This window comes from Corynebacterium sp. ACRPO (assembly GCF_022347205.1).
GTDB lineage: Bacteria > Actinomycetota > Actinomycetes > Mycobacteriales > Mycobacteriaceae > Corynebacterium.
Window position 1 is genome coordinate 1 of the sequence record NZ_JAKRNE010000009.1, and the last position, 56,213, is coordinate 56,213.

At 59.8% G+C, this 56,213-nt stretch carries 57 protein-coding genes (1 of these 57 running past the window's edge); 34 read left to right on the plus strand and 23 right to left on the minus strand.

Translation table 11 applies throughout. The features are described from left to right. Positions 1–116: 116 nt before the first annotated feature. Positions 117–1,133: a hypothetical protein gene (locus tag MHY22_RS07190; RefSeq protein WP_239278715.1), complete on the minus strand. Its 1,017-nt coding sequence runs from the start codon at positions 1,131–1,133 to the stop codon at positions 117–119. A gap of 203 nt (positions 1,134–1,336) precedes the next feature. Between MHY22_RS07190 and MHY22_RS07195 the strand changes: the two genes are divergently transcribed. After that, positions 1,337–1,846 carry a gluconokinase gene (locus MHY22_RS07195; protein ID WP_239278716.1) on the plus strand — a complete coding sequence of 170 codons (510 nt, stop codon included), beginning with the start codon at positions 1,337–1,339 and terminating at the stop codon, positions 1,844–1,846. On the opposite strand, the gene MHY22_RS07200 is transcribed toward MHY22_RS07195, so the two are convergent. Together MHY22_RS07200 and MHY22_RS07205 are read right to left on the minus strand one after the other, a co-directional pair. Further along, entirely contained in the window at positions 1,843–3,237 is a 1,395-nt protein-coding gene (locus MHY22_RS07200) for a GntP family permease (protein WP_239278718.1), read from the minus strand. The genes MHY22_RS07195 and MHY22_RS07200 overlap by 4 nt on opposite strands. Before the next feature lie 174 nt (positions 3,238–3,411). Further along, positions 3,412–4,029, minus strand: coding sequence for a M48 family metalloprotease (locus MHY22_RS07205; RefSeq protein ID WP_239278719.1), 618 nt, complete (start codon positions 4,027–4,029; stop codon positions 3,412–3,414). 292 nt (positions 4,030–4,321) lie between these two features. Between MHY22_RS07205 and MHY22_RS07210 the strand changes: the two genes are divergently transcribed. From MHY22_RS07210 to MHY22_RS07220, 3 genes are all read left to right on the plus strand, one after another. Next, complete coding sequence (locus MHY22_RS07210) at positions 4,322–5,539, plus strand: amidohydrolase (protein ID WP_239278720.1); 1,218 nt, start codon at positions 4,322–4,324, stop codon at positions 5,537–5,539. A 513-nt stretch (positions 5,540–6,052) separates the two neighbouring features. Next, positions 6,053–7,363 (plus strand): threonine/serine exporter ThrE family protein, encoded by a 1,311-nt coding sequence (locus MHY22_RS07215; protein WP_239278721.1) that lies wholly within the window; start codon positions 6,053–6,055, stop codon positions 7,361–7,363. 408 nt (positions 7,364–7,771) lie between these two features. Continuing rightward, complete coding sequence (locus tag MHY22_RS07220) at positions 7,772–9,091, plus strand: MFS transporter (protein ID WP_239278722.1); 1,320 nt, start codon at positions 7,772–7,774, stop codon at positions 9,089–9,091. 266 nt (positions 9,092–9,357) lie between these two features. On the opposite strand, the gene MHY22_RS07225 is transcribed toward MHY22_RS07220, so the two are convergent. From MHY22_RS07225 to MHY22_RS07255, 7 genes are all read right to left on the minus strand, one after another. Then, positions 9,358–9,648: a YrhK family protein gene (locus MHY22_RS07225; protein ID WP_239278723.1), complete on the minus strand. Its 291-nt coding sequence runs from the start codon at positions 9,646–9,648 to the stop codon at positions 9,358–9,360. A 58-nt stretch (positions 9,649–9,706) separates the two neighbouring features. After that, positions 9,707–11,026 (minus strand): amino acid permease, encoded by a 1,320-nt coding sequence (locus MHY22_RS07230; protein WP_239278724.1) that lies wholly within the window; start codon positions 11,024–11,026, stop codon positions 9,707–9,709. A 161-nt stretch (positions 11,027–11,187) separates the two neighbouring features. Then, positions 11,188–11,349: a glycine betaine ABC transporter substrate-binding protein gene (locus MHY22_RS07235; protein WP_239278725.1), complete on the minus strand. Its 162-nt coding sequence runs from the start codon at positions 11,347–11,349 to the stop codon at positions 11,188–11,190. A 148-nt stretch (positions 11,350–11,497) separates the two neighbouring features. Beyond that, positions 11,498–12,889, minus strand: coding sequence for a hypothetical protein (locus MHY22_RS07240; protein WP_239278726.1), 1,392 nt, complete (start codon positions 12,887–12,889; stop codon positions 11,498–11,500). A 502-nt stretch (positions 12,890–13,391) separates the two neighbouring features. Beyond that, entirely contained in the window at positions 13,392–14,129 is a 738-nt protein-coding gene (locus tag MHY22_RS07245) for a sulfite exporter TauE/SafE family protein (protein WP_239278727.1), read from the minus strand. 45 nt (positions 14,130–14,174) lie between these two features. Next, positions 14,175–14,837 carry a TIGR03089 family protein gene (locus MHY22_RS07250; RefSeq protein ID WP_239278728.1) on the minus strand — a complete coding sequence of 221 codons (663 nt, stop codon included), beginning with the start codon at positions 14,835–14,837 and terminating at the stop codon, positions 14,175–14,177. A gap of 25 nt (positions 14,838–14,862) precedes the next feature. Then, positions 14,863–16,494, minus strand: a complete 1,632-nt coding sequence (locus MHY22_RS07255) for an LCP family protein (protein WP_239278730.1) — start codon at positions 16,492–16,494, stop codon at positions 14,863–14,865. Positions 16,495–16,618: 124 nt separating this feature from the next. On the opposite strand from MHY22_RS07255, the gene MHY22_RS07260 reads away from it, so the two are divergent. The 3 genes from MHY22_RS07260 (at position 16,619) to MHY22_RS07270 (ending at position 19,529) form a co-directional block, all read left to right on the plus strand. After that, positions 16,619–17,518 (plus strand): glycosyltransferase family 2 protein, encoded by a 900-nt coding sequence (locus tag MHY22_RS07260; RefSeq protein WP_239278731.1) that lies wholly within the window; start codon positions 16,619–16,621, stop codon positions 17,516–17,518. A gap of 101 nt (positions 17,519–17,619) precedes the next feature. Next, positions 17,620–18,714 (plus strand): sugar phosphate nucleotidyltransferase, encoded by a 1,095-nt coding sequence (locus MHY22_RS07265; RefSeq protein ID WP_239278732.1) that lies wholly within the window; start codon positions 17,620–17,622, stop codon positions 18,712–18,714. A gap of 566 nt (positions 18,715–19,280) precedes the next feature. Then, complete coding sequence (locus tag MHY22_RS07270; RefSeq protein ID WP_005528147.1) at positions 19,281–19,529, plus strand: WhiB family transcriptional regulator; 249 nt, start codon at positions 19,281–19,283, stop codon at positions 19,527–19,529. A 102-nt stretch (positions 19,530–19,631) separates the two neighbouring features. Here MHY22_RS07270 and MHY22_RS07275 read toward each other — a convergent pair whose 3' ends face one another. Together MHY22_RS07275 and MHY22_RS07280 are read right to left on the minus strand one after the other, a co-directional pair. Continuing rightward, complete coding sequence (locus MHY22_RS07275; protein WP_239278790.1) at positions 19,632–20,705, minus strand: IS30 family transposase; 1,074 nt, start codon at positions 20,703–20,705, stop codon at positions 19,632–19,634. A 569-nt stretch (positions 20,706–21,274) separates the two neighbouring features. Then, on the minus strand, positions 21,275–21,745 hold the full coding sequence (locus MHY22_RS07280; protein WP_005322429.1) for a metallopeptidase family protein: 471 nt from the start codon (positions 21,743–21,745) through the stop codon (positions 21,275–21,277). A 96-nt stretch (positions 21,746–21,841) separates the two neighbouring features. On the opposite strand from MHY22_RS07280, the gene MHY22_RS07285 reads away from it, so the two are divergent. Together MHY22_RS07285 and MHY22_RS07290 are read left to right on the plus strand one after the other, a co-directional pair. After that, positions 21,842–22,309 (plus strand): DUF3499 domain-containing protein, encoded by a 468-nt coding sequence (locus tag MHY22_RS07285; protein WP_370658843.1) that lies wholly within the window; start codon positions 21,842–21,844, stop codon positions 22,307–22,309. 54 nt (positions 22,310–22,363) lie between these two features. Beyond that, positions 22,364–23,731, plus strand: coding sequence for a phosphomannomutase/phosphoglucomutase (locus MHY22_RS07290; protein ID WP_239278733.1), 1,368 nt, complete (start codon positions 22,364–22,366; stop codon positions 23,729–23,731). On the opposite strand, the gene MHY22_RS07295 is transcribed toward MHY22_RS07290, so the two are convergent. After that, positions 23,728–25,083 carry an FAD-dependent oxidoreductase gene (locus MHY22_RS07295; RefSeq protein WP_239278734.1) on the minus strand — a complete coding sequence of 452 codons (1,356 nt, stop codon included), beginning with the start codon at positions 25,081–25,083 and terminating at the stop codon, positions 23,728–23,730. The two genes, MHY22_RS07290 and MHY22_RS07295, sit on opposite strands and share 4 nt — an antisense overlap. A gap of 252 nt (positions 25,084–25,335) precedes the next feature. On the opposite strand from MHY22_RS07295, the gene MHY22_RS07300 reads away from it, so the two are divergent. The 4 genes from MHY22_RS07300 to MHY22_RS07315 are packed head-to-tail and all read left to right on the plus strand — an operon-like array spanning position 25,336 to position 29,001. After that, a complete protein-coding gene (locus tag MHY22_RS07300; RefSeq protein WP_239278735.1) occupies positions 25,336–27,012 on the plus strand; it encodes a nitrite/sulfite reductase in 1,677 nt (558 codons plus the stop codon). After that, on the plus strand, positions 27,009–27,260 hold the full coding sequence (locus MHY22_RS07305) for a hypothetical protein (protein WP_005322420.1): 252 nt from the start codon (positions 27,009–27,011) through the stop codon (positions 27,258–27,260). The genes MHY22_RS07300 and MHY22_RS07305 overlap by 4 nt, the downstream gene beginning before the upstream one ends. Positions 27,261–27,271: 11 nt before the next feature. Further along, complete coding sequence (locus MHY22_RS07310) at positions 27,272–27,958, plus strand: sirohydrochlorin chelatase (protein ID WP_239278736.1); 687 nt, start codon at positions 27,272–27,274, stop codon at positions 27,956–27,958. Continuing rightward, positions 27,952–29,001 carry a sulfite exporter TauE/SafE family protein gene (locus MHY22_RS07315; RefSeq protein WP_239278737.1) on the plus strand — a complete coding sequence of 350 codons (1,050 nt, stop codon included), beginning with the start codon at positions 27,952–27,954 and terminating at the stop codon, positions 28,999–29,001. The genes MHY22_RS07310 and MHY22_RS07315 overlap by 7 nt, the downstream gene beginning before the upstream one ends. A 105-nt stretch (positions 29,002–29,106) precedes the next feature. Here MHY22_RS07315 and cobA read toward each other — a convergent pair whose 3' ends face one another. Then, positions 29,107–29,844: a uroporphyrinogen-III C-methyltransferase gene (gene cobA, locus MHY22_RS07320; protein ID WP_239278738.1), complete on the minus strand. Its 738-nt coding sequence runs from the start codon at positions 29,842–29,844 to the stop codon at positions 29,107–29,109. A 41-nt stretch (positions 29,845–29,885) separates the two neighbouring features. On the opposite strand from cobA, the gene MHY22_RS07325 reads away from it, so the two are divergent. Together MHY22_RS07325 and manA are read left to right on the plus strand one after the other, a co-directional pair. Next, positions 29,886–30,908: an exopolyphosphatase gene (locus tag MHY22_RS07325; protein ID WP_239278739.1), complete on the plus strand. Its 1,023-nt coding sequence runs from the start codon at positions 29,886–29,888 to the stop codon at positions 30,906–30,908. A 6-nt stretch (positions 30,909–30,914) separates the two neighbouring features. Beyond that, the gene (gene manA, locus MHY22_RS07330; protein ID WP_239278740.1) at positions 30,915–32,144 is read left to right on the plus strand and encodes a mannose-6-phosphate isomerase, class I; all 1,230 of its coding nucleotides are present in this window, start codon (positions 30,915–30,917) and stop codon (positions 32,142–32,144) included. A gap of 242 nt (positions 32,145–32,386) precedes the next feature. Here the strand turns inward: manA and MHY22_RS07335 are convergent, their stop codons facing one another. Further along, positions 32,387–33,175 (minus strand): hypothetical protein, encoded by a 789-nt coding sequence (locus MHY22_RS07335; RefSeq protein WP_239278741.1) that lies wholly within the window; start codon positions 33,173–33,175, stop codon positions 32,387–32,389. Positions 33,176–33,422: 247 nt separating this feature from the next. Here MHY22_RS07335 and MHY22_RS07340 point away from each other — a divergent pair, with 247 nt between their 5' ends. From MHY22_RS07340 to MHY22_RS07380, 9 genes are all read left to right on the plus strand, one after another. Continuing rightward, entirely contained in the window at positions 33,423–33,776 is a 354-nt protein-coding gene (locus MHY22_RS07340) for a DUF4259 domain-containing protein (protein ID WP_179387511.1), read from the plus strand. An 81-nt stretch (positions 33,777–33,857) separates the two neighbouring features. Next, a complete protein-coding gene (locus tag MHY22_RS07345; protein WP_239278743.1) occupies positions 33,858–34,472 on the plus strand; it encodes a dTMP kinase in 615 nt (204 codons plus the stop codon). A 3-nt stretch (positions 34,473–34,475) separates the two neighbouring features. After that, positions 34,476–35,168 (plus strand): MtrAB system response regulator MtrA, encoded by a 693-nt coding sequence (gene mtrA, locus MHY22_RS07350; protein ID WP_005322406.1) that lies wholly within the window; start codon positions 34,476–34,478, stop codon positions 35,166–35,168. Positions 35,169–35,236: 68 nt separating this feature from the next. Beyond that, positions 35,237–37,015, plus strand: a complete 1,779-nt coding sequence (gene mtrB, locus MHY22_RS07355) for an MtrAB system histidine kinase MtrB (protein WP_255718148.1) — start codon at positions 35,237–35,239, stop codon at positions 37,013–37,015. A gap of 2 nt (positions 37,016–37,017) precedes the next feature. Continuing rightward, a complete protein-coding gene (gene lpqB / locus MHY22_RS07360; protein WP_239278744.1) occupies positions 37,018–38,751 on the plus strand; it encodes an MtrAB system accessory lipoprotein LpqB in 1,734 nt (577 codons plus the stop codon). Positions 38,752–38,874: 123 nt separating this feature from the next. Then, on the plus strand, positions 38,875–39,414 hold the full coding sequence (locus MHY22_RS07365; RefSeq protein WP_239278745.1) for a ComF family protein: 540 nt from the start codon (positions 38,875–38,877) through the stop codon (positions 39,412–39,414). A 144-nt stretch (positions 39,415–39,558) separates the two neighbouring features. Continuing rightward, positions 39,559–40,203, plus strand: coding sequence for a ribosome hibernation-promoting factor, HPF/YfiA family (gene hpf / locus MHY22_RS07370; RefSeq protein WP_239278746.1), 645 nt, complete (start codon positions 39,559–39,561; stop codon positions 40,201–40,203). Between the two features lie 225 nt (positions 40,204–40,428). After that, the gene (secA, locus tag MHY22_RS07375) at positions 40,429–43,014 is read left to right on the plus strand and encodes a preprotein translocase subunit SecA (protein WP_239278747.1); all 2,586 of its coding nucleotides are present in this window, start codon (positions 40,429–40,431) and stop codon (positions 43,012–43,014) included. Positions 43,015–43,155: 141 nt separating this feature from the next. Further along, on the plus strand, positions 43,156–43,974 hold the full coding sequence (locus MHY22_RS07380; RefSeq protein ID WP_239278748.1) for a hypothetical protein: 819 nt from the start codon (positions 43,156–43,158) through the stop codon (positions 43,972–43,974). A gap of 22 nt (positions 43,975–43,996) precedes the next feature. On the opposite strand, the gene MHY22_RS07385 is transcribed toward MHY22_RS07380, so the two are convergent. Next, positions 43,997–44,380, minus strand: a complete 384-nt coding sequence (locus MHY22_RS07385) for a hypothetical protein (RefSeq protein ID WP_239278749.1) — start codon at positions 44,378–44,380, stop codon at positions 43,997–43,999. A gap of 176 nt (positions 44,381–44,556) precedes the next feature. Here MHY22_RS07385 and MHY22_RS07390 point away from each other — a divergent pair, with 176 nt between their 5' ends. Genes MHY22_RS07390 through MHY22_RS07400 form a run of 3 tightly spaced genes read left to right on the plus strand, consistent with a single transcriptional unit; the run spans position 44,557 to position 45,748 of the window. Beyond that, positions 44,557–44,967, plus strand: a complete 411-nt coding sequence (locus tag MHY22_RS07390) for an HAD-IA family hydrolase (RefSeq protein ID WP_239278750.1) — start codon at positions 44,557–44,559, stop codon at positions 44,965–44,967. A 38-nt stretch (positions 44,968–45,005) separates the two neighbouring features. Next, positions 45,006–45,482, plus strand: coding sequence for a hypothetical protein (locus tag MHY22_RS07395; protein ID WP_239278794.1), 477 nt, complete (start codon positions 45,006–45,008; stop codon positions 45,480–45,482). 17 nt (positions 45,483–45,499) lie between these two features. Then, positions 45,500–45,748, plus strand: coding sequence for a hypothetical protein (locus MHY22_RS07400; RefSeq protein WP_239278752.1), 249 nt, complete (start codon positions 45,500–45,502; stop codon positions 45,746–45,748). Here MHY22_RS07400 and rsgA read toward each other — a convergent pair. Both rsgA and aroA read right to left on the minus strand, forming a co-directional pair. Further along, positions 45,745–46,770, minus strand: coding sequence for a ribosome small subunit-dependent GTPase A (rsgA, locus tag MHY22_RS07405; protein ID WP_005322389.1), 1,026 nt, complete (start codon positions 46,768–46,770; stop codon positions 45,745–45,747). The two genes, MHY22_RS07400 and rsgA, sit on opposite strands and share 4 nt — an antisense overlap. After that, positions 46,763–48,064, minus strand: a complete 1,302-nt coding sequence (gene aroA, locus MHY22_RS07410; protein WP_239278754.1) for a 3-phosphoshikimate 1-carboxyvinyltransferase — start codon at positions 48,062–48,064, stop codon at positions 46,763–46,765. Before aroA ends, rsgA begins: the two co-directional genes overlap by 8 nt. Here aroA and MHY22_RS07415 point away from each other — a divergent pair. Beyond that, on the plus strand, positions 48,063–48,710 hold the full coding sequence (locus MHY22_RS07415; RefSeq protein ID WP_239278755.1) for an SOS response-associated peptidase: 648 nt from the start codon (positions 48,063–48,065) through the stop codon (positions 48,708–48,710). The genes aroA and MHY22_RS07415 overlap by 2 nt on opposite strands. On the opposite strand, the gene ybaK is transcribed toward MHY22_RS07415, so the two are convergent. After that, the gene (ybaK, locus tag MHY22_RS07420) at positions 48,696–49,199 is read right to left on the minus strand and encodes a Cys-tRNA(Pro) deacylase (RefSeq protein ID WP_239278756.1); all 504 of its coding nucleotides are present in this window, start codon (positions 49,197–49,199) and stop codon (positions 48,696–48,698) included. The two genes, MHY22_RS07415 and ybaK, sit on opposite strands and share 15 nt — an antisense overlap. Positions 49,200–49,236: 37 nt before the next feature. Here ybaK and MHY22_RS07425 point away from each other — a divergent pair, with 37 nt between their 5' ends. Continuing rightward, a complete protein-coding gene (locus tag MHY22_RS07425) occupies positions 49,237–49,839 on the plus strand; it encodes a sigma-70 family RNA polymerase sigma factor (protein WP_200436091.1) in 603 nt (200 codons plus the stop codon). Further along, positions 49,839–50,111: an anti-sigma factor gene (locus tag MHY22_RS07430; RefSeq protein ID WP_239278757.1), complete on the plus strand. Its 273-nt coding sequence runs from the start codon at positions 49,839–49,841 to the stop codon at positions 50,109–50,111. The genes MHY22_RS07425 and MHY22_RS07430 overlap by 1 nt, the downstream gene beginning before the upstream one ends. A 266-nt stretch (positions 50,112–50,377) precedes the next feature. On the opposite strand, the gene MHY22_RS11640 is transcribed toward MHY22_RS07430, so the two are convergent. Next, entirely contained in the window at positions 50,378–50,452 is a 75-nt protein-coding gene (locus MHY22_RS11640) for a 50S ribosomal protein bL37 (RefSeq protein ID WP_100067784.1), read from the minus strand. An 83-nt stretch (positions 50,453–50,535) separates the two neighbouring features. Continuing rightward, a complete protein-coding gene (locus MHY22_RS07435; protein WP_005322377.1) occupies positions 50,536–50,796 on the minus strand; it encodes a WhiB family transcriptional regulator in 261 nt (86 codons plus the stop codon). A 497-nt stretch (positions 50,797–51,293) separates the two neighbouring features. Between MHY22_RS07435 and MHY22_RS07440 the strand changes: the two genes are divergently transcribed. Next, the gene (locus MHY22_RS07440) at positions 51,294–51,782 is read left to right on the plus strand and encodes a hypothetical protein (protein ID WP_239278758.1); all 489 of its coding nucleotides are present in this window, start codon (positions 51,294–51,296) and stop codon (positions 51,780–51,782) included. 74 nt (positions 51,783–51,856) lie between these two features. Here the strand turns inward: MHY22_RS07440 and MHY22_RS07445 are convergent, their stop codons facing one another. Then, the gene (locus tag MHY22_RS07445; RefSeq protein ID WP_239278759.1) at positions 51,857–53,095 is read right to left on the minus strand and encodes a hypothetical protein; all 1,239 of its coding nucleotides are present in this window, start codon (positions 53,093–53,095) and stop codon (positions 51,857–51,859) included. Beyond that, positions 53,092–54,417: a DEAD/DEAH box helicase gene (locus MHY22_RS07450; protein ID WP_239278760.1), complete on the minus strand. Its 1,326-nt coding sequence runs from the start codon at positions 54,415–54,417 to the stop codon at positions 53,092–53,094. Before MHY22_RS07450 ends, MHY22_RS07445 begins: the two co-directional genes overlap by 4 nt. Positions 54,418–54,488: 71 nt before the next feature. On the opposite strand from MHY22_RS07450, the gene MHY22_RS07455 reads away from it, so the two are divergent. The 3 genes from MHY22_RS07455 to MHY22_RS07465 form a co-directional block, all read left to right on the plus strand. Continuing rightward, the gene (locus tag MHY22_RS07455) at positions 54,489–54,713 is read left to right on the plus strand and encodes a DUF3107 domain-containing protein (RefSeq protein ID WP_005322370.1); all 225 of its coding nucleotides are present in this window, start codon (positions 54,489–54,491) and stop codon (positions 54,711–54,713) included. A gap of 61 nt (positions 54,714–54,774) precedes the next feature. After that, entirely contained in the window at positions 54,775–55,713 is a 939-nt protein-coding gene (locus MHY22_RS07460; protein WP_239278761.1) for a DUF3152 domain-containing protein, read from the plus strand. A 9-nt stretch (positions 55,714–55,722) separates the two neighbouring features. Beyond that, positions 55,723–56,213: the 5' portion of a hypothetical protein gene (locus MHY22_RS07465; RefSeq protein WP_239278763.1), read on the plus strand. Its footprint extends 295 nt past the window's final position; only the first 491 of its 786 coding nucleotides appear in the window; it begins with the start codon at positions 55,723–55,725; its stop codon lies off the right edge, out of view.

Below are 56,213 nucleotides of genomic sequence, written 5' to 3' on the forward strand. Positions count from 1 at the left end.
CCAGGCGGACCATTTCGATGATCTGATGGACCGCCTTCTCCTTGAACTCGACGGAATACTTTCTAGGCATAGTTCAATCCTTCCTTAGCTGAGGTAGGAACTAAACCCAGGACGCTTCAGTCTTCGGGATTAGTCCAAGGAGTTGGATCCTCTTCCAACTGTTCCAGTGCTTCTGGAGCCAATTTCTTAACATCACTGCCCTTCGGGGATTGATAAGGAAACAGCTCCACCTGTGCGATTCCATCGGAACGATTACTTCCAGAATCTGATTGAACGTAATTTCTTAGGTGGTTTGCATTGTCAGCTGACTTAGCAAAATAGTCGCAGTGCCAATTTCCTCGCACCCAAGGTAATGCGTTGGCACCGTGGAGATTCAGCGGAGACGGGAGTATGAAATCACCTTCCCAAGGAACGAATGGGTCTTGGCTGTCTTTTGTGTCCGTGATATCGGAGGGCACTTTCAATTCCGTGATAGCGGAGAGTAGCTTTTCTTGTTCGGCAATCCATGAGCGTTTGGCTCGTTCGCACTGGGCATTGATTGCTTCGAGATCGAAATCGTTGTCAGTGGTATACCCCATGCGTGAGAAGAACATCATTAGTTTTTCTTTGGCCGATTTTTCATTTTTGGCTGTTTTTCCATTTTTGACTTCTTTTTCAACAGTGCTCCACAAAGCGTCTACGCTCTCGTAGGGACCGCCCAGAACCCAGTCGACGAATTCGTGAAAGCCTGGATTGAATGTAACTACTACGACCTTGGGATTGCTGAGATCACCCATAAAGGGTTGTGGAACGTTGGGGAAAAGGCGCGACTTTTCTTTCAGGGCTTTAGTATGGCCATTCGCATATCGAGCAGCAATTTTCCTTTGTTTGTCGCTCCAATGGGCCCAGTCCTCACTGTGAATGAGCGCTCGTTTAAGTTTTTCTCTTAAAGACTTTTTCGTTTCTTCTTCTCTTGAAGGATTGCCCGTTTTATCTACTTTTGAAGGATCCTCCGTTTCAGGGTCAAGGCTTTCGATTAGAGCTTGATAGCTTGAGATTCCCCCTGGAAAGACAAGGTTTTCATTCCAATCCTTATAGATGCTTCTTGCTGCATCCTCGGTAGGAGAGCTGTTGCTATTAGAACTGTTGGTCATCGGAGGTACTCAGGATAGAAGGGAATAAGATGGGGCATTCACCATCAATGGTTTGCATGAATGATGGTAAGTGATTTTTCTGTACTTCACAGGGCGCTAAATGAAGAACAGTCAAGGGCCGAGGAGCTCGGCGAACGGAATAGTATTGAACTTGGTAGTTCGTGCTTGAAATCAACTATGAGAACCCAACCCAAGGAGCCACCATGAACCAGCACAGTTTTCGCCACGTCGTTGTCATGGGAGTATCCGGCTCAGGCAAGACGACGGTAGGGGAGGCCCTGTCTCCACTGGTGGGGCTGGAGTATCGCGATGGCGATGATATGCACCCGCAGGCCAATATCGACAAGATGGCGGCGGGAACGCCGCTCAATGATGCGGACCGGGAACCGTGGTTGAAGCAGATTGGTCAGTGGCTGGCAGATAGGCCAGAAGGTGCGATGGTGGGCTGCAGCGCGTTGAAGCGCAAGTACCGGGATTTGATTCGCGAGTACTGCCCAGGCGTGGTGTTTGTCCACGTGCACGGGGACTTTGATGTGCTGCATGAGCGCATGCAGCACCGGCCGGGGCACTTTATGCCGGCGTCGCTTTTGCAGTCGCAATTCGATACCTTGGAGCCGCTGGAAGAAGACGAAACTGGCCGCGTCTTTGATGTGACGCGGCCAGTCGAGGAGATTGCCCAAAAGGCTGCTGCTTGGATTAAGACTGGGGCCTAAAAGAGCGCTGCTACTGCGTAGAGCACCAAGACTAGGGCGAAGCCGATAACGGAGATGAGCACCTGGTTGACCGTCCAGGTCTTGAGCGTGGTCATGGTGTCCATACCCATGAGGCGGCCGACGAGCCAGAAGCCGGAGTCGTTGACGTGAGAGCCGAAGACGGAACCGGCGGCAGTGGCCACCACGATGAGGGCGAGTTGGAGCTCGTTGAAGCCCCCGGCTTCCACGGCGGGAACCATGAGGGCGGCAGCGGTGGTGAGTGCAACGGTCGCCGAACCTTGGGCTAGGCGCAGTGCCACCGCGATGAGGTAGCAGGCCAGGATAACGGGGATGCCGAGACCGGAGAGGGAGTCGGCCAGGGCGTCGCCAATGCCAGAAGTGCGCAGTACTCCGCCGAACATGCCGCCGGCACCGGTGATGAGCACAACGGAACAGATGGGCCCGAGCGAGGAATCGACCAGCTTTTCCAGCGCAGTCTTTTCTACGCCGCGGCGCAGGCCCAGGACCACGAGTGCAATGAGCACGGTGATGAGCAGCGCGATCGGGGTCTGGCCCAGCATGACAAAGAACCGCACCCACGCGGCGTCGGCGTCAATGGTGCCATAGGAGACCAAAGCGTTGAGTCCGGTGTTGAAGAAGATGAGCACCATCGGGATGAGCAAGAGGGAAATCACCGTTGGGGCAGAGGCCGGCTTGAGGGGTTGCTCTTCTTCCGAAAGCACCGGGCCGGCGATGGCATCAGTAACCTTCAGCGGGAATTTCTTGCCGGAAAGCAGACCAAAGCGGTAACCGGAAATATACCAGGTAGGCAGTGCAAGCAGCAGGCCAACGAGGAGGACGAGGCCGAGGTCAGCGCCGTAGAACTCGCTCGCCGCGACGGGGCCCGGGTGCGGCGGCAGGTAGACGTGCATGACGGAAAACGCGCCGGCGGCGGGCAATCCAAAGGCAAGGACGGGTCCGTCTAGGCGGCGCGCTACGGCGAAGATAACCGGCAGCATCACGATCAGTCCGGCATCGAAGAAGATGGGAAAGCCCATAATCAGCGAGGCGAGGCCGAGGGCAAGGGGAGCCTTGGCTTCGCCGAAGCGGCGGACCATGGCGTCGGCAAGCGACTTAGCGCCACCGGAAGCTTCCACCAACCGGCCAATCATGGCACCCAGCCCCACCAACAATGCCACCGAACCAAGGGTGGAGCTAAAGCTTTCAGTCATGGTGGGCACGATTCCCTCGAGGGGAATGCCCGCAGCTAGCGCCGTGAGCGCGGAGACCACCAGCAGGGTGAGAAAAGCGTGGAGCTTGAAATAGATGACCAGCACCAAAATTACGGCGATGGCGGCCACCGCAATGCCTAGCAGCGGGCCGGTCGACAGGGTGGGTTCCCACGTATCCATAAAGCGGGCTCCTTTTCTTATGCAAACCTTTGAATACCGGCAACGTTAGCAGCCGCTCCGCTTGCCGACGTCCCCCTTCCTCCAAATGCGACCCAGCCGACACCCCCAAAGGGGCTGCGCATATAAAAGTCCCCTAGGCGACGGTCCAGGAGCCTAGGGGAGGGTGCAGGCAGTTTAGTCGAACTGGCCCTGGATGACAGCCGCCGCATCCAGCGGGGTCACGTGGTAGGAGATGGGGTTCTGGTTGGCGCCGGCCATGAGCGCGCCGGCGCAGGAGTGGCCTGCGCCCATCATGTGGCCCAGCTCGTGGGCGATGGTGCCCTGCAGTGCCTCTGGGTACATGGCATTAGCCATCTTGATAAAGACCATCTTGTGATCTGGGTAGGCGGAACCCTGTACGTAGCCGTTCGGGTCTGGCTTGTAGATGATGGCGACGGTGTCATCGTCTGCCTCGGAAGGCTTAACTTCCTTCAGGGAAGCCTTGCCGTCGAGGGCCTTGTTCCACTCGGCAACCGCGGCATCCAGCTGCTTGCGGTACGGGAATCCTTCGACCACCTTGTACTCCAGTACGCCGTCCTGGAAGTACGGCTTTACGGAGTCCTCGTCGTGGAGGATGGATGGATCCGGGACCGGCTTGCCATCGTTGGCTAGCTTGGTGATGGTCTTGCAGGTGCCCGGGGAGATGAGGGAGCGTACTGGGTCGCTCTTGGCGCTAGCGGCCGGTGCGGCGACGGTGCCAAGGATGGCGGAAGCGGCCAGGGTGGCGACAGAAAGCTTCTTGAAAGAAGGCATAGGCAGTGAGTTACCTTTCGGTTGATTTTAAGGTTCGCAGAGTGCGATATTCCCAGCAATATCCGTGGTAAACGGCATTGTGCGGGGTCTTATGCGTGCGAGCATATATCAGTTTCTTATTTGCTACAAAGGGAAAACTAAGAATGCAAAGTGTTGTCCACTTGCTTGTCATTACTGGTCGGCTCTGAAGAGTACTGCGTTCGCCCCGCTGTTTAGCGCTTGTCCCTTTTTCATGAGTAACACTGACTACACTGGCCCCCACAATCCACCGCGACCCCACTAGGAGGAAGCAATGTCTGTCCGTACCGTTTGCAGCAACTATGACTCCGTCAAGGCGTGGCAGGAGCCGCTGTATAAGGATCTGCACCAGCACCCGGAGCTATCCATGCAGGAAGAGCGCACGCTGGGCATTATCAAGGACAAACTTGCAGATCTTGGCTTCCACCACATTGAAGTAGGCGGCGGCGTAGTCGGTGTCTTAGAAAACGGTGCCGGGCCTACCGTCATGCTGCGCGCGGATTTCGATGGCCTACCGGTTAAGGAGGACACCGGCTTGGATTATGCCTCCACCGATACCGCCGTTGACCAGGAAGGAAACACGGTCCCCGTCATGCACGCCTGCGGCCACGATTCCCACGTGGCCAGTCTGCTGGGCATGGGCGCACTCATGGCGCAGGCTACCGACCAGTGGTCTGGCACGCTGCAGCTCATTTTTCAACCGGGTGAGGAGATTGCCGCCGGTGCCCAGTCCATGGTGGATGACGGACTTGTGGACAAGGTCGCCACGCCCGACGTAGTACTTGGCCAACATGTCTTTGCCAGCAACTTTCCCGCCGGCACCGTGGCGCTGGCCTCCGGCCCTTTCATGTCCACCGCGGTCAGCATGGACGTCAAGGTTTATGGTCAAGGCTCGCACGGCTCCATGCCGCACCTCAGCGTTGACCCCGTGGTACTGGCCAGCTCCATTGTCATGCGTTTACAGACGGTCATCTCCCGCGAACTCAACCCCTCCGAATTCGGCGTGTTGACCGTGGGCGCCATCAACGCCGGCTCGAAGGCCAATATCATCCCCTTCGAGGCCAACCTGAAGATCAATGTGCGTGCCTATAGCGAGCAGGTGCGCGATAAAATCACCGGCGCCATCGAGCGCATCGTCACTGCCGAGTGCCAGGCCGCCGGCAGCCCGCAGCCTGCCGAGTTCAGATACCACGATTCCTACCCGCTTACCAGCAACGATAAGGAAGCAACGGAGCGCCTTCAGGAAGCCTTCACGTCCTACTTCGGCCCCGACCGTGTACTTGACGCCGAACCCCTCACCGCCTCGGAGGACTTTTCCACCATTGCCCGCGCCTTCGGCGTCCCCTATTGCTTCTGGGTATTTTCCGGCCGCGAAGAAGAAAAGGATGTCCCCAATCACAGCCCGCACTTCGCCCCGCTGTTACAGCCCACCCTGCGCACCGGCACCGAAGCCCTTATCGCCGCTGCGATGAGCTACCTAGGAAACAACTAACCGAAACGCAGTATTCGGCCGTACAGCTCCAATGGTGTGTGCGGCCATGCCTTTTGGGATGCGCGCTGTATGAGGTAGCGGGGGAGTAGTCCGCAGGCTCCATAACCGCGAATCTGGTTCATGCATCGCTTTCCGACGCCCACTTCTTCCTCTACGCCCCAACCTGCAGACCTCTAAAACAGCTCCAACGCCCGGGCCTCGCTTGGGGCCACAGGGCGCTGGAACTGGTTCTCTCTATCTCTCTTGCGTTCTCTCGAACACGTAAATTAAAGATAACGCGCTAGGCTGCCATGGGTCTGGTATTTGCCTGTGAATATAGTGGCAATCATTTGACGGAGGGTAAGAAATAGCTCAATCAGGTTACGGGTATCAAGGTGGGGGCTTTTGGATCGATGAGCCTGATTCACAAGAGGCTTCTTTTGCGTAAGATTCTAGGGAAACTACAAGCGCGCTATCGGGTTGGGGTCGACAAGTCTTTAATTGTGCGCCAAGAGCAGTGTCAGAGGAGGAGAGATGGCACAACAATTTGATCCGGAGATGCATCGGCAAATGGGTGTCGAGGCGGACGTTGTATTGCGGGTGGGAATGCTCCTAATGGGTGCCGGCACCTCTGGTTATCGCGTACTTAGAGGGATGAAACGGAGTGCGCGAGCTTTGGGGTTTGACCATCTAGATGCCACAGTGGGTCTGACGCAGATTACCTGTACGTTTCACCGCGGCGAATACTTCCGGACGGTCATTGCTCGGCAACATTCGCCTGCAGTTGATGCCTCTCGGATTGAAGCCTTGGAAGATTTGACCCACAATCGCCTCTACGCTGGGATCACTGCTCAGGAATTAGCGGCGATGCTGGATGCTATTGAGCATAATGTCAAAAAGCGCTGGGGCGGTCTAATTCTTTCTTTCGCTGCCGCGATCGCATGTGCGGCGTTTGCGTATCTTAATTTTTTCCCGCTGGAAGCAGTGGGGTTGGTTGCTTTGGCGGCGTTTGCAGGCCAGTTTGTTCGTTATACAGTTCTCCACCGTCACGTTCATCAAATTGGAGGAGTGATTGCTGGTGGAGCGACGGCAAGCATTGTTTTCTTTTTGTTGACGGAGATTTTCGGAGCTTTAGGTTCGGTGGAGCCTAGTGAATTGTCCTCGGGCTTTGTAGCAGCTGTTTTATTCTTGATTCCTGGGTTTCCACTTTTCTCTGCTTTGATCGACATAGCCCGCTTTGATCTTGATGCGGGCATTGTCAGGTTGGGGTATGCTTTCACCGTTATATTTACGGCCGCTTTCACGGTCTCAATGGTTAGCTGGCTGACTAAACTTAGCCCTGACGCACCTGCGCCTGCACAGGATATGCAATGGTTTCTGTTGGCGCCGTTGGCAAGTTTTCTGGGCATTGCTGGGTTTGCTTTTCTTTTTAACTCTTCCCGCCGCATGGTCTTAGTAGCGGCGTGTGTTGGAACCGTGGCAAATGAGCTACGTTTGATTCTAATTCACGCGGGAACAACCATTTTCTTTGCAGCCTTTGTGGGTGGATTGCTTATCGGGTTGCTGGGGGCAGTAGCTTCTAAAAGGGCGCGTCTCCCTCGTATTACAACCACCGTTCCGGCCGCGGTGATTATGATCCCAGGGGTGACAATGTTCCGGGCAGTGTTTTATTTGAACGATGGTCAGATGGATCAAGCGTTGGCCAATGTAGCAACTGGAATGATGGTAGTTGGATCTATTGGTGCCGGTTTGGTCTTTTCTCGCCTGCTTACTGATAAGGATTGGGCCTTGGGCCGCCTAATTGATTTTGATAAAAAGCTTCCGCAGAGACCTTCTGCCACATAATGCCAAGGCTCTAGCTAGGGCAGTAAAACGCCTGCGGCCCTCGGAACCTAAAAGGAACCGAGGGCCGCAGGCGTCTCTCTCTACAAGGTGTTTCCATGTATCGGCTTAAAGCCGCCCTCTGGAAACAGAGGGTTCTCTCTATCTCTCTCGTATGCGCTCTCTTAAGCGCACGATTTCAGTAGGGGGCATTGGGCTGTAGTGCCCATGGGGTCTGGCTGTTGGGTTGCTGTTAGTGGCTGGGAATGGGGTGGGGAGGGCGTCGGAAAGCGGGGCAGAGGTAGAGCTGTGCAACATTGGAACATGAAAGTGACGTAGAACATAGTTCGTTTCTGTAGGGTGGGAGATATGCGCGCAGTTAAGCTGCGCTGTTTCACATGCTTGTAGAGCTACAGAATTGAGGTGAGGAGCATGTCTCCTCTCACAGCCCAACCCCCAGCCAGCGATGCCGCGCCGGCATGGGTGGAAGATACAGAAGATACAAAGCGCCAGCATCGCTCGGCCATTAAGGCGGCGTTTATCGGCACCTTCATCGAGTGGTTCGACTATGCGGCCTATATTTATATGTCCGCGATTATTTCCCGGGTGTTCTTCCCGGAGATGGAAGGCCGCCGCGCGCTGATTATGACGTTTGCGCTCTTCGCACTGTCATTCCTGGTGCGGCCGTTGGGAGGCATCGTGTGGGGTCACTTTGGCGATAAATACGGGCGCATCCACACGCTGACGGTGTCTATTGTGATGATGTCGGTGGCTACCGCGTGCATCGGTTTCCTGCCGGGGTATGCCACCATCGGCTTTGCCGCCTCCATCTTGCTCTTGCTGTGCCGCATGGTGCAGGGCTTTTCCGCAGCCGGAGAGTATGCGGGCGCGGCCACGCACCTAGCTGAGATTGCCCCGGCCGGCAAGCGTGGCATCTATTCGGCGGTGGTGCCGTCCGCGACGGCCTCGGGTTTGCTCTTGGGCTCGCTCATTGCGGCACTGCTGACTGGAGTCCTCGATGATGCCGCCCTGGATTCCTGGGGTTGGCGCGTACCATTCCTCATTGCGCTGCCTTTGGGTCTGTATGGCCTGTGGATTCGCCGCAACACGGAAGAGTCCTCCCACTTTGAGGATCAAGATGAGCCGGAGGAGTCCCCGCTGCGCGAGGTACTGAAGTACCCCAAGGCCCTGGCCATTGCCTTTGCGGGAGCGGTGCTCAACGCCATTGGCTTCTACGTCATTTTGACCTACCTGCCCACTTACCTGTCGGAGGAGTTGGGCATGGCCGCGACGCCGGCGTTTATCGCGTCCTCGGTGGCGTCCGCATTCTATGTGGGCTTTGCCTTGCTCACCGGCATGCTTTCGGATCGTCTTGGTCGCCGCACGACGATGCTGTGCGCGGCCGCCTTCATGGGCGCGACCATCATTCCGGCCTTCATGCTTCTTGACGGCGCCGGGCTCTTCCTTGTCATTATCATTCAGGTCTGCCTGGGTGGCGTACTGGCGCTTAACGACGGCGTCCTGCCCTCCTTCCTTTCCGAACAATTCCCAACCCACGTGCGCCTGTCCGGCTTCGCATTGACGTTTAATACGGCCAACGCTGTATTCGGTGGTACCGCACCGATGATTGCCACGTGGCTTATTGACGTCACTGGACTGCAGCTCGCCCCGGCTTTCTACTTGGTGGCCGCAGCACTGGTGACCGGCATCGCGGTTCTCTTCGCGTCGAAAAAGAATAAGCTGCACGAGTAGTACCTTGGAGTCGTGTAAAACGCCTGCGGCCCTCGGAACCTGAAAGGAACCGAGGGCCGCAGGCGTCTCTCTCTACAAGGTGTTCCCATGTATCGGCTTAAAGCCGCCCTCTGGAAACTGAGGGGTTCTCTCTATCTCTCTCGTATGCGCTCTCTCAAACGCATGATTTAAGTATGGGGTACGGGGCTGCTACTGCAATGGATTGCGCCTGATAGGTCGCTGCCAGTTGCTGAAAGTTTACTGTTAGCCCCGTCTGCCCATTGCGCCTAGTAGTCGTAACTTTCGGCGGTAATGGCATCTGCCCCAATGCGCTGCAGGTGCGTGCGGCGCTTCAGGCGGATGGCCGGGCGGGCTGCCATGCCTAGGCTGCCGAGAAGATAGAAGACGGTGGCGACCATTGACATGCCGGCCAGCGTCAGCACCGAGCCAAGGATGAAGACCACGGAGATGGCGATGTCATTGGCGATGGAAAACGTCTCGTACTTGTTTTTAATTTTGATTTCGTTGTTCTGCCCGAGCTTGATTTCTAGGTCGGGATCTTTTTCCTGTTCTGACATGATGTCTCCCACCTTGCCAGACAGGAAAAGTCCTTGTCGAGCCACCTTTTTTGTGCGATTATTGGAACATTCCCCAGATGGTGGCAAAGAGCACGATTAAGCCCATGACTGCCACAAAGTAGTTGGTCTTTTTACCGCGGAAGCGGGCTAGTGCCTCCACACGGTAGATGACCCAAATAGGCAGCAGGTAGGTCATGAAGGCGAAGAAGACGCCGCCTACGACAGAAATCATATCCAGGATGGAGGGGTTGAAAATTCCTACTAGAGACGTGGTGATGAAGATGAAGAGGTAGGTCCACAGGTCAAGCGTGCGCGTAGACATCTTCTTTGTGGCCTTCGGTGCAGCCAGGTTGAAGAGGTACTGGGTCCCCTCGATGGTGCCAAGGGCGTGGCCAAAGTAAGAGGAGGCCACCGCGAAGATTACAACAATGGGCGCCATGTAGGCCATAAATGGGGTGCCGGTTTCGTTGGCGAAGTAGGAGAGTACCGGTAGGTTCTTGTCATTAGCCTCCTGCATGCCGTCCGCGCCCATGGCCAGGGCGCAGGACCAGACGAAGAACATGGTGAAGATGGTCAGCAGGATGGCGGAGTTTCGGATGACCTTATCGGACTGCGCGTGGTGGTCCGCGCCGTATTCCTTCTCCATGCCCAGGGAGAACTGGGAGATGGCGGCGACGAAGGAGAAGGAGAAGACCAAGACTGGAAGGATGAGGATGATGGCCTTGAGGACGCCGCCGGCGCTGTGGTCGCCGGCTTCCAGGAAGGAGCCCAAGTCCCATTGCGGGATGAGGTAGAGCGATACCGCTGCGAGCGCCACGATGAGCGGGTAGACCACGAACTGGGCAATCTTGAGCATGATGGCGTTGCCAAAGGCGAGCGCGAGTGTCATGAGTCCCACGCACAGCGGCGCCAGGATGTAGCGGGAGATTTCTGGGCCGCCCAGCTGGTTGACTATGAAGCTATCGACCGTATTCGTAATCGATACGCCGTAGATAAGCACCACCGGGAAGATGGTGAACCAATAGATGATTGCCAGGATGATGCCATTGCCGCGGCCGAAGAAGTGGGTGAGTACCGCGAGGACATCTTCGCCGTGTAGCGGGGAATAGCTGATGATCCAGGAAAACGCGCGGTGGGCTAAGTAGGTCATCGGGAAGATGAGCAGGGTGGCTACCAGTAGCGGGATGAAGCCGAAGCTGCCGGCAGAAATCGGCAAGAAGAGGATACCTGCGCCCACGGCAGTGCCGAAGAGTGTGATTGTCCACTGGCTGTTGACGGCCTTATTGGTGGTCACCTGGCTGCTGTTGGGGGTGTCTGCGCCGCCGGTAGTGGGTGAACTGGCCGGTGAAGCAGGCGCATTCGCAGTCGTGTGAGACATAGAATTCATCCTTCAGTATTTGTGAATGAGCTAACATAAACAATCTATCTGAAGGATTTAGAGAGCGAAAGTAAATTTGTGATCTAAGTTAAATAAATGTTAAAGACCGCCGCACCGTGGGTGGTGCAGCGGTCTTTGGGAATCTTGTTAAGGTGCCGCAGCTAGCCCGCGATCAGGTTTTCTTCCTGCAAGAAATCGAGAGACACGGTGGTGTAGTCCTCACCGTCGACGTCGACGCGGGCGTTGAGTTCCTGCATCTTTTCGTCGTTAAGCAACTGCGAAAGGGGAACGAAGAGCTCTTCAATCTCTGGGCACTCGTCCAAGACCTCGGTGGGAACATCTGAAGCGGAGTGGTGACGCGTATGGGCAGGCGAGGGTAAGAAAGAAGGCCGCCGCACCATCAGTGGTGCAGCGGCCTTCTGAATGAGACTGGCTAGGAAACTATGTCCCTAGGGCAGAAGTGGGGTGTTCTTAGAACAGACCCTCAGCCTTCTTGCCGGTGTCCTTCAGGGTGTGCTCGCGGGAGTCAACGTTCTGGTCGTTGTGCTTGGAGTCATCACCGTTGATGCGGGAGGTCTGGGTTACCTCGATGTTGTTGATGAGGCGGCCTTCCTTGGTCTTGCCATCGCCGAAGTCCAGGTTCGCGATGCGGGCCTCTTCGCCAGCGTTAATCGGGTTAGCCAGGGTTACCTCGAAGGAGCGGGTGGAGGTCTTCTCGTTGAAGCCCAAGTCGCGGATGTGAGCGCCGTTAGAGGAACGCGGGGTGATGAGGCGGTCAACGCCCTTCGGGCCCTTAGCGGTCTTCACGTCAACACGGAACTGGGTAGCTGGGAACTCGCCGTAGTAGCGCTCGGAGCCAACGTTCTTAGCGCGCAGAGCAACGGTGCCTGCGAAGCCAGCGTGCTTAGCGCCCGAAACGGTCAGGTAAGGCTCGAGGTCGAGCTTGTGCTTGGAGTCCTTCTTGTCCTCCTTGGCGTCAACCTCTTCCTGCTTCTTCTTGTCGGCAGCCTCTTCGTTCTTGCCCTCTGCTTCAGAGACCTTCTCGGTTGCTTCCTTGGCGTTGCCCTCGGACTCCTTGACTACCTCTGCGTCAGCCTCGAGGTTCTTGTCCTCTTCAACGACCTTCGGGTCATTGACGTCGGTGGTGTTCTGAGCGTCCTTGTTAGGAGCGTAGGAGTCAGACAGCTTATCGTACAGCTTGACGCGAACCTCGTTCTTTACCGGCTGCATTGCGTTCCAAGCGGTCGGGGTGGACCAGGTGCCGTTTGGCTTGCAGTACTGCTGGGTACCAGTCATGTTCAGTACGCGGAAGCCGTAGGTAGCCTCGCCGGTGTGGTTTGGTGGAACGTCGTAAGGTCCGATGGACTGGCCAGCATCCCAAGACAGGGAGTAGGAAGCGCTAGCACCAATCTTGGTAGCGATCTCGTGAGAGATGCCGAAGGAGCCTTCAGCGCCCTTCTTGGAGCCCTTGCCGCCCAGGTTCATGGACGTGGTCTCGGTGCGGTCACCGTTGACGGAAAGGGAGATGGACTGAGACTTGGACAGATCCTGCTGCAGCGGGATGTCCTTCTTGGTCTGGTTGGTGGTGGAGATGGTGCCGGCCGGTAGGAAGCGGTCGGAGACCTTGTAGACCACGGTGCGGTGGTCTTCCCACGGGTTACATACCGGGCGAGGGTTCAGGATGTTCGCCTTCATGTGGTCGGAACCGTGGGTGGTGTGGATGATTGGCAGATCCGGGTTCAGAGCCGGGGTCTCCGGGTAGGACTCGGTCTGGGTAGCTGCGCCAGCCAGCGGTGCCGCGAATGCGGTGCCGGCGACGATGAGGCCGGCGGTCAGGCCGGTCATGCGACGACGGATCGACATATAGAACTTCTCCTAGGCAGGTAGAAAATGAATGAACTTATGAATGAAATCCAGCAACTCTCAATGTTGCGCTAAGAAGACGCTAAAACAGGCTCAGAATTAATTCATCTCTTAGATGTCTATATATTTGCCACGGCGGCGGGTGGGTATTTTTTATATAGGCCAAGCTGTTTATTGGTGTTTGTTCCCGCTAGGCGGCTGATAGTGCGTGAAAAAATATTGATGGATAATTGTCTATACAATACAGAATCGGCACCAAAGGAATGACCCCCTATCTGGGGGCGGTCGGGTGGCCCCTGGGAGGGGTTTAGGGGCCTGTCGAAAAGTTGTGGACACGTCACAATATACGTCGTGCGCTGCATTTAAGCGGGTTGGGAAGGGTTATAAAATGCCTAAGCGTGAATGTTACGTGACATAAGTTAAAGGCGTTTACATTGCAGAGGTTGACGTGTTCCGCAACTGGAACCTGCCGGGGCCTTCCGCTGAGGGGTAGCGGGTAGGGCTAGAAAAGGGCGGCTTCGGCAATAAGCATGAGCGCCGCGCAGATGGCCACGATGATGACGATGCGGTTGAGGAGGCGCCTATCTATAAAACGGTTGAGGTAGTTGGCGGCAACGAGACCCACGACAACGAGGGGGAAGTAGGCCGCCGCTGCGGTCACCTGAGTGCTGGTGATCTGCCCATTAAACGCCAGAATTATAAGAGAAATTAAGGTTCCGAGGACAAAGGTGCCCGCCAAGGTGCCGCGGGTGCGGTTTGGGTCGAAGCGCTTCATAATCAGCGCCATGGGCGGGCCGCCGATGGAGGTCGAGGTGCCCAGGATGCCGGAGGCTACGCCGGCGATGAGCGTATTGGCGGTGGTGGGGCGAGGGCTCCAGCCCAAGCTGGATAGCGTCATAGCAAGGAGTACGGCGCAACCGATGAAGATGGACAGCCCATCGGGAGAGAGGCTGGCGATTGCCCACGCGCCCACCAGGGAACCGGGAATGCGGGCGAGGGAGGAAATGCCCACCACGCGCCAGGATGTCTCGCGGAAGGTGCGCGCGAGCGTATAGCTGGAAATGCACAGTGCCAGCAGCAGAATGAGCGTGGGCACGAGCTCAGGTCGAATGAGCGCGATAATGGGCGTGGCAATGGTGCCTAAACCAAAGCCGATGGTGCCCTGAGTAATGGTGCCAGCGAGGATGAGGACGCCGATGAAGATAGAGGACCATGCGTCCACAGAGATTCCCAGAAACATAACGAGGGCTAAGTATATCTGGGTCTAGCCTGCATACAGAAACAATTAGAGGCGTGCGGTGGCCTTCTCATTGGCGGCGATTTCCTCTAAGCGCTCGGCCGGGCACATGCCGGCAACGATGACCGCGGAACCGCCAGCGGCTAGGGGCTCGAGCACGGCGCGGGAGAAAGACTCATTATCGGACCAGCCGGTAGAAAGTAGGCGCTCGGCGGTAGCGGGGGCATCGACAAGCTGGGGCAGTGGTTGGGTTTCTCCGAAGTACTGATCGCCGTAGAAGCGCACGGTGGGGCCAAAATCGATGGCGCCGGTGGGAAGCTCCCCGCCGGACTCGACCACGCCGCGGCCAAAGGGGTTCTCGCTAATGAGCACGATGTCGGCCTGGGGCTGGCGTTCGTGGGCGGCCGCGTAGCGGGAAGGGGAGGTAAAGACGACGTCGGCAAGCGCGGCAGACTCGCCAAAGCTATAGGAAGGGCCAGAAGCAAGGGCGCCCAAGGCCACAACGGCCGCCTGCCACGAGGAAGGAAGATCGATAGCGATGGTGGAATCCGCCTCTAGGTCGAGCTCTTCTTCCAGCATATTGGCGATCTTGGCCACCCAATTGTCGAGCGTTTGTGCGGAAAAATCCATGCGCGCGCCGGTGGACTCGTTGTATACGGTAAGCCGCGGGGAGGCGGCATCGGCACGCAAAAGATGGGCGAGTAGTTCCATACCCGCCCATCGTAGGGGAGAAGTGCTAGTTCACGCAGCGCGGGCCGTCGCCACCAGCATCGATCTCTGGGGAAACCTTGGCGGTACCGAAGTCGTTGCCTGGGGTGCCAACCGGCTGGCTGGACTTATCTTCCTCCGGCTGCTGGTCGCTGGCTTCCTTATCGGAAGGTCCCTGGTAATCATCGGTAGCAACCACGATGAGGGTGTCGTCATCGAGCTGCGTATTCTCTGCCACCGGCACCCCGCCCAGCTTCTTGGCCAGGGCCTTAGCTTCCTTGCTCGTCGGATCGGCGGCGACCACCTGCGACTCGCTGTAGATGCCCGGCTGCGCATTGGCGGAACGCTCCACCGTGTAGCCCTTGCCTTCCAGCCAAGAGCCGATGCCGGAGGCCAAGCCATCAATATTGCCGGCGTTGAGGACGTGAATATTGATATTCGGATCGACGTCCTTGTCCTTGTCCGCCTTTTCTTGCTTGTCCTTATCTTCGGCCTTGGACTCATCGGTGGCTTCATCGTGGGTCTTGGCCAGGTCATCCATGAAGCGGTGGACCTCGGCGGAATCGATGGTGACGATGGATTCGCCATAATCGCCCTGGCCGTCGATGGAGGTCACCGGGATAGTGGTGAAGGTGACATTGCCGCCGGCCAGACCGGCCAGCTGGGTAACAAAGCCCATGATGTCCCAGCCCTCATCGATGACTACGGAGCGCTCTACCGCCTTGGCAATCTTAGACAGCTTGGAAGGATTAGCCAGGGTGTCGTTGTCCAGGATCTTATTGACCAGGGACGCCATGAAGGCCTGCTGGCGCACGATGCGGTCGAGGTCGCCGCGCGGGAGGTTATAGCGCTGGCGCACGAAGGCTAGGGCCTTGGCGCCGTCGAGGGTCTGCTTGCCCTTGCTGAACTTAGCGCCAGACATGTCATCATCAACATCATCGTTGAGGCAGACATCTACGCCATCGACGGCGTCAGTGAGCAAAGTAAAGCCCAACAGGCCCACCTCGGCGTAGTGATCAATAGACACGCCGGTCAGGGTGCGCACCATGGCCAGCAATCCTTCGCGGCCGGCTTCGACGCCCTGCTTTTCGATGTCCTTATCCGAATGCGGCTTCTTTTTGCCCTTGGCCTCCGCCTCAGCATTTTCCTGCTCGAGCTCTTCCACCTTGGCGTTCTTATGGGAGGCGAAGACGGCATTCATCTTCATATTGCCGTAGTCCGGATCCTTGACATAGGTATCGCGCGGAATGGATACGGCGGTGGCGCGGGAACCGTCCTCCGGAACGCGGATGAGCATCATGGTGTCGGTATTTTCCTCACCATCGGCCACGCCGGCGTGCAGGTCCGCCAGTTCCTTCTCGGAGAGGGGATTGCCCTTGGCATCGGTGCGCGAATCCTTGCCCACCAGCAAGATATCTACTGCGCCATCGAGCGAGTTACCGGACAAGCCCTGGCCGTCTAGGGACAAGTCAGTGGCCGAAGACATGCCACTATCCAGCCGGCCTACGGTGGCATAACCCACGCCAGATACCACCAGGATCAAGGCAGACAGGAGTGCCACGATCGCCTTGATGGCCGTGGAACCTTTTTGCTTTACCGCACTAGCGGCAGAGGGCGCCGGCTGGATGGTGCGCGCCCGGCGAGTGTTCTCAGAAGTCACAAGTGGAGGCTTTCTAGATTGGTGGGGATCTGGAGACAGTTTAGGGCAGAAAAGCCAAAAATTAGTGATCCGTGTCCGATTTCGCGTGTTCGGGCAGTGTCCCTGCCCAGTGCGAGGAGCGTCTGTGACTAAGCTCGGGGCCATTGTGACTACACCAAATCAATCCCCGCTGGCCGTGATTACCGTGACCTATAGTCCCGGTGAATACCTCGGTAGTTTTTTGGACTCCCTGCCGAGCGCCTGCGCTCGCGGCACCAATGTTGTGCTTGCGGATAATGGCTCCACCGACGGCGTGCCCGAGGCCGCCGCCCGCGAACGTGCCGGGGTGGACTTTCTCGATACTGGCGGAAATATCGGCTACGGCGCTGGCATGAATGCGGGTGCCCGCTTCGCCCGCGAGCACGGTGGCGTGGACGAGGAATTTTTCCTTATCTCTAATCCCGATGTTGCCTTTACCCCGGGATCTATTGATCAACTCATTGAGTGCGCCCGCCAGTGGCCGGATGCTGCGGCCGTGGGCCCGCGCATCGTGGAGCCGGATGGCAGCAACTATCCCTCGGCCCGCGCCGTGCCCACCGTGGCTACCGGCATTGGGCACGCACTCTTTTCTTCGATCTGGCCGTCCAATCCATGGTCGCGCGCCTACCGCGATGAAGCCGATATGACCTCCCAGCGCCCAGCCGGATGGTTATCCGGTTCCTGCCTTCTTGTGCGCTGGGATGCCTTCGACGCCATTGGCGGATTTGATGAGCGCTACTTCATGTATCTCGAAGACGTAGATCTAGGAGATCGCTTCACGCGCGCCGGCTACCAAAACATCTTTTGCCCAGAGGCCGTCATCAGCCACGCTAAGGGGCATTCCACCCAAGCGCACGCCGGAGCGATGCTGCGCGCCCACCACAACTCCGCCTATCGCTTTCAGGCAGACCGCCACCCCGCATGGTGGCAGGCCCCACTGCGCGGCGCGTTGTGGTTGGGCCTGCGAGTCCGCGGGCTTATTGCCTCAGCCTCGGCACGTTCTTAAGGCTCGGTGCGCGTGCCGTTGAACTGGATTGCGCGCCATACGCTCTACACTGTCCCTCAGAAAATCACAGAATAAAACTGTCCGCATACATAAGGAAGACTATGACTGAAGCAGCCACCACCCACGGTGCCAGCACGGATGCAGTGATTCTCGTCGGCGGCCGCGGCACCCGCCTGCGCCCACTAACCATCGGTACGCCGAAGCCGATGCTGCCGACGGCAAACTACCCGTTCCTGCAGCACCTGCTCGCCCGCATCAAGGCCGCCGGCATCGAGCACGTCGTCATGTCTACTTCCTATAAGGCCGAGGTCTTTGAGGAGTACTTCGGTGATGGCTCCGAGCTGGGCCTAGAAATCGAGTACGTGGTGGAAGAGACCGCGCTCGGCACCGGCGGCGGCATCCGCAACGTCTACGACAAGCTGCGCAATGACACGGTCATGGTCTTCAATGGTGACGTGCTCTCCGGCATGGATCTGGAAGGCATCCTCACCACGCACCATGACAAAGACGCCGATGTCACCATGCACCTGCTCAACGTGGCTGACCCGCGTGCGTTTGGTTGCGTGCCGACCGACTCCAACGGCCGAGTTACTGCGTTCCTAGAAAAGACCGAGGATCCGCCAACCAACCAGATCAACGCCGGTTGCTATGTATTCAAGCGCTCCGTCATCGAGTCCATCCCGGCCAACCGCGTTGTTTCCGTGGAACGCGAAACCTTCCCAGGGCTCTTGGCTGAAGGCCGGCTGGTTGTAGGCCACGTAGACAACTCCTACTGGCGCGATATGGGCCGCCCGGATGACTTCACCCGTGGTTCCTCCGACCTAGTACGCGGCATCGCGCCTTCCCCGCTGATTGAGGGCAAGACTGGTGAATCCCTGGTAGATCCTTCCGCCGGAATCGCCGGTGGCGTGCTGTTGCTATCCGGTACCGCCGTGGGCCGTGGCTCCGAGGTGGGCGCGGGCTCCCGCCTGGAGGGCACCGTTGTCTTCGACGGCGTGCGCATTGAGCCCGGCGCCATCATCCACAACTCGATCATTGCCTCCGGCGCCCACATTGGCGCCAACGCGGTCATTGAGAACTGTGTCATTGGTGAAGGTGCCCACGTCGGCGCACGCTGCGAGCTTCTCGACGGCATGCGTGTCTTCCCCGGCGTTTCCATCCCCGATGCCGGCGTGCGTTTTAGCTCCGATGCTTAACGCTTTCGCCGTGGTCTGGGCACTGCACTAGGTCCAGCTGACATAGGTCGAACTGAGGACAATGGAGCCTCGGTTCGGCCTCTCTTTTTGTGGGGTCACCGAGCCCGCCTGTCCGCAACGGCCGACATGGTGCGGAATCAGTGCGGGCGCGGAGGGGGTGGATCCCTTCTTTGCGGCGTTGTGCGCGCGACACGCCGGAATTTCCTGAAAATTGTTGACAGAAAAACGGGGTACCACTACATGTAGTACCCCCTACCTACACCCCCATAGGGGATCAGTTGTTACAGATGTGACGGATGGGGATCGTGTGCTGCGTTTTTGCCGGAAAGCGCGAAGAAGCCGCCAATTCGGGTTGACGATATTTAGTGATCCGGTGTGAAATTACATCAGTGAAAGAAACAGCGGCCGGCGCCGTTACTTCCACACCATCCCGGCGGGGTTGTCCAAGGGGAATGTGGTGTACAGTCGGTCGCACTGATGAGATTTACCCAACCTCGGAGAAAGGAAAAGGCGTGGACAAAATGGCTAATAACAACGCCATTCTCCGTGGCGGTGCTGCTGCAGAGATGTCGCTCGATGAACTCTTCGGTGCCGTCGAGCAGGAGTGGCAGGACCAGGCGCTGTGCGCACAGACCGACCCTGAAGCATTCTTCCCTGAAAAGGGAGGCTCTACCCGTGAGGCCAAGCGCATCTGCCAGGCCTGCGCGGTACGCGATGAATGCTTGGAGTACGCGCTGGAGCACGATGAGCGCTTCGGTATTTGGGGCGGGCTATCGGACCGCGAGCGCCGCCGCCTCAAGCGCGAGATTGGATAATTAAGGTGTCCAGTGAGGCCCCTGGCTAGCACGCAATGTGCGGCCAGGGGCTTTTCTGCTGCCGCGAAACCTGGCGGATTCTAGTGGTCGTGGAAACACTTCTTATGTTTCGGTTGAGTTTATCAGTGCGGCCATTTTCTCGGCTGGTGTTTGAAAGCCCAGGGTTTTGCGGGGGCGGCGGTTGAGTTGCATGGCGACGAATTCTAGGTCCGCTGCACTGTGGACGCTTAGGTCTGTTCCTTTGGGGAAGTACTGCCTTAGTAGTCCATTGGTGTTTTCATTGGTGCCTCGCTGCCACGGCGAGCCAGGATCGCAGAAGAACACGGGACAGTTTGTCGCTACAGAAAAGGCCTTATGGCAGGCCATTTCACTTCCCTGGTCCCAGGTAAGTGATCCTTTGAGATGATCTGGCAAGCCAGCGATCGCTTTAGTAAGTGCTTCATTTACTTCGGTAGCACTATGCCCATTAGGTAGATGCAGCAAGATGACATAGCGCGTGGTTCGCTCTACTAGCGTCCCAATTGCAGACTTATTGCCCGCGCCTAGAATGAGGTCGCCTTCCCAATGACCTGGTACGGCTCGGTCGTCTACTTCTGCTGGCCGGTCGGAAATCATCACTATAGGGTCAACAAACCGCTTGCGGGAACTGCGCGTGCCACGAGGTCGACGTTGGGCGTGACCGCGACGCAGTGCAGCAGCGATTTCCTTTTTCAACTCGCCTTTAGCCTGGAAATACAAAGACTGATAAATAGTTTCAGGACACACGTACATAGTCTCATCACCGGGATAGCGACTGCGCAACCGCCCAGAAATCTGCTCCGGCGAGTACCTATCTTTCACCATCGCCCAGACCACGGTGCGCAAGCGTGGATTGGCATCAATCTTGCGCTTTTTCGGTCTAAACCTACGCAACACCGATTTACGGTGCGCATACGTGGGAAGATACACCCCAAATTCATCCCGGTTGCGTTTAAGTTCCTTGCTGATAGTTCCAGCAGAGCGCTGAAGACGCCGAGCTATCTCACGTACACCTTTGCCTTGCCGGTCAAGATCAAAGATGAGCTCGCGTTCTTCTATCGATAAGTAGCGCGAAGAGATACGCCTATCGATACGCTGTTGGGAAATAACCTGGACTGGAACTGCTTGGCGACCATCAACGTACTCGATTACCTGCATAAGCCTGTTATACAGCGCCACATCCGGGCCATCCGGGACAAAAGGCACACGCCCGGTGGAAAGCTTAATGACGCCTTTGTCTATATCAGCAGCATTACGCGGATGAATGCCACAGGCTAAAGCGGCATCTTTGCGTCCTAAAGCATTTACACGCAGTTGCAGATAGCTACACCGGCGAGTTGTTGCTGCAGCTTTGCGGCCGTACGGATTGCGTTTCCACAAACCAAGCTCAATACCGATGCGGTACACCGGAGAAGAGCCTATAGAAAGCTGGCGCGCAATATCCATCGGTGCCACACCTTCCAGCCACAGGCGAGCTATTTCCTCACTGTCAGCCGAGCTAATGCGCCTGCGGCGCTTGCGCGGCAAGTCCAACTCACCAGCAAGCCGATAAGCCACCGACCGCGGTAAACCAACCACACCAGCAGCCGCCCGTATTGAACTACCAGCCCGAACCAACGACGCAAACCGCGCCACAACAGCAGAATCCGGAACCCATTTCGACTCCACACAATCACCTAACCCATGTCAGGTGTTTCCACGACCACTAGAAATCAAGCCTACTGGGGCTACCAGCTATAGCGCGGGTCCACTTCTTCGGGGTCCAAGTTTAGGTAGTTGGCCACCAGCGCGGTAATAACGGTGCCCAGGAGTTCGGAACGCTCGGACGGGGTAGAGGCACGTTGCTCAATAGGCATGCGGAAGATGACCAGGCGCGCGCGGGTGGGCTGGCCCTCGGAATCTACACCGGCGGGAACCACGCGGCCGAGGGGAACTGGGCCATCGGCGATAATCTCATCCGGTAGTACGGTCATATCGGGAGAAAGCCGCATGCGCGGGATGGTGTCTACGGCCAAGTCGAGGCCACGCAATTGTGGCGCGAAGGCGTTTTGGATGGGGGCATAGGCCTCCAATACGGCCATGTCGAAGTGCTCGCGCGCGCTGCGGTAGCGCGGGGTCTGCTGGGGGAGGAGAGGTCCGCGCATGCCGTGGCCGTGGCGGTCGCGGGCGGGGCGGATATGCGGGCGAGCGGCGGTCATGACCCTGATTCTAAGGTGCTGGCGGGCCGGATTTAGCGGAGCCACGCCGGGGCGAAGACTATCTAAATCTCAACCAAGGGTTTAGACTTATGCGCTGTGACTATTTCTCGCCATTGCTCCCGCCCAGGCTGCGGCCGCCCCGCCGTGGCGACATTGACCTACGCTTACGCGGACCAGACGGCCGTCGTTGGACCGCTGGCGGAAGAGGAGAACCCACACAGTTGGGACCTATGCGCCACCCACCGCGACCGCATCTCCGCCCCAGTGGGCTGGGAACTGGTCCGCGTGGACCGCATCGAGCTGGATGAGGAAGATGACCTGATGGCCTTGGCAGAGGCAGTCAAGGAAGACGGCCGCGTGACCACCGGCTTGGTCGATGACCGCAGCGCCGGCTCCGGTGCCGACCCAATCGACTACTCCGCCACCTTTGATGGGGCAGACCCCGCCAATTCGAATCACCCGGTCTTTCGCACCCGTCGCGTGGCTTATGCCAAAAAGGCGCGCCGCGCACATCTTTCCGTTGTGCCCGATGAATCGGCGCCCGCGGAACCGGACCAGGACTGACACGAACCCCGTGGTGCGGTAGTTTCCCAGCGAGCGGGGGTACTATTGCAGGTTATGCGAACTCGTGAGCATCTTGATGCAGTAATTAAGGCCTATGACGTCCGTGGCGTGGTGGGCGAAGATATCGATGAGAACTTCGTGCGCGATACGGGCGCCGCGTTTGCCGCCATCCTGCGGGAAGAAGGCGAAAATACCGTGGCAGTCGGCCACGATATGCGCCCGTCCTCGCCGTCTCTGGCGCGCGCTTTTGCTGAGGGCGTGACCTCGCAGGGCCTCAACGTGACCCTGCTGGGGCTAACCTCTACCGACGAGCTCTACTACGCCGCCGGTTCCCTGGAGTGTGCGGGCGCTATGTTTACCGCCTCCCATAACCCAGCCAAGTACAACGGCATTAAGCTCTGCCGCGCTGGCGCGGTACCGGTGGGCCAGGAGACCGGCTTGGAGCAGATTAAGCAGATGCTTATCGACGGCACCCCGGAGTTCACCGGTACCGAGGGCGCAATTGCCGAGCAGGAGATTTTGGCCGGCTACGCCGACTTCCTGCGCAAGCTGGTGCCGCTGGAGGATTCCAAGCCGCTCGTTGTAGCCGTTGACGCTGCCAACGGCATGGGTGGCCACACCGTGCCGGCCGTCTTCGATGGCTTGCCTTTCGACGTCCGCGATTTGTACTTCGAGCTCGATGGCACTTTCCCGAACCACGAGGCTAACCCCTTGGACCCGAAGAACCTTGTAGACCTGCAGAAGTTCACCGTGGATCAGAAGGCCGATATTGGCTTGGCTTTCGACGGGGATGCGGACCGCTGCTTCGTGGTGGATGAAAAGGGCCAGCCGGTTTCTCCGTCTGCCATCTGTGCTCTGGTGGCTGAGCGCTACCTGGAGAAGTTCCCCGGCGCTACCATCATCCACAACCTGATTACCTCCAAGACCGTGCCGGAGCTCATTAAGGAAAAGGGCGGCACCCCGGTGCGCACCCGCGTGGGCCACTCCTTCATCAAGGCGCAGATGGCCGAGCACCAGGCCGCCTTCGGTGGCGAGCACTCCGCGCACTACTACTTCCAGGAGTTCTGGAACGCCGATTCCGGCATGCTTGCTGCAATGCACGTATTGGCCGCTCTGGGCCAGTCCGATAAGCCGCTGAGCGAGCTCATGGCGGAATACTCCCGCTACGAGGCCTCCGGTGAGATCAACTCCACCGTGGAGGACCAGAAGGCCGCTACCCAAGCGGTGCTGGATGAGCTGGCGGATAAGATTGACTCCGTCGATGAGCTCGATGGCGTGACCGTCGAGCTCAAGGGAACCGAGGCATGGTTCAACGTGCGCGCGTCCAATACGGAGCCGCTGCTGCGCCTGAATGTAGAGGCAAAGACCACCGACGAGGTGCAGTCCATCGTCGACGAGGTCCTTGCCATCATTCGCCGCTAAACTTCGGCGCGCGAGTGGGAGACCATGTCCTCCCACTCCACAAACTTCTTACGCTCGCGGCCCTCGCGCTCGCCTAGGGCGCGCTCTGCCGCGTCCAAGCGCTGCCAATCCTGCCACGTCAGGTAATCGATACCGCGTTCAGCAAAGACTTCGGTGATATCCGCGGTGCTGGAGGGGGAGGGGAGGGTGCCAGAAGCGGCGTCGGCAAGCAGCATGCCAATCGTCTCCGTGGCATCGGACTTGGTATTGCCAATCAGCCCCACCGGGCCGCGCTTAATCCACCCGGTGGTGTAGAGACCCGGTACTACCGCGCCGGCCGCATCGATGACATGGCCGCCATCGTTATTGATGACGTTCTTGTCCTGGTTAAAGGGCACGCCATCGACCGCATCGGAGCGGTAACCGGTGGCGAAGTAGACTGCCTGCACCGGCCATTCGGTGAATTTGCCGGTGCCGTGCACGCTGCCATCGCCGTTGAGCGCGGTGCGCTCGGTTTTGATGCCGTTGACCTTGCCGTCCTCGCCCAAAATCTCTACCGGCTGCTCGAAGAGGTGGATCTGCAGGGTGTGTGGTGCCTCCTTGGGATCGCGGATGGCATACTGCTCGAGCACCTGGCACACCAGGTCGGTGGACTTGCTCTCCTGGCGCGCGGTTAGCGAGGCTTCGTCATAGTCGATGTCCTCGGGGGAGACCACAACATTAATGGACTCAGAATGGTCCAGTTCCTTGAGCTCCTGCGGGGTGAACTTGGCCTGCGCCGGGCCGCGGCGGCCGAAGACGCGAACGGTCTCAGCCTGGTTCTTGGCCAGGGACTCGTAGACATTATCGGGGATCTCGGTGACCTTGAGCTCATCGCCGGTTTTGGCCAAGATGCGGGAGACGTCCAGGCCCACATTGCCCACGCCAATGACCGCCACCTCCTTGGCGGACAAATCCCAGTCGCGTTCGAAGCGCGGGTTGCCATCGTAGAAGCCCACGAATTCGCCGGCGCCATGCACGCCGTCCAAGTTCGCGCCAGGGATATCACGGTGGCGGTCGCCCACGGCGCCGGTGGCAAAGACCACGGCATCGTAGTGCTGCTGTAGCTCGTCGACGGTGATGTCACGGCCGATGTGCACGTTGGTCAACAGGCGAATCTGCTCGGTGTCGAGCACGCGGTGCAAGGACTTGATGATGCCCTTAATGCGCGGATGGTCCGGCGCCACGCCATAGCGGATAAGGCCGAAGGGTGCGGGCATCTGCTCGATGAGGTCAATCTGTACCTCGCCGCCGGTCTTTTTCACCAGTATATCGGAGGCGTAAATGCCGGCTGGGCCTGCGCCGATGACGGCTACCTTCAAGGGTTGATTCATGCTGCGTGAATGCCTTTCTCTTAATCGCGGGGTCTAGACCGCTAGGTTCATTTTTGTGGCTTATCTTTCTGGCAATTGAACCGTTTAGTCTAGGTTGCGGCAAGGAGTTGAATTAGATTCTAAAAACATACTGCCGTTTATGCAGTGCACGGCGATTTTTTACTTGAAAATAAAAAAGACCGCTTTGTCTGCTAATTTTAGACGGGTAGGTTGTCTTTCAATACTTTGGAAAGGCAGGTTGAGATCTACACCATGACCACCGCGACTAATACCAAGCGCACGCCCCGCGCTAAAAAGCCCGAAGGCCAATGGAAGATTGACGGCACCGAGCCCCTCAATAACGATGAGGTAATTAAGCAGGAAGACGGCGGGCTTTCTGCCAAGCAGCGCGTCATCGATATCTACTCCAAGCAGGGATTTTCCTCTATCCCAGCCGATGACCTAGCCCCTCGCTTTAAGTGGCTGGGCCTTTATACACAGCGCAACCAGAACTTGGGCGGTGAGATGACCTCCAAGCTATCTAACGCGGAACTGCAGGACGAGTACTTCATGATGCGTGTGCGCTTCGACGGTGGCCGTGCCGATCCTGCCAAGCTGCGCGCCGTCGGTGAGATCTCGCGCGATTATGCCCGCTCCACGGCGGACTTTACGGACCGCCAGAATATCCAGTTGCACTGGATTCAAATCGAGGATGTGCCCACCATTTGGGACAAGCTCGAGTCTGTGGGGCTGAGCACGCTCATGGGCTGCGGCGATGTGCCGCGCGTCATTTTAGGCTCTCCAGTTGCCGGCGTGGCCGAGGACGAGATTATCGATGCCACCCCAGCCATCGAAGAGATTAAGAATAACTACCTGCCGCGCGAGGAATTCCATAACCTGCCGCGCAAATTCAAGACCGCTATCTCCGGCAACTCCCGTCAGGACGTCACGCATGAGATTCAAGACGTTGCCTTCGTGGGCGTGAACCACCCCGAGTACGGCCCAGGATTCGATTGCTTCGTTGGCGGCGGCCTATCCACCAACCCGATGCTCTCGCAGTCCCTCGGCGCCTGGGTTCCCCTAGAGCGCGTGCCGGAGGTCTGGGCCGGTGTGGTCGGCATCTTCCGTGACTACGGCTTCCGCCGCAATCGCAATCGTGCCCGCCTGAAGTTCTTGGTAGCCAAGTGGGGCATCGAAAAGTTCCGCCAAGTGCTGGAGGAAGAATACCTAGACAAGCCGCTGTTGGATGGCATCCCACTGGAGGTCGAGCCTGGCTCCCGCGATCACTTGGGCGTGCACCGCCAGAAGGATGGCAAGTTCTACGTCGGCGTCAAACCTACCGTGGGCCACGCCACCGGCGAGCAGCTCATCGCCATTGCGGATGTGGCCGAAAAGTTCGGCATCAGCCGCATCCGCACCACCCCGATGAAGGAATTGCTCTTCCTCGATGTGGAGGAAGAAGACATTCCGGCGCTCTCCCGCGCGTTGGATGAGACCGGACTGTACTCCCAGCCGTCCGAATTCCGCCGCGGCGTCATCTCCTGCACCGGTCTGGAATTTTGCAAGCTCGCGCACGTGACCACGAAGGCCCGCGCCATTGAGTTGGTAGACATCTTGGAAGACACCTTGGGCGATCTGGACGTGCCGATTTCCATCGCGCTCAACGGCTGCCCCAACGCCTGTGCGCGTTCGCAGGTATCGGACATCGGCCTGAAGGGCCAGATTGTTACCGATTCCGAGGGCAACCGGGTCGAGGGCTTCCAGGTCCACCTGGGCGGCGCCCTTGGCCTGTCCCCGGACTGGGGCCGTAAGCTGCGCGGCCACAAGGTCGTCGCCGATGAGGTGCCCGAGTACGTCATTCGCTTGGTCAATAAATACAAAGAGCAGCGCGAGGACGGCGAGCAATTCCGCCACTGGGTCTTGCGTGCCAAGGAGGAGGACCTGCAGTGAATTTTCGCCGCCAGCCCAACCCCAACCGCAACCACCCCAGCTTCTGCCCGTATTGCGCAGGCACCGACCTCTTCCCGGATGAGGAGGATGACTTTGCCTGGAAGTGCCAGGAGTGCCTGCGGATTTTCTCCGTGCGCTTCCACGGCCAAGACGATGCCCCGGTAGCCCCCGCACCGGCCGTGTCTTCCAACGAGGCCCTAAAGCGCTCGCTTGCCCGCCGCGGACACTCCACGGCACCGCAGGCTTAAGGATGCGCCCCATGCCCGCACTTATTACCCTGTCCCACGGTTCGCGGCATCCGGGCGCCGCGGCCGGCATTGAGCGTTTGACCCAGACCACCGGCCTGCGCCCAGCCCGCGCCGCACACCTGGAATTCAACGAGCCCGACCTCACCACGGCCGCGCTCGAGCTCGCCCAGCTAGGGGAGACCGAGGCCATTGTGGTTCCCCTGCTTTTTACCCAGGGCTACCACCAGCGCGTGGACGTCCCGCGCGCGCTTGCCGACGCCTCCCAAACCTCCCACCTTTCCCTCCACCTTGCCCCTGGGCTCGGCACCGGCGAGGACCTCGCCCGCGTGCTCGCCTCCCGTACCCGGCCTGGCGATGCCCATGTGGTCATCTACTCCGTCGGTTCCTCCGATACCGCGGCTAACGATGCCATCCGTGAGCTAGCCCACCGCACCTTCGCGCTCACCGGCGTGCCCACGGCGGTGGAATTCGCCACCCGCGGTGGTCGCGAAGGGATCGTGTCCTTGTGCCGCGAGCATCAAGACCCCTCTCGCGTACGCGTTATTCCGCTCTTCGTGACCGAGGGCCTGCTCCTAGACCGGCTGGCGGGCGTTCCCGCGACCGTAGACCGCCCTCTCGGCACTGATCTCGCGGGCCTCGTTGCAGATCGCTTTCACCACGCCCGCCGCGCCGCACAGGAGGTGTTCGCGCCATGCTAACCCTCATCCTCATTGCGCTCGCCGGTGCGGCCGCCAACCTCGTGGACGGTGGTATCGGCATGGGCTTTGGCGTCACGTCTACCACGATGCTGTTGTTGGCGGGTCTCGGTCCCGCGCAGGCCTCGGCCGTCGTTCATACCGCCGAGCTTGGTACCACGGCCATCTCCGGATTGAGCCACGCGCGCTTCGGCAACGTGGATTGGAAAACCGTGGTCCGTCTCGGTGTGCCGGGTGGGATCGCCGCTTTTTTGGGCGCTACGTTGCTGTCGAATATCTCCACCGCGGCGGCCGCGCCGGTGACCGCACTCATCTTGGTGGGCATCGGCGCCAACCTCATCTGGCGCTTCTCCCAACCACGCCGCCGTGGCTCCGCCTATAAGCGCACCCACTCCACGCCGTTTCTGGCCGGACTTGGCCTTGTGGGCGGATTCGTCGATTCCACCGGTGGCGGCGGCTGGGGCCCGGTGTCGACCTCCACGCTCATGGCTATCGGCCGGGAGCAGCCGCGCCGCATCGTCGGCACGGTCAACGCCGCTGAGTTCCTAGTGACCTTCGGCGCTACCGCAGGCTTTATCGTGGGGCTCTGGCACGATATTGTCGCCAACTTGGCCGCAGTCCTTGCCTTGCTTATCGGTGGCGCTATCACCGCGCCCATCGCTGCGTGGCTTATCTCCCGCATCAACCCCGTCCTGCTCGGCGGACTGGTGGGCACGGCCATCGTGGGCCTGAATATCAGCAAAGTCATCGGCGGTGCCGAGACGTACTTTGGCTGGGCAGTGCCTGCAGCAGTTACCCCCGTTGCCATCGCGATCGTGGTCGCGGCTGGTGTAGCGGCCACCATTCGTGGCGCGTTGCGCACCAGGCGTGCGCGTGCGGCGGAATTGGAAGCCGAAAACGCTGAGGAAGCCGCCCATGCTGATTTCCATGCCCCGGATTATCCGGAGCGCGTCGCTGCCGCCCACCGCGTCCACGGTTCGCGCAAGTCCGGCGTGACCATCGTGCAGGATAAGGCGCCCGAAAGCCCCGCTGCTGACCGCGCGTAGCACTTCCGCCGCGACCTTTGGCCACGATACGGACCAAACCCCAACTGCGGTGGGGTAGAGCGCGGCCACAAGTTGGCCTCGCGGACCCGGAAGGCCTCGAGGGTGCTACAGCCCGGCCACCTCGCCGATGACGTAGACCGCTGGCGCGGAGATCTCGTGCTTGGCCATCGTCTGCGCCAAGGTGCCCAAGGTGCAACGATAGGCGCGCTCGGTAGAAAGCGTGCCCTCTTGGATGATGGCGCAGGGAGTGGAGGGGGAGAGGGAGGCTCCGATAAGCGCACTGGCAATCGCCGGGGCATTTTTCACGCCCATGATGACAGCCAGCGTGGCGCCAGAGCGGGCGAGCGCTGCCCAGTCCACCAAGGACTTCTCATGGCCGGGCGGAAGGTGGCCGGAGACCACCGTGAACCCGTGGACGATGCCGCGCTGGGTTACCGGGATTCCTACGGCCGCAGGAACGGAAATGGCGGAGGTTACGCCCGGAATGACCGTGGTGGGTATAGACGCATCCGCCAGCGCTTGCACCTCTTCAAAGCCGCGCCCAAAGACGAAAGGATCGCCCCCCTTAAGACGGGCCACCTTGCGGCCGGCACGGGCGTGTTCGATGAGCAGCTCGTTGATCTTTTCCTGCGAGATTGACTTCTTATAGGGGAGCTTAGAGACGTCAATAAGCTCTTTGGAAGAAATATCACACAGCTTATCGAGCTGCGCCGTAGGTCCCAGGTGATCGGCAAGAATAACCTCTGCATCCTGCAGGGCGCGCATGCCGCGCACGGTAATGAGGTCCCACGCGCCGGGGCCGCCGCCAATCAGGGTTACGGGATGAATCTGTGCGGAAGTCATAGGACTTCATCTTAGTGGGCGCCCGACTATGCTTGGGCCACATGGATACCGGTAATTATGACGCCGAAACCGTGCGCTTTTTTGATGTGGCGCACGAAGGCGCCCAAATCCGCCTGGTGGCCGGAGAAGTGGAGCGCTGGGGCGAGGCGCTCAGTGGGCTCAATCCCCGCTCGCTTGTCATTATCCCCACCGACGCGATTGCCCGCCAGGCCGCCCACCTGGGAGTTGGCCTAGCCGAGCCGCTGCGGATCCCGATTGTGGTCACTGAATCACTCCCGCGCTACGTGGGGGCTCTGGACGTGGTGGTGGTTGTCGGCGAGCCCGGCGAGTGCGATTGGGCGTCGCGCGCCCTCATTACTGCCAGCCAGCGCGGTGCCACCACCGTGCTCATCGGGCCGGCCAAGGGTCCGCTGGTGGAGGACTGCCCGGAAGATACGCTCGTCACCCCTTGCTTGCCGACGACCGAGGGGAGCTCGCCCGCGCGCAGCATTGCCGCCCTGCATGCGCTGTGCTGCCTGCTCTATCAGGGCCCGACCGCGGTGAAGGAGACCCTCGAGGACCTTGCGGCGGCCGTGGACCGCGAGCTTGCGCAGCTTTCTCCCGAGCGCGATGCCACTACTAATCCGGGCCGCCAATTGCGCGAGTTTATTGACGGCGCCCGCATCATCCATTCCTGCGTGCTCGACCCGTACTCCTATTCCGATCGTCGCGAGCACGTGCAGCTCGACGCCCTCGTGGCCCGCATGGCTACGACCATCTGGGCCGTACACGGCCTGCCGAGCGCTTATGTGGACCCAGCCGAATTGCGTCGCGCGCTCGACCGGGATTCTGATAGTTCCCCGGCTAATGATCTCTTCTATGACCCCTTCATTGATGGCGATGGTGCCGAGGGTGCTTTGGTACCCTTGAAGGTGGTTTTCTGGGGGCAGGAAGAGGCGAACCTGCCCAACTCGCTTGCAGTGCGCAGCATCGACTCGGAGCCGAGCCTAGGGCACCTTGCCCGCTCACTGCAGCTTATTACGCGGAGTTTTGCCGCGACCGCCTACGAGATTTCTAAAGGATAGAAACACATGCAGCTGTTGCACAGCGCCACCCGCAACTATTCCTGGGGCTCGCGTTCCCTTATCCCGCACCTGCAGGGCCAGCCCGATGCCGATAAGCCCGTCGCAGAGCTGTGGTTCGGCGCCCACCCCGGCGACCCTTCCACGGTGGATGGTCGACTGCTCAATGAGGTCATTGCAGAGGATCCGGCAGGGCAGCTAGGCAGCCGCGTATCTGCCGAGTACGGCGAGCGCCTGCCCTTCCTGCTCAAGGTGCTTGCGGCCGAGGAGCCGCTGTCCTTGCAGGCCCACCCGTCAAAGGCGCAGGCGGAAGAGGGCTTTGCCCGCGAAAACGCCGCCGGCATCGAGCTCACCGCGTCTAATCGCAATTACAAGGACGATAATCACAAGCCTGAGCTCATTGTCGCGCTCACGGATTTCTATGCCATGGCCGGCTTCCGCCCCTTGGCGCGCACCCGCGAGCTTTTTGCCGCCCTCGAGTGCCCGGAGCTGGACCACTACGTTGCCATGCTTGACGACGACCCCTCGGCAACCACCGAGTCCGCTAACCTGCGCGTCCTTTTCACCACATGGATTACCATTCCGTCTGCCAAGCGCAAGGAGCTCATTTCCGCCATTGTTGCCGCTGGCGAGCGCCTGATCGCCGCCGACCCAGCCGATTGGAAGTCCCGCGTCATGTCCACGGTGCTGGATCTCAACCAGCGCTACCCAGGCGATATCGGTGTGCTGGGCGCATTGCTACTCAACCACATCGAGCTCTCGCCCGGTGAGGCCGTCTACTTGGATGCCGGTCAGCTTCACGCCTATGTCTCGGGTCTCGGCGTGGAGATCATGGCGAACTCCGATAACGTGTTGCGCGGTGGCCTGACGCCTAAGTTCGTGGACGTTCCAGAATTGGTCAAGGTCTTGACGTACGCTGCTGCCGATGAGCCGCGTGTGCAGCAACAAGATAAGTCCGCCCAAGACAATGTCCACGATGCCGCCGCATGGTCCTACCCGGTACCCATCGAGGAATTCCTGCTGGATCGCGTGGAGCTTACCGGTTCGTCTTCTGTGGAGCTTGATTACGATGGCCCGACCATCGCCCTGTGTACCGCAGGTTCCGTAACCTTGACCGATGCTGCGGGCAAGACCCTCACCGTGACTCCAGGCCAGGCCGTCTGGCTGCCAGCCTCCGAGGGCCTCGTTACCGCTACTGCGGAATCCGACGCCGCCGACCTCTTCGTCGCCCGCGCCTAGTCCGCGTTTAGTCCACACAAGCACGCTTCGCCGCCGTCCTCCGGTTTCAGGCGAAGCGTGCTTTTCAGTCTTCATTACGGCCGCGTTGCGGTCTGCTCCGCCCAATTTTTGGCGCACATTGTGGCTGCGTCGTAACTACCGCGTTCCAGCGCATACAAAACAAGCACGTTTCCCCGATTTCTGCCTTTAAAATCGAGGAAACGTGCTTGTTTTGTTCGTCTACGCCGAGAACCGGCTCCGAATTAGCGCGTAGGCGCCGCTTCCCTCGGAGCCTGCTGGGCCGTGGCCGGTGCCTGCTTAGTTGGCACCAAGTCGGTAGGCTCCTGGTTCTGATCGGCGGAAGATCGCTCTGCAGCGGCATGGCCGGTGAGCTGTTCCTGCTCCGCCTTCTCGGCCTCGGGTCGCTCCGTGCCAGCTGGTTCCTGGGCCGGAGCGTTGGAATTCTTGCCCGAGTTATCTTGCGCGGCAGGTGCCTCAGGTGAGGGCTGTGGAGTGGACGGACCAGTGGTGGCCGGCGGGGTGGTGCCGCCCTGGTTGCTCTGCGGGGCACCAGTAGCCTGCGAGCCGTTCTGGTTGCTCGGGTAATCAGGCGTTAGACGCTGATTTCCCTGGCCGGTGCCCTGACCACCCTGGGTGGTGGTATTGCCCTGCGAGGCGGTGCCCTGCGGGGAGATATTCTCCGGACGGTAGACCTTGGTGGGCTGGGTTGCTGCCTGTGGGCGCACTACCGCATTAGGGGCGAGAAACGGATCGTTGTTGTGCGGCTGCTGGTGCTTGGCATCACCGGATGAGGCAGTAGATGTCGTGGTGCGCGAGGAGTGCTTCTTCGAGGGAGAGCGGTCCGTGGAAGAAGTGGTGGTCTCCTCGGCTGCGGTGTGGGTCGGGGAGACGGAGGTGGTCGCGGACTGATCCGCGGCATTGGAATAGTTGGCGCTTGGCGAGCTCATGCGCCAGACGGCGACTCCGACGACGGCCGCGGCGATCAGTCCGGCCACAATGAACACGTAGACGCGGCGCGAATCTGGCTTCATCGTGGCTGTCCTTTCTATGAGGTGGGCGGTTTCAGCCCAAGGAGGAGGGCGATACAGCGCCCCGGTAACAAGTTGGTAACGAGACTATCATGTTTGGGAAACATTGCGACGGCGTCGCAATTCTGTGATAAGTACACAAAAAGGCAGTTCACGGGCGTAGAAGGCCATGCAAACCTTTTCATCGTCTTCTTTCTTTCACTAAGAAAGCGTGTATAAATGGCGCTGAAAGCACCGAAGGAGTCAAAAAGTGAGTACTTGGGACGAAAATATTTTCAGCACGGACCTCAACGTCGATTTCTTGGACGAGATGGCAAACCTCGATGAAGAAGGGGTAATTCGCGCCGTCGAGGATGCCTGCGAGGTCGCGCACAGCAAGCCAAAACTCAGCGAAGAAGAGGAGCAGAATGCTCAAGCGGCGGCCACCATTGCTGCCATTTGGGCTGGTGCGCCCTTTAGCGCGGGTGAAGTAGTCGAAGACTACCCCTATATTAGGGAACTGGTGGGCTCTGGTAGCGAGACCCTGACGGAAAATGCCCTCGAGGTGCTTGAAAACGTCGAGGAAGAATATGACCTCGAGCCATTCATTGAGGCCCTGTCCTAAGCCGAACCTGCTGCCCGCGGCAGCGGCCGTGCGAGAGCGGCCCCGCGGGTGAAATAACAGAAGGGAAGATAGCCCACACCAATGCTGATCAGCATCGAAGGCATCGACGGTGCCGGTAAAAATACATTGGTCTCCGCACTTAAGGAGTCGTTGGACCGGCCCGTAGAGGTTATTGCCTTTCCGCGCTATGCAGACTCGATTCACGCGCAGCTAGCGCAGAAGGCACTCTATGGAAAGATGGGTGACCTCACGGATTCGGCTTATGCCATGGCGACGCTATTCGCGTTGGATCGCTATGGCGTAAAGGACCAGCTGCAGCGCGCCAAGGAATCCGACACTGTGGTGCTACTGGATCGTTACGTGGCTTCCAATGCCGCGTATTCGGCGGCGCGGCTCGAAGACGATGCGGTGATGGAGTGGGTGCGCGATCTGGAATTTGGCACCCTCGGCCTGCCGGAGGCGGACCTGCAGGTGTATTTGGATACGGCGGTAGAGGTGGCGTCGGAAAGAGCGCAGGCACGAGCCCAAGCAGACGCCAGCCGGGAACGCGACCGCTACGAACGCGATGGTGGGTTGCAAGAACGCACCGCCGCAGCCTACCGGCGCTTGGCAGATGCGGGCTGGGGTGGACGCTGGATCGCTACCGCCGATGCGGATACTATTATTTCAGCGATAAAAGACCTTGTAGGAGAATAGAACGTGGCGCCCAAGATTTTGGTTGTCGATGACGATCCGGCTATCTCAGAGATGCTGACCATTGTGCTCGAGTCCGAAGGACTCAAGCCCATTCCGGTCATGGACGGCAATGACGCCGTGCCTGCCTTTGAGCAGCACGAGCCGGACCTCATCCTGTTGGACCTCATGCTTCCGGGCATGAACGGCGTAGATATTTGCCGTGCCATCCGCCGTGAATCCTCCGTGCCCATCGTTATGCTGACCGCCAAGACCGATACGGTTGATGTGGTACTCGGCCTTGAATCCGGCGCGGATGATTACATCACCAAGCCATTCAAGCCCAAGGAACTCATCGCCCGCATCCGTGCGCGCCTGCGTCGCACCGATTCTGCGGAATCTGAAATCCTGGAGGTTGCGGACCTTGTCATTGATGTGCCGGAACATACCGTTCGCCGCACCGATGGCACCGAGCTGAACCTGACCCCGCTGGAGTTTGACCTGCTGCTGGAGATGGCGCGCCGCCCCGGCCAAGTACACACGCGTGAATCGCTGTTGGAATCCGTGTGGGGCTATCGCAATGCTTCTGATACCCGCTTGGTAAACGTGCACGTCCAGCGCCTGCGTGCCAAGATCGAGCACGATCCGGAAGATCCGCAGATTGTGCTGACCGTGCGCGGTGTGGGGTATAAGACCGGCAAGGCCGGCGCCGGGGAGTAAGGATCATCGGCATCATTGAGCGGCTAAGGCGCATTCGAGACGCCTTCATTACAACGTGGCGCACCTCTTTGCAGGCGCGCGTCATTGGCATGATCTTGGTCGCCTCCTCGGTGGTCATGATCATCTTGGCCTACGCGTTGGTGTCCGTGCTCACCCAGCGCCTGGTCAGCCAGAAAGAAGACGTGGCCCAACAGGAGCTGGAGCGCGCCCGCACGGCCGTGGAACAGCAGATCGATGCCACCAGTTCTGCTAACTCCGTCCAGGTACGTATTAACTCTGCGCGTGCTGCGTTGGGCCAGCTCTCCGCCCAGCCGGGCGATACCCAGACGGTTTATGAGCCAGTCATCGTGGTGGAAAACCAGGATGGCTCTGTTACCACTTCGCCCGAGGATTTCCCGGTGCCGGATCAGTTGCGGGAGATGGTGGATCAAGGCCAGATTGCGCAGCAGTATTTCCCGGCGCCGCGCGAAAATGGTGATCACTACAACGCCTTGCTGGTAGGCACGCCTACCGATACCGATATTCCCCATACGCAGGTCTACTTGGCGTTGTCCATGGAATCGGAAGAATCCACCATGGCGTTGATGCGCGGTCTGCTTTCGGCGGCCGGTGTGGTCGTCGTGGTGCTGCTGGTGGGCATTGCCTGGCTAGCTACCCAGCAGGTAATTACGCCAATTCGCTCGGCCTCGCGCATTGCGCAGCGCTTGGCGGCGGGTCATTTGAAGGAGCGCATGGCCGTCGATAGCGATGATGAGATGGGTCGCTTGGCCGCGTCCTTCAATAACATGGCCGATAAGCTTTCCTCCCAAATTGCACAGCTGGAGGAGTACGGCGATTTGCAGCGCCAGTTTACTTCTGACGTCTCCCATGAGCTGCGCACCCCATTGACCACCGTGCGCATGGCCGCGGACATGATTGAGGCGGAGAGCGATAGCCTGCCGTACGGCGCCCAGCGCGCTTCCCGCTTGATGTCGAGCGAACTCGACCGCTTCGAGGAATTGCTCGCGGACTTGCTGGAGATTTCTCGCCACGATGCTGGTGTGGCGGATTTGTCTACGGCAGCCATTGATCTGCGCTCGTGTGTGGAGGCGGCCTACGGGCAGGTGGAGCATTTGGCCCGCGAGCTCGACGTGGAGGTCCAGCTCAACCTGCCGGAGGAGCGCATCGGAGTCGAGGCCGATTCCCGCCGCCTTGAGCGCATCTTGCGCAACCTACTGGCCAATGCCATTGACCACTCGGAGGGCAATCCAGTGGCGGTAGACATCGCAGCCACGGACACTGCGGTGGGCGTTACCGTTACGGACCATGGCGTGGGCTTAAAACCTGGCCAGGAAGAGCTGGTATTCAACCGCTTCTGGCGTGCGGATTCTTCCCGCAAACGCCATTCTGGCGGCACCGGTTTGGGCTTGGCTATCGCCCGCGAGGATGCCGTCCTGCACGGCGGCACGCTAGATGCCACCGGTTACGAGGGATTTGGTTCTCGCTTCCGCCTTATCATTCCGCGGACCCCGAATACCGAGGTGGGCGAGGCCCCCATCGCTGTGGAGATTCCCGGCGCACCCGTCACCAGCACTGCGGACGGTAGCGAGCTGGCAGAACCCGAAGCTGAAGCTCCAGAAGCACAGGACACTGGCGTCGCCGCGCCGGATGCTGGGCCTGCCTCGGCAACGCCGGCCATTTCCTCGGGCATGAGCTCGCCGCACGTCGACAAGAGCGAAAAAGGCACCGATGGCGAGGCGGAGGGCGATGGCATCCTCTGGCCTTCGGAACGCGAACTTAACCGCGGCGCGGCCGCCCCAGACAGGCGCGCCTATAAGGCCCCGGACTTTGAGGGTAGGAGGAAGTAAGCGTGTTGAGAGCGAACTATCGCAAGACCGCGGTTGTCGGCACCGCAGCGGCCGTGCTTTTCGTCAGCGGTTGTTCCACGCTGCCGAATAACACCGGCCCGCAAGTAGTCGGTACCTACCAACAGCAAGAGGACGGCCCTGAAGAAGTCATTGCACCGCAACCGGGCGATGATCCTGACTTGACGTTGCGCGATTTCTACCAGGCTTCCGCCGTGCCGGGAAACGACCATGAGGTCGCGCGCGGCTTTCTGACGGATAACGCCCGGGAAGCCTGGGACGCCAGCGGTGACGTGATGGTGGTCGATAGCTTGGACATCGTTACCGCGCCCGCTAGTAAGCAAAGCTCGAGGGATAATGAGCGCGCCTTCACGGTGCGCGGCACCATCATCGGCCGCCTGAAATCCGGCGGTGCGTACGTGCCGGAAAATGAGGGCTACGAGGCCGTCATCTACATGAAGATGCAAGACGATAGGTGGCGCGTCGATGGCTTGCCGGCCGGAGTAGTAATGGAGCGCAATGAAATGCGCAATCACTACACCCCGCAATCGTTGTACTTCTTTAAGCAGAGCAACGATGTGCTGGTTCCAGACCGCCGCTGGCTGTATAAGGGCGGCGAACAATCGGAGTCGACGCTCCTTACGCTGTTGATGGAGGGACCTTCATCTAGCATTGCGCCCGCTACCCGGCGGGCAGCGGGGGAGAATGTCACTTTCGCCGGCTATGACCGCGAACAGGGCTACCAATTCGAGGGCCTTGCTGACCTAGACGCCCAAGATCGCACGCTCTTTGCAGCCCAGCTAGTGTGGACGCTCACGGAAGCCGGCCATACCGGCCCCTTCAAGGTCAAAGCCGATGGCGGTGACTTGGTGGAGGGTATGGATAGCCTGAGCGTGGATGACTTCGCGGACTATAACCCGGAGGAAAGCAGCACCTCTTTGTCTAAGCTCTACGCCCTCAATGAGGGCAACCTGCTCGAGGTGGACGATGGCGTGGCCGAGCCGGTCAAGTCCACTCTGGGCAGTAGCGGCGACGTGCAATCCGTGGATGTTGCCGATAGCGGCCTCGTTGCGGCAGTGCGCCGCAAATCCAATAATGACTTCTCGCTGCAGATAGGCGAGCTTGACGGCCAACTGCAGGATTCGGTGGAGGGCCCCACACTGGCACGGCCGACCTTCGAGTACAACGGGCAAGCCGCCTGGACCGTGGTTGATGGCGATCGCATCGTGCGCGTGGTGCGTTCCAAGACTACAGGTCGCATCTCCGAATCCGAGGTGGATGCCCGCAGCATCGACGATATCGAGGGCGAAATCTCCGTCATCCGCTTGTCCCATAGCGGTGCGCGCGTGGCCATGATTATTGATGGCCACGTGTACATCGCGGCCGTTGCTCAATCCAGCAGCGGCGATAAGCGCATCGTCAACGCCCGCGAGGTTGGCCCCGAAGTATCCGGTTCGGCACTATCGCTGGACTGGAATGCGGATGGCTCGCTCATCGTGGGTACTTCCTCGAGCCAGTCGCCCGTCTGGCGCATTGAGCAGGATGGTTCTTCGGCGTCGACCATGCCTACCGGTAATATCACCGCCCCCGTGGTGGCCGTGGCAACCTCGCCCACGAAGCTCTTTATTACTGATTCGCACGCAATGCTGGAGCTTCCTTCCACCGTCATGGACGAAACCAATTGGCGCGAGGTCTCCGGCCTGCAGGGTCGGCGTTCTTCCCCTATCGTTTCTAATTAGCCGCCAGAGGGCCTGTGCGGCTGGGGAGATGCAAGTATGGGCTTGGGGGAGCTTATTTTTCCGCGTGCGTGCGCTGGGTGCGGCGCGCCGGGTGAGGTCTTGTGCCCACAGTGCCGCTATCACTTGCGGCAGCCGCCCTACATGGTGGCGCGACGCCGGCCGCTGGGCGCGCCTGTCTATGCTCTCGGCCCCTATTCCGATATTCGCCGCCGCATCATCATTGGCATGAAGGAGCGTGGCAATCGGCCGGTGCGCGAGTATGTGGGGGCCGTCTTCGCGGCCGGGCTGGCTCATTTGAGCGCCCGCGGCGATATCCCGCGCGAGTACACCCTCGTTCCCGCGCCTACTCGGCCGCGTTCGGCGCGGGCACGCGGGGGAGATCCGGTGTCCGCTGTGTGTCACGCCGCGGCGCAGCACCAGCGCGTGGGCGTGTGCGCGGCGCTTACTATGGGCCAGTCCACCGCGGACCAGTCCGAGCTCAACGCGCAGGATAGGTGGGCCAACCTGCAGGGCCGAGTCCGCGTGCGCGTGCCTATTGCTCGGGCGCCTGCGCTGCTTGCCGACGACGTCATTACCACCGGCGCCACCCTTGCCGCCAGCATCGCCGCCCTGCAGGCCACGGGTGTAGAAGTCTGCGGGGCATTGGTCTTTGCGGATGCCTAGATAGGGCTCCTTCCTACCCTCGAGGTGGGGGAGCGGATAGAAAACCACCCTCTCAGGTCATAACCAGTGCTATCATGAGGAGTGTCACAGAGAGATAGTTACTGTGATTGATTCTAGTCCCCACTACTCAAGGGAGGCATCTCAATGTCCCAGCCAAACAAAGCTCAGGTAACGATTACGGGTCGCAACGTCGAGGTTCCCGAACACTTCCAAGAGCGAGTTAATGACAAGCTGGCCAAGATTGAACGCCTTGACCCCACCCTGACCTTCTTCCATGTGGAGCTACAGCACGAACCAAACCCGCGTCGTGACTCCGAAGCGGAGCGCATTCAGATTACCGCTACCGGTAAGGGGCACATTGCCCGCGCCGAAGCCAAGGAAGATTCCTTCTACGCAGCGCTTGAAACCGCCTTGGGCAAGATGGAACGCTCCCTGCGCAAGGTGAAGGTGCGCCGTGAAAACGTCAAGAGTGGTCACCGGGCGCAAAAGGGCACCGGCGAGATTGCCGCTGAAATGGTTGCGCAAGCCGAGGCTGAGCGCGCAAAAGAAGAGCGTTACGTCGACCCCTATGCTGAGACCGTGGAGGACGTTCGACCAGGCCAGATCGTGCGTACCAAGGAGCACCCGGCTACCCCGATGAGCGTGGATGATGCCTTGAGCGAGATGGAGCTGGTGGGCCACGACTTCTTCCTCTTTGTCAACGAGGAGAACAATAAGCCGTCCGTGGTCTACCGCCGCCACGCCTACGACTACGGCATTATCTCCCTGTCGGAAGACGCTGAAGCTTAAAGAAGCTTCTACTTCTCTTAGCTAACGACCCTGCTGCGAGTATGCAGCGGGGTCGAATGTGTGGTTAGGGGAGGGGGCGTCGGCAAGCAGGTTGCGGGGGATATACAGGCTGAACGGAGGCTGTGCGCCCGCCCTTTGTGCTAGGCGGGAGATGCTTTGTGAAAGCGAGTGAGTACAATAGCGACGAGTTAACTTTATTGTCGCGACTAGAAGGACTAACTAACCGTGTTTGGACTTTCCAAGCTGCTGCGCGCGGGCGAGGGCCGTACGGTCAAGCGCCTGGGCAAAATGGCAGACGATGTAATTGCCCTTGAGGATGAGTACGCGGAGCTTTCGGACGACGAACTTAAGGCAAAGACCGACGAGTTCAAGACTCGCCTGCGAGACGGCGAAGAGATGAATGACATCTTGCTCGAGGCCTTTGCCACCGTCCGTGAGGCTGCCTGGCGCGTCCTCGATCAGAAGCACTACCGCGTGCAGATCATGGGCGGTGCGGCCCTGCACTTCGGCAACGTCGCCGAGATGCGCACCGGTGAGGGCAAGACCCTGACCTCGCTGCTGCCGGCCTACCTCAATGCCCTTGACGGCAAGGGCGTCCACATCGTCACCGTTAACGATTACCTGGCAAAGCGCGACGCCGAGATGATGGGCCGTGTCCACCGCTGGCTTGGCCTGTCCGTGGGCGTCATCCTGTCCGAGATGCGCCCGCCAGAGCGCAAGGCTGCCTACGATTGCGACATTACCTACGGCACCAATAATGAGCTCGGCTTTGACTACCTGCGCGATAACATGGTCCGCTCCCTCAACGATGTGGTGCAGCGCGGCCACAACTTCTGCATCGTGGACGAGGTTGACTCGATTCTTATCGATGAAGCCCGTACCCCGCTCATCATCTCCGGTCCGGTAGATGGTTCCTCCCAGTTCTATAGCGTCTTCGCCCAGCTGGCCCCGCGCATGCGCGAGGGCATTCACTACGAGGTGGACCACAAGAAGCGCACCATCGGCGTGCTGGAAGAGGGCGTGGAATTCGTAGAGGATCAGCTCGGTATCGATAACCTCTACGCCCCCGAGCACTCCCAGCTGGTGTCTTACCTGAACAACGCCCTGAAGGCCAAGGAGCTGTTCACCCGCGACAAGGACTACATCGTTCGCAATGGCGAAGTCATGATCGTGGACGGTTTCACCGGCCGCGTGTTGGCCGGACGCCGCTACAACGAGGGCATGCACCAGGCCATTGAGGCCAAGGAGCAGGTGGAGATCAAGAACGAGAACCAGACTCTGGCTACCGTTACCCTGCAGAACTACTTCCGTCTGTACGAGAAGATCTCCGGAATGACCGGTACGGCAGAAACCGAGGCTGCCGAGCTGCACTCCATCTATGGCCTGGATGTGGTGCCGATTCCTACCAATAAGCCGAATCAGCGTGCCGATCACTCTGACCGCATCTACAAGACGCAGGAAGCTAAGTTTGCTGCCGTAGTGGACGATATCGCCGAGCACGTCGAGTCCGGCCAGCCAGTTCTGGTCGGTACCACCTCCGTGGAGCGCTCCGAGTACCTGTCCCAGCTGCTGTCTAAGCGCGGCGTTAAGCACAACGTGCTTAACGCTAAGCACCACGAGGAAGAGGGCCAGATCATCGCCCGTGCGGGCCGCCCCGGCACCGTCACCGTGGCTACCAATATGGCCGGCCGTGGTACCGATATCGTGCTCGGTGGCAACCCTGAGGTCATCCTCGATGAGAAGCTGCGCGAGCGCGGCCTCGATCCATTCGAGGATGAAGAGAAGTACCAGGAGGCCTGGGAAGCAGAAATCGATTCCGAGAGGGAGCGCTCCAAGAAGCTGGGTGACCAGGTACGCGAGGCCGGTGGCCTCTACGTGCTGGGTACTGAGCGTCACGAGTCCCGCCGCATTGATAACCAGCTGCGTGGTCGTACCGGCCGCCAGGGTGACCCGGGTGAGACCCGCTTCTACCTGTCCATGCGCGATGAGCTGATGGTGCGCTTCGTGGGCCAGTCCATGGAAAACATGATGAACCGCCTCAATGTTCCGGACGATGTCCCCATCGAGGCCAAGATGGTTTCCAACTCCATCAAGGGCGCCCAGGCGCAGGTGGAGAACCAGAACTTTGAGATGCGTAAAAACGTCCTTAAGTACGACGAGGTGCTCAACGAGCAGCGCAAGGTGGTCTACGCTACCCGTCACGACATCCTTGATGCCGGCGATATTCAGGACAATATTCGCGGCATGATTGATGACACCGTGTCCGCTTATGTCGCCGGTGCTACTTCCACCGGCTACGTCGAGGACTGGGATCTAGACGCACTGTGGAATGCGCTGGATTCCCTCTACGGCCCCACCATTTCCCATGAGGAGCTGGTGGAAGGCTCCGAGTATGGTTCCCCAGGCGAGCTTTCTGCCGAGCAGCTTCGCGACGCCCTGGTGCAGGACGCCAATAATGAGTACGACAAGCTCGAAGAATCTGTAACCGCTATTGGCGGCGAGCAGCAGATGCGAAATACCGAGCGCATGGTCATTCTGCCGATTATTGACCAGAAGTGGCGCGAGCACCTCTATGAGATGGACTACCTCAAGGAGGGCATTGGCCTGCGTGCGATGGCGCAGCGCGATCCGCTGGTGGAGTACCAGAAGGAGGGCGGCGAGATGTTCAACGCCATGAACGATGGCGTGAAGGAAGAGACCGTCCGCCAGCTGTTTATGCTGCGCAAGCAGTTCAAGCAGCAGGAAGAGGAGCAGGCCGGCGAATCCGCTGCTACCGCTTCCGGCACCGGTGAGGGCACCGTAGAAGCCTAGGCTTCGGCGTCCTTCTTCCCAACCCCGCCCCGCCCCCGCTTGTGATAGTGGGAGCGGGGCGGGTTTCTTTTCAGGAAAGAATGAGTAGAATATAAGGAACCTGTCCATCCTGCTTATTTCCTGTGAGGAACTCCACTGACGATGCGCCGCCGCTCTTTGCGTCTCGGTATTACGACGCTCCTGTCTGCCACCTTGCTCGGTGGCGCCACGCCGGCCGTGGCCTATGAGGCGCAGCGTGATTCTGCCACCTCGTTGCGCATCATTTTGGATTCGGGCGAAAAAATTGAGCAGGATAACGCAGCTGCGGCCATCCTGGCCATTGCTACCCAGCGCAAGGAAGCATTGGTGGCCGATGGAATTTTGTCCCAGGATAAGGCGGACGCCGCCTTCGAGTACTACTTTGGCAAAGCCCGGCTCAATACCGCGCGTACCGATGGCAATATCTATTCCACGCCGCTGGACTTCCCGTGGGAGCCAGAGGAGCGGACGCAATCCCTAGACGGCAAGCAGTACACCGAAGCGGCCGTACTGGACTACCTCGATATGCTGGGCGCCAATTACGCCCAGGCGGTAATTCGCGCCGAGCTGGGTGAGTTTACCAAGGAAGTGCCGCAGGCCCCCTCCGGCAAAGCGGCGCCCTCTCCGCGTGCCCAGCTGCCGACCATCGGGGATACAGGCTCCGCCTTCCCATATGAGTTTCCGGCCTATGCGGCGGCGCTGCGCGATATTGTCACCATCACCAAGCAGGTCAATGCACCCCTAGAGTGGGCCGCCGCGTCGCACCATACTGCAGGATCCGTGCCCGCGGATGCGACGGCGGACGAGCATTCCGGTCTATCCGCCTTTGAAGGCGGCCTCCTAGCCACCGGTTTAGCGGCGCTGACCAGCGCCGCCGGATTCGGATGGTCCGCGCTCGATTGGTCCGACATCCTTTCTCACCTGGGCCAGTTCTTTTCCTAGGCGCTAAGCCCTGCCCGCTGAGTTAGAGTAAGCGGAACGACGTTAAACCGGTGGGGCTTGCCGATCCCGTAAATGCATGCTGCTGTTGGCCTATGTAGGCGGAGCCAAAGTACTCGCCATTGGACCGCGCATGCAGGCTGGTCAATTGCAGTCTGTCCGTGGCATAGGGGCTTGTGCGCCGCCGCACCCACGATCCAATGTGCAGGCGGATGGCATCGGAATAGCGCGCGGAATTGAGATGGGCTAGCGGGCGATAACCGGCGGCTACCTCGAGCGCAAAGACTACCCAGCCTTGGATGCGGTGTTGGGCGGCGACTTCCGCGGACGTCGGCAAGCGGCCATAGCGCACGCGGTGGGGCGCAATGAAGAGTTTGAGGTGCGAGTAGCCGGGGATGGGCTCGTACATGGTGGGGAAGTAATGCTCCTGCATAAGGACAGGAGGCGGACGCGTGATAATTGTCTCATGCCCGCCCCAACCCCGCCATTTCTGAGGGTTTCCTGAAAGGGGTGGGCGCGAATGCGCGCGTGGTTCGCTATACTCTCGGGGAGTTAAATAGAATCGTAACCAAAGGATTTAAGTACATGCGTGGTCTAATCGTTGACTATGTCGGCGTCCTTGACGGCACCGAAGAAGACAACCGTCGGTGGAAGGCGCTGCTGGCCGCCGCCAAGGCAAATGGCGCAGCAACCGCCATCCTGTCCAATGACCCAGGCGGACCAGGTGCAGAGCACATCCGCGAGTGGGAGTACCGCGGAAACGTCGACGCAGTCGTTCTCTCCGGCGAGGTGGGGGCGGAAAAGCCAGAGGTTGCAGCCTTCCAAGCGGCAGCGGATGCCCTTGAGTTGCCGCTCAATGATTGTGTCATGGTTGATGATTCCATTCTCAACGTTCGCGCGGCCGTAGAGGCAGGCATGGTCGGCTTCTTGTACACGAGCTTCGACCGCGTGTCCGTAGAAATTCAGGCAGTCTTCGATATTGAAGGTGAGTTTTAGTGGCTAAAGCCCGCGTTTACATCCCTGCGACCTACGCCATGCTGGCGGAGCTGGAAGAAACCGGCTCCCTGTCCGCGCGCTCCGGCTGGGGCTTTATGGTAACCCCTGCGCTGCAGGAGTTCTATACCGAGGGCGATGAAGAAGAAATTGCCTACTCGGCCTTCCTTGAGGCCTCTATGGCCTCCATGCGCCTTTTGGCCATTGGCGATGAAGAGAAGTTCCCGCACCGCCGCGTGGTTATCTCGGTAGACTTGGATGATTCTGTCCTCACCCCGCGCCCGGATATGGGCGAGCCGGTGGTAGAGCTTAAGCCAGCGCAGTTCAGCAAGGACGACCTAGCGGCCGTCCACGTGGATATTGCGGAGTCCGAGGAAACCACCGCAAAGGCCATCGAGGCCATCGATACCGCGGACCTTGGTGATGAGGATGCGGAGCTGGCCGTGGGCGATGCACTGGATAAGTTCATGGCCTTTTATCACCCGACCGAGCTGCCGTTCCTCGTAGAACTGCTCTAATTACTTAAGGAGACAATATGACTCAGCGCTTCAAGAACCTCGCTGCGGCCACCGTTACCGCAGGCGCAGCCCTCAGTGCCGCGCCGGCCGCCCTGGCAGATACCACCCCAGCTGCGGATGCGGCTGCCGACGCCGTGCCCACCACCCCGTGGCTGGCGCTGCTAGAGACTTCGTCCCAGGGCACCTGGGGCCAGATCCTCGATGTATTCTTCGGCATCGTGGATGGCATTTTGGGTGTTATGGCCGACACCGGCTTCCACCTCTAATTTTCCCACTCCACGTTGGTGCGCAGGGCCTCGAGTAGGCCGCGCACCGCGTCGCGCCGCCGTGCACTGGCGGTATCAGGGGGAATCAGCGCAGGATCATCGAGGCCGCATTCTGGGTCCGCAGGCGGGCCCATATGCGTACAACCGCGGGGGCAGTCCTCGATGGCGGCGGCAAGGTCTTCAAAGACGCCAAGCACGTCATCGGCATCCACGTGTGCGAGGCCAAAGGAACGGATGCCTGGGGTATCGATAATCCAGCCGCCGGTGAATGCATCCTCGGCGGGGAGGGGGAGCGCCACCGATTGGGTGGAAGTATGCCTGCCCTTGCCGACGCCTGATACTTCCCCCGTTTCCCTATCCGCATCCGGTACCAGCCGGTTGACCAGGGTGGATTTGCCCACGCCGGAATGTCCGATGAGTGCGGTGACGTGGCCGTCGATGTGCTGGCGCACCGCCTCGAGCCCGTCTTCGACGCCGGCTTCCACCACCGTGACGTCGAGATCGGCGAACTCGGCCGCGAAGGGGGCAGGATCGGTGAGATCGGTCTTGGTCAAGCACAGGATGGGGTGGATATTGCCCACAAACGCAGCGATGAGGGCGCGCTCGACAAACCCAGAGCGCGGCGGCGGATCGGCCACGGCGGTGACGATCAGCATCTGGTCCGCATTCGCCACCACGATGCGCTCATAAGGGTCGGTGTCATCGGCCGTGCGCCGGAGGACGGAGGTGCGTTCTTCCAGCTTCACAATGCGCGCTAGGGTGTCCTTCTTGCCGGAGGTATCGCCCACCACGCCCACGCGGTCGCCCACCTCGATGGCGGTGCGGCCCAGCTCACGGGCGCGCATGGCGGTGACCCGCGGGCCGTCGTCCAGTGCTACGCCCCAGCGCCCGCGGTCTTTGGTGATGACCATGCCGAACTTGGCATTTTTGTGCTTGGGGCGGTCCTTAGTACGTGGCCGCGAGCCCTTCCCGGGGCGCACGCGTACGTCGGATTCATCGAAAGAACCGAAACGCCTAGCCATTGCTCTCCTGTTGCTCGGGGTCCACCATCGTCTCCCACATGCGGTCGAAGCCAGGCAGAGTCTTCGCGGTGGTGGAAATGTCTTCTACCTCTACGCCCGGTACCCGCAGACCGATAATCGCGCCCGCGGTGGCCATGCGGTGATCCGCGTAGCACGGCCACTCGCCGCCGTGGAGAGGGGCGGGGTCGATGTGCAGGCCGTCGGCAAGCTCGGTGACCTTGCCGCCGAGGGCGTTGATATTATGCGCCAGCGCCTTCAAACGGTCGGTCTCGTGCCCGCGCAGGTGCGCAATGCCGGTCAGAGTAGAGGGGGTGTCCGCCAGGGCGCACAACGCCGCGACGGTGGGGGTGAGCTCGCCAATATCGCCCATATTGCGCTCGATGCCCTGCAGCGCGCCGTCTTTGGAGCCCTTGGCAGTGACAAAGCCCGGCTCTTGGGTGACCGTGACGCCCATATCCACCAAAATATGGCGGATGGCGTCGCCCGGCTGGGTGGTATTGGCAGGCCAGCGCTTAATGGTTACCCGGCCGCCGGTGACGGCAGCGGCGGCAAGGAAGGGCGTGGCATTGGAGAGATCTGGCTCGATTGCCCATTCCCGCCCGGCAATCGGGCCAGGATGCACGGTCCAGGTATTCTCGCCGGAGTCCACGCGTACGCCGGCTTGGCGCAGCATGCCTACGGTCATCTCCACGTGCGGCATGGAAGGCAGGGGACCGCCCTCGTGGGTGACGGTGATGCCTTGTGCAAAGCGCGCACCGGCCAGCAGGAGTCCGGAGACGAACTGCGAGGAGCCAGAGGCGTCGATAGTAACCTCGCCGCCTTCCGGCACTCCATGCGAGCGGACGGTAAAGGGCAGGCTATCGCCGTCCACCTCGACGCCTAGCTGGCGCAGTGCATCCAGGGTGGTGGACATGGGGCGGGCGTAGGCCTGCTCGTCGCCGTCGACAAGCACGGCGCCGTCCGCCAGGGCCGCAACCGGCGGGATAAAGCGCATGACCGTGCCGGCTAAGCCGCAGTCCACCGTGGCGCCCTTAAGCGGGCCGGGGGTGACGTGGATATCCTCGCCTTCGTGCTCGAAGCGCACGCCCATAGATTCCAGGGCCTTTTCCATCAGCTGCGAATCGCGGGAGACCAGCGGCGCGCGCAGGGTAGAGGGGCCATCGGCCAACGCCGCCAGAATGAAAGCGCGGTTGGTAATAGACTTCGATCCCGGCACGTGCTGGGCCCACGCTATGGGGCCTGCCGCTTGCGGGGCGGACCAAGGTTGAGACATATCGTCCATAATAGAGGGCATGTGCGGAAGATTCGTTCTTTTTACCGAGTCCCTTCTCGATGAAGTAGGCGCGCTGCCCGGAGTTACTGAGGTCCACGCCCCACAAGGCACCCCAGGCCCGCGCTACAATATCGCGCCCACCCAGCCGGTGGCGATAGTGCGCGTGCACGAAAGCCTCGCCCAAGTCGACCCTGCGCGGTGGGCACTGCTGCCGTACTGGAAGAAGGACCTGGACGGCCCGCCGCTGTTTAACGCCCGGGCGGAGACCGTGGCCAGCAAACCCTCCTTCCGGCATGCCTTTAAGGGGCAGCGCTGCCTTATCCCCATGGACGGCTACTACGAATGGAACCAGGAAGCAGGCGGCAAGCAGCCCTATTACGTTCGCGCGGAAGAGGGCCTGTTGTGGGCGGCGGGCCTATGGGACACCGGCCTGGACCGCCTGTCCGCCACGATTGTCACCACTGCGGCGACGGAAGAAATGGAGTGGCTGCACCACCGCCTACCACGCTTCTTGGCGCCCGATGAAATGCGTACCTGGCTGGAGGGTAGCCCCGAGGAAGCCGCTGAGCTGCTCTTGCCGACGCCCCTGCGCGGCTTCCACACCCATCCCGCCGACAAGGCCGTGGGCAGCGTATCCAACGATTATCCGGAGCTACTCGGCGAGTAGATCGGCAAAGCTGGCAGAGCACAGCTCTGCGAGATCCTCCGCATTGAGCTCGATATCGAGCCCGCGGCGCCCGCCGGAAATAAAGACAGTATCGAAAAGGACGGCGGTTTCCTCAATGACCGTGGGCAGCGGGTTTTTCTGGCCCAGCGGGGAAATGCCGCCGGGAATGTATCCGGATGACTTGGATGCGTCATGCGGATCCGCCATGGCGGCCTTAGAAACGCCGTGGGCGGCCGCGGCCTTCTTGAGGCTCAGGTGGTGGGTGGTAGGGATAACGCAGACTGCCAGCTTGCGCTTTGGTCCCTTGCCCGCAGTTAAATCGATGACCAGGGTTTTGAGCACGCGATCCGGCTCTACCTCTAGGGCAGCCGCGGCGTGATCACCGAAGTGATCCTTGCCCGCCTCAAAGGTATACACGTGGTGGTCTACGCCGGCATCTTCCACTACTTTGAGCGCTGGGGTAGCTGCATGCGGGGACTTTTTAGACATGCCTGGGATTCTAACGCTACGCGTTAGGATAGAAATTGTGGCTAAAGAAACAATCAGCGAAAAGGAGCTGCAGCGCCGCTTCGAAGCGGAAGCGCTGCCCCTGCTAGACCAGCTCTACGGCGGTGCCCTGCGCATGACGCGCAACCCGCAAGATGCTGAGGATCTCGTGCAGGAGACCTACCTCAAGGCCTATAAGTCCTTTCATTCCTTCAAGCAAGGTACAAACCTTAAGGCTTGGCTGTATCGCATCATGACCAATAACTACATCAACTCCTACCGCAAGGCGAAGCGCCGCCCCACGGAGTCCTCGGCCGATGACTTGAGCGATTTTCAGCTCTATACCACTGCTGGGCACGATTCCACTGGCCTGGAATCCGCCGAGGTATCAGCGCTTAAAGACATGCCGGACGCCACCATTTCAGAGGCCATGAATGACTTGCCAGACGACTACCGGATGGTGGTGTACTACGCGGATGTAGAAGGCTTGGCGTATAAGGAAATTGCAGAAATCATGGATACTCCGCTGGGTACGGTGATGTCCCGATTGCACCGGGGAAGAAAATTGCTCCGGAAAGCGTTGAAAGACGTGGCACGAGAACAAGGCATTGGATTAGAACACCCAGACATGGAGGAGAAGTAATGGACCGCGCAACGGAACACAACTGTGGTGCGTGTAGCTCCCCAGAGGTACACGCCCTCCTGTGCGAGCTTCTCGATGAATCCACCACCTATGCCCGCGCACTCGCTATCCGCGAGCACATCGCCCAGTGCGATTTCTGCCAACAGCGCCTCGAGAGCGAGGAGATTATCCGCTCCCTGGTGCGCAACTGCTGTAACGGCCAGGCCAAGGCGCCGCAGGCGCTGCGCCGCCGCATTTCGGTAGAGATTACCCGCATCGACACGGCGTGGTAGGCACTGTTGCTCACCCGCTGTGGTGGGGTCTGGTTTCATGATCTTCCAACTCTTTGCTTGGGTCCATACTGATCGGGCCGAATTGAGGGCGGAAGGGCCGAATTGAGACCCTAATGCGTTCAATTCGGTCCGATCACATTGGACTTAAGGCACGGAGAGGTCAAGCGGGGAGCTAGGAGACGACATCGATGTGCGTCTGACATAGCAAAAGCCCGGTTCTACGGTCGAAGTGACCGAGGGAACCGGGCTTTGAGTAATGCTGTGCGTTATGCGCCAGGACGCTTGCCGTGATTAGCGGACTTCTTGCGGCGATCCTTGCGCTTGCGACCACGCTTGCTCATTGCGCACTCCTTCGTTGAGGGTATCTGAACTTTATTCAACTGTAGCGGCTAAGGGCGCCGAAACGAAAATTGGGGGCTGCTTATTAAGCGGAAACGCGAGCGCGGCCACGGCCGCGGTTGCGACGACGCTTGAGAGCGCGGCGCTCCTCTTCAGACAGGCCGCCCCAGACGCCGGCGTCCAAGCCGGATTCCAGTGCCCACTTCAGGCAGGAAGAGGCAACAGGGCAGCGGTTGCAGACCAGCTTGGCCTTAGCGATTTGGGTAAGTGCGGGACCAGAATTGCCTACTGGGAAGAACAGCTCGGGGTCTTCGTCGCGGCAAACAGCTTCGTGGCGCCAATCCATGATTGATATCTCCTAACAAAAATTCGACAGCAGTAAGCACAAGCGCTTTTCACGAAAATGAAAAGCAACCAATGCCAGGGTGGGTGGTTGTGTGAACTGGTCTGCGTGCAGTGGGGCCCGGTCTCGAGGTCGGGCCAGCGTCGCCGCCGCCAATGGTTCACATTGTGGTTGCTTGAAGTTTCCTTCAAGTTAAGAAGAGGTTTACGTCCTCTTTCTTTTTGCTACCCCAGAATCATGACATGTTTACTCAGACTCCGCTAGGGGTAGAGGTAAAATTGTGTCCAACCTCACTTGAATGAAACTGGTGTGGGGGTCATTTGAGTCCATGATCGAGTTGAAAGAAGCCTGTGAGAAACGCGCTGAACTGGCGTATTGTCCAAAAATCATTGAGTGCGGTGACTGAAGAGGCGTCAAATCTACCCAGCTAACCTCTGCCCCCGCGAAACCTGAGTGGCGCACAAGGAAATGGCCTTGACCGGTGGGTAGACTGTGGCTTTGTGTCTAAGCAGAAGAAAAAGCAGGTAAACAAAAAGCAAAGTGCGGCCTCGGTGCAGCCGGCGCGTGAGACGAAGGCCCAGCGGGGTGCGCCACAGCCGGTACTCGTGGCCGCAGCGCTCGCCGTGGTTCAGTCCATCGCCGTCATCTGCTTCGGTATCTTCCTGATTGTGCGCGAGGCGACCGGCGCAGAAAATGAATCCATGGTGTCGGACTCGGGCTCCGGAAGCTTTGTAGGGCTGGGCACCGCGCTATTTATCTTTATTGTTTTTGGCTTTGTCATCGTCGGTGCTTGGGCCATGGTCAAGGGAAAGCGCTGGGGTAGGGGAGCCATTATCCTGGTCGAGCTCATCTTGGCAGCGAGCTCCTTCCAGATGTTTAGCGGCGGATCGCCGCTACTTGGTGCGGTCACTTTGGTGAGCGCCGCAGTAGTCATCTTCCTGCTGATGTTCGTCCGCGCTTCCACGGAGTGGGCGGCAGCTAACTTCTAAATTCGCTGCCACGCGCACAAGGGCCGCGCCCCAGGATAACCGGAAGGCGCGGCCCTTTGCGTGTTGCAGGGGGATTAATCGGCGCTTAGGCCCACGACCTGATCGCCGCGGGTTTCCACGATGGTGTCGCCCGCCAAGGTGAGGTAGACGGGACCGCGGTAGCCGCCGCGATCAACCGGGATGGTTCGCAGAGTTTTGCCGGTGGACCAATCCATGACAGCAATGCCTGTTTGAGTAGGGACCACCATGTGCTCGTCGACGGCGATGGGGGTGCCGATGGCATCGTCTACCACGTGATCCACTGCGAGGTCGCTCGGCTTGAAGAGGTAGAGGCGGGAGCCATCAAACCAGGTCATATGGTGTGGCAGGTCCGCGGTTGCCGGGGCGAATGGGGAAGCACCGGCGTCAATATCTGGAGAGGGCTCTGCCGAAGTAGAGTCCAGCTTTTCGCCCTTATTGTCATAGGACTCGATCGTGGGATTCGGGCCTGGGCGGTAGACGGCGGCGGCCTTTTGCCCCACAGCGACAAGCCGGGCGCCGTCGGTGGCTATGTCCACATCGGCGGCGATATCGGGCTCACGGGAATCATCAGGGGTGGTGTCCTGGAAGCGCAACCAGGTGGTGCCCGGCTTATCGGGGCAGGACTCGGTCAGTGCCAAATTCTCGGTACGGGTAAGGGCGGAGCTAATGGTGCAGTCTTCATGCGGTTGCTTGTCCGGCTCCTGTTTAGCCTCCACATCACCGTATTCCACGGTGCGCACCATATCGGAGCGCCACAGATCGATGCGGTCGGTAGAGACCGTTCCTACCCGGTCATTGGAGGAAACGGGTACTACCTCTTCCGAGCTGACGGCGCTGCGGGTGCTGTCATACTCGCCAGTCGCGGCATCAATCGCCACGGTATCCCCGCAGCCCACGCCGGTTTTATACGACGCTACGATTTTGCCCCACGCTGTAGACAGCGAGCAGAGATCGGCATCCGTGCGCTCATAAGTCCACGCCTCGGAGCCGTCCGGATTGGTGGCGGTGAGCGTGTGATCGGCGTGCGTGATGGTCAGGCCGTGTGCCGAAACCGCCCGGTATTGGCCGGGTACTGGTTCGTTGGGGAGGCTGAAGGACTCGTGGAGTGCCTCGGGGACGTCGGCAAGCGCGGGTGCATCCTTATCCCCAGGAACGGCCGCTTGGCTAAGATGCGCTTGATTGATATTGGCGGTAATAGCCGCCCCACCGACCGCGATGGCGCAGACCACGGCGATAATGCCGGTAGCCTTCCAATCGGCGGGCGTCGAGCGCAAAATGGGAGCTTTAGTCATCGGCGGCCTCCTCGCCGGCGCCGGGAGCTGCCGCGGCGCGCGGTGGTACGGGTGGGGGATTTTTCGCGGACAGGCACTTGGCCCACGACCTTGGTCTCAGGGCCGACAGTTTCTTCTACCTCCGCGGGGATATCTAGAGCCTGGGCCAGCTCCGGGGACGTGGAGAACCACTGCGGGGGATTCGGCTCACCCAAATCCAGCTCATCATTAATAACCTGCCATTTGCCCAGCTCATCATAGCCCACCAAGGTGATGGCGGTGCCGGTATGGCCGGCGCGACCCGTGCGGCCGATGCGGTGGACAAAGGTCATCGGATCATCCGGAACCTGATAGTTGATGACGTGGGTGACATCATCGACGTCGATGCCGCGGGCGGCAATATCAGTGGCGACCAAGATATCCACCTGGCCGGTGCGGAAGGCATGGAGCGACTTCTCGCGCGACTTCTGCCCCAGATCGCCGTGGACCGCGCCCACGTGGAAGCCGCGCCGGGCAAGATCATCGGCCAACTGGGCGGCCGCGCGTTTGGTGCGGGCGAAGATGATAGTGCGCCCGCGGTCGGCGGCCTGCAGGGCGTGGGCGACAACGGCAACCTTATCCATGCGGTGGGCTTGGAAGGTGACCTTGCGAGTGGAGGAATGGGTGAATTCCTGCTCGCCGGATTCGGCGCGGATATGGATGGGTTTTTCCATAAACTGGCGGGCAAGCGTCAAAATCGCGCCCGGCATTGTGGCGGAAAAGAGCATGGTCTGGTGCGCATTGCCATCGAGCGCCTTGAGGATGGCCTCCACCGAGGGCAAAAAACCTAAGTCCAGCATCTCGTCGGCCTCATCGAGCACCAAGATAGCCACGCGATCGAGCTGCAGATTGCCGCGTTCGTGGAGATCGATCAAGCGGCCGGGCGTGCCGATGATGACATCGACGCCCTTGTTGAGCTTTTTGATCTGTTCCTCGTAGGGACGGCCGCCGTAGATGGAGGCTAAGCGCACGGGTAGGTGGGCGGCAGCCACCTGCAGGTCCTCGGTGACCTGCTGGGCAAGCTCGCGGGTGGGGACCACCACGAGGGCGCGCGGGGTGCCATCGAGCTCGTCGATATCGGCGTCATCAAAGACGCGGTCCAAAAGCGGCACGCCAAAGCCATAGGTCTTGCCCATGCCGGTGCGCGCTTGGCCAATCAAGTCCTGGCCGGATAGCGCGATGGGCAGGGTTAATTCCTGGATTGCAAAAGTACGCGTGATGCCACGAGTGGCGAGACCATCGCAGATTTCGGCCGCAACGCCGAGTTCCGCGAAGCTCGGTGGCTGGGATTTTATGTCAGACACACCTTGATAGTAGCCGGGATGGTTATAGTGGGGCCATTGACAATAAAACTCTAGTTAGAGGAGGAATCTTCATGGATATCAAGTTTGGCTTCGCGGATACCGCTCGCGAGCTGGTCATTAGCGCTGCAGGTGACCAGGCCGAGCTGACGCAGAAGATCAACAGTGCCCTGGCGGATAACTCCACCTTGGAATTGGAAGATGACAAGGGTCGCAAGTACCTCGTGCGCACTGACCGCGTGGTCTACGTCGAGGTCGGCATTGCAAAGAAGCACGCCGTGGGATTCGCCGGCGCCTAAGGCGAGCACATAGGGCTGCTGATTCAGCTTTTTTAAATACAAGCGGGTAACCTAAGGCCCCATGGAAAAAAGGGAGATTTGCCACGCCCACCGGAGCCAGGGCCATTCGCCGGACGACCCCAATGCGGTGGTCCGGTTTGCGCGTCAATATGGCTGGTGGCGCGTGGTGGCTATCCCCCTCATGATCGCGCTGACCATTTGGTTCATCGTCGATATCGCCACCGCCTCTTCCTCTGAAGAAAAGGCGGAAGCCACTAGCGAGGCTGCCCCAACGAGTACGGAGAAGATGGGCCCTGATCCTGCCGATTCTGCAGCGGTCAAGCGGGAAATCAGCGAGATGCCGCCCGGTGGTTCCTATACCAAGCAGGGAAAGGGCACCTTCCACGAGGTAGGTGAGCCTGGCGCCGTCACGGGTAAGGGCGGCAAGCAAAAGGTGCGCTATTCCATCGAGGTAGAAGATGGTCTTAATACCGCACCGTATGGAGGCGATGAGTCTTTTGCCGCCATGGTGGAGGCCACCTTGTCTGACCCGCGCGGCTGGACCGCGCATAAGGACTTTGAGTTCGAGCACGTGGCCGCTGATGCGGAACCGGATACCCGTATCCAGCTGACTTCGCTCGGTACCGCCGCAGAGCGCTGTGGCGAGAAGATTGAAACGGAAACCTCCTGCCACACCACCATTACAGGCGAGTCCACCACCATTATCAACGAGGCCCGCTGGGTGCGCGGCGCCACGCCTTTTGAAGGCGATTTGGGCAATTATCGCCAGTATGTCATCAACCATGAGTTGGGTCATGCCATTGGCTATGCGGCCCACCAGCCGTGTGGTGGCCAGGGCAAGCTAGCGCCGATCATGATGCAGCAGACCTTGGACCTTAACAACAAAGAATTGCACGATCGCAAGCCCAGCGAGGTCTATCCTGATGAGGACGTGACCTGCTCACCAAACCCGTGGCCTTATCCGAATCCGGATAATAAGGATCCCCACCAACCCGAATAGGAGTTAAGGATGCCGCTTCCCCCAGAGCATGTTTTAAGCGCCTTCCACGCGGAAACCGGTGCCACTGGTACCCGCCGCGCGCAGGGCGATCAATTGGGCCCGGTGTGGGATAACGGCATCAAGGTGGGCGACGTGGTCTATTCCCAGGCCGGTCCGTTTGCCGCCTGGTCCGCTAAGGTGCGCGAGCGCCTCAGCGTGCAGGGGGCCCGCGTTTCCCGGCCGGTACTGTCTAGCGATGGTCGGCACACGGCCGCAGGGTGGAAAGCTACCCAGTTTATTCCGGGCCAAGTACGCGGGCGAATTGATGAAACCGCACAGATGGCGTTGCGCCTCGACGCGGCTATAGCCGAGGTGCCCCTTCCCAACGGGCAGCGTAGCGATGCCTTCGCTCGTGCAGAGCGCGCCGCCTGGGAGGAAACGGGCGAGGCTTATCGCCCAGCCCTGCTTGCCGACGTCCCCCTTATCCCCGCCCACACCGCTCTTCTCACCACTACGGTTTA

Coding starts and splice junctions, on each gene's coding strand:
- MHY22_RS07400 (WP_239278752.1), top strand. CDS start 45,500: ATGACTCAGCGCTTCAAGAACCTCGCTGCGGCCACCGTTACCGCAGGC.
- MHY22_RS07315 (WP_239278737.1), top strand. CDS start 27,952: ATGCTAACCCTCATCCTCATTGCGCTCGCCGGTGCGGCCGCCAACCTC.
- MHY22_RS07415 (WP_239278755.1), top strand. CDS start 48,063: ATGTGCGGAAGATTCGTTCTTTTTACCGAGTCCCTTCTCGATGAAGTA.
- MHY22_RS07200 (WP_239278718.1), bottom strand. CDS start 3,237: ATGGATACGTGGGAACCCACCCTGTCGACCGGCCCGCTGCTAGGCATT.
- MHY22_RS07390 (WP_239278750.1), top strand. CDS start 44,557: ATGCGTGGTCTAATCGTTGACTATGTCGGCGTCCTTGACGGCACCGAA.
- aroA (WP_239278754.1), bottom strand. CDS start 48,064: ATGCCCTCTATTATGGACGATATGTCTCAACCTTGGTCCGCCCCGCAA.
- MHY22_RS07335 (WP_239278741.1), bottom strand. CDS start 33,175: ATGAAGCCAGATTCGCGCCGCGTCTACGTGTTCATTGTGGCCGGACTG.
- MHY22_RS07460 (WP_239278761.1), top strand. CDS start 54,775: ATGGAAAAAAGGGAGATTTGCCACGCCCACCGGAGCCAGGGCCATTCG.
- rsgA (WP_005322389.1), bottom strand. CDS start 46,770: ATGGCTAGGCGTTTCGGTTCTTTCGATGAATCCGACGTACGCGTGCGC.
- MHY22_RS07210 (WP_239278720.1), top strand. CDS start 4,322: ATGTCTGTCCGTACCGTTTGCAGCAACTATGACTCCGTCAAGGCGTGG.
- MHY22_RS07445 (WP_239278759.1), bottom strand. CDS start 53,095: ATGACTAAAGCTCCCATTTTGCGCTCGACGCCCGCCGATTGGAAGGCT.
- MHY22_RS07195 (WP_239278716.1), top strand. CDS start 1,337: ATGAACCAGCACAGTTTTCGCCACGTCGTTGTCATGGGAGTATCCGGC.
- MHY22_RS07290 (WP_239278733.1), top strand. CDS start 22,364: ATGCGAACTCGTGAGCATCTTGATGCAGTAATTAAGGCCTATGACGTC.
- MHY22_RS07215 (WP_239278721.1), top strand. CDS start 6,053: ATGGCACAACAATTTGATCCGGAGATGCATCGGCAAATGGGTGTCGAG.
- MHY22_RS07275 (WP_239278790.1), bottom strand. CDS start 20,705: ATGCAGGTAATCGAGTACGTTGATGGTCGCCAAGCAGTTCCAGTCCAG.
- MHY22_RS07250 (WP_239278728.1), bottom strand. CDS start 14,837: ATGGAACTACTCGCCCATCTTTTGCGTGCCGATGCCGCCTCCCCGCGG.
- manA (WP_239278740.1), top strand. CDS start 30,915: ATGCAGCTGTTGCACAGCGCCACCCGCAACTATTCCTGGGGCTCGCGT.
- MHY22_RS07270 (WP_005528147.1), top strand. CDS start 19,281: ATGTCGCTCGATGAACTCTTCGGTGCCGTCGAGCAGGAGTGGCAGGAC.
- MHY22_RS07220 (WP_239278722.1), top strand. CDS start 7,772: ATGTCTCCTCTCACAGCCCAACCCCCAGCCAGCGATGCCGCGCCGGCA.
- MHY22_RS07205 (WP_239278719.1), bottom strand. CDS start 4,029: ATGCCTTCTTTCAAGAAGCTTTCTGTCGCCACCCTGGCCGCTTCCGCC.
- MHY22_RS07230 (WP_239278724.1), bottom strand. CDS start 11,026: ATGTCTCACACGACTGCGAATGCGCCTGCTTCACCGGCCAGTTCACCC.
- MHY22_RS07435 (WP_005322377.1), bottom strand. CDS start 50,796: ATGGATTGGCGCCACGAAGCTGTTTGCCGCGACGAAGACCCCGAGCTG.
- MHY22_RS07380 (WP_239278748.1), top strand. CDS start 43,156: ATGCGCCGCCGCTCTTTGCGTCTCGGTATTACGACGCTCCTGTCTGCC.
- MHY22_RS07385 (WP_239278749.1), bottom strand. CDS start 44,380: ATGTACGAGCCCATCCCCGGCTACTCGCACCTCAAACTCTTCATTGCG.
- MHY22_RS07345 (WP_239278743.1), top strand. CDS start 33,858: ATGCTGATCAGCATCGAAGGCATCGACGGTGCCGGTAAAAATACATTG.
- MHY22_RS07310 (WP_239278736.1), top strand. CDS start 27,272: ATGCCCGCACTTATTACCCTGTCCCACGGTTCGCGGCATCCGGGCGCC.
- cobA (WP_239278738.1), bottom strand. CDS start 29,844: ATGACTTCCGCACAGATTCATCCCGTAACCCTGATTGGCGGCGGCCCC.
- MHY22_RS07300 (WP_239278735.1), top strand. CDS start 25,336: ATGACCACCGCGACTAATACCAAGCGCACGCCCCGCGCTAAAAAGCCC.
- MHY22_RS07430 (WP_239278757.1), top strand. CDS start 49,839: ATGGACCGCGCAACGGAACACAACTGTGGTGCGTGTAGCTCCCCAGAG.
- MHY22_RS07295 (WP_239278734.1), bottom strand. CDS start 25,083: ATGAATCAACCCTTGAAGGTAGCCGTCATCGGCGCAGGCCCAGCCGGC.
- ybaK (WP_239278756.1), bottom strand. CDS start 49,199: ATGTCTAAAAAGTCCCCGCATGCAGCTACCCCAGCGCTCAAAGTAGTG.
- MHY22_RS07395 (WP_239278794.1), top strand. CDS start 45,006: ATGCTGGCGGAGCTGGAAGAAACCGGCTCCCTGTCCGCGCGCTCCGGC.
- MHY22_RS07280 (WP_005322429.1), bottom strand. CDS start 21,745: ATGACCGCCGCTCGCCCGCATATCCGCCCCGCCCGCGACCGCCACGGC.
- MHY22_RS07190 (WP_239278715.1), bottom strand. CDS start 1,133: ATGACCAACAGTTCTAATAGCAACAGCTCTCCTACCGAGGATGCAGCA.
- hpf (WP_239278746.1), top strand. CDS start 39,559: ATGTCCCAGCCAAACAAAGCTCAGGTAACGATTACGGGTCGCAACGTC.
- MHY22_RS07225 (WP_239278723.1), bottom strand. CDS start 9,648: ATGTCAGAACAGGAAAAAGATCCCGACCTAGAAATCAAGCTCGGGCAG.
- MHY22_RS07265 (WP_239278732.1), top strand. CDS start 17,620: ATGACTGAAGCAGCCACCACCCACGGTGCCAGCACGGATGCAGTGATT.
- MHY22_RS07245 (WP_239278727.1), bottom strand. CDS start 14,129: ATGTTTCTGGGAATCTCTGTGGACGCATGGTCCTCTATCTTCATCGGC.
- MHY22_RS07325 (WP_239278739.1), top strand. CDS start 29,886: ATGGATACCGGTAATTATGACGCCGAAACCGTGCGCTTTTTTGATGTG.
- MHY22_RS07455 (WP_005322370.1), top strand. CDS start 54,489: ATGGATATCAAGTTTGGCTTCGCGGATACCGCTCGCGAGCTGGTCATT.
- MHY22_RS07240 (WP_239278726.1), bottom strand. CDS start 12,889: ATGTCGATCCGTCGTCGCATGACCGGCCTGACCGCCGGCCTCATCGTC.